This window comes from Nocardioides ganghwensis, from assembly GCF_014779655.1.
Taxonomy (GTDB): Bacteria; Actinomycetota; Actinomycetes; order Propionibacteriales; family Nocardioidaceae; genus Nocardioides; species Nocardioides ganghwensis.
Window position 1 is genome coordinate 112,709 of record NZ_JACXYX010000005.1, and the last position, 55,102, is coordinate 167,810.

General features: G+C 72.9%; 58 protein-coding genes (2 of these 58 cut by a window edge). 40 read left to right on the forward strand and 18 right to left on the reverse strand.

Going from position 1 to position 55,102, the window contains the following annotated elements; all coding sequences use genetic code 11:
* A protein-coding gene (locus tag IEZ24_RS07545) for a C40 family peptidase (RefSeq protein ID WP_191192829.1) crosses the window boundary here: on the forward strand, window positions 1-687 show its final stretch. The gene continues 870 nt to the left of window position 1, outside the view; 687 of the gene's 1,557 nt are visible here — the last part of the coding sequence; its start codon lies beyond the left edge, outside the window; its stop codon occupies window positions 685-687.
* Window positions 688-730: 43 nt separating this feature from the next.
* Here IEZ24_RS07545 and IEZ24_RS07550 read toward each other — a convergent pair whose 3' ends face one another.
* Window positions 731-1,606, reverse strand: coding sequence for a sulfotransferase domain-containing protein (locus IEZ24_RS07550; RefSeq protein ID WP_129454914.1), 876 nt, complete (start codon window positions 1,604-1,606; stop codon window positions 731-733).
* A 35-nt stretch (window positions 1,607-1,641) separates the two neighbouring features.
* Between IEZ24_RS07550 and IEZ24_RS07555 the strand changes: the two genes are divergently transcribed.
* The 4 genes from IEZ24_RS07555 to IEZ24_RS07570 all read left to right on the forward strand — a co-directional run bounded on the left by IEZ24_RS07555 (window position 1,642) and on the right by IEZ24_RS07570 (window position 6,009).
* Window positions 1,642-3,720, forward strand: coding sequence for an acyl-CoA dehydrogenase family protein (locus tag IEZ24_RS07555; RefSeq protein ID WP_224745004.1), 2,079 nt, complete (start codon window positions 1,642-1,644; stop codon window positions 3,718-3,720).
* A 92-nt stretch (window positions 3,721-3,812) separates the two neighbouring features.
* Window positions 3,813-4,496 carry a class I SAM-dependent methyltransferase gene (locus IEZ24_RS07560; protein ID WP_129454913.1) on the forward strand — a complete coding sequence of 228 codons (684 nt, stop codon included), beginning with the start codon at window positions 3,813-3,815 and terminating at the stop codon, window positions 4,494-4,496.
* 68 nt (window positions 4,497-4,564) lie between these two features.
* Window positions 4,565-5,146, forward strand: coding sequence for a carboxymuconolactone decarboxylase family protein (locus IEZ24_RS07565; RefSeq protein ID WP_129454912.1), 582 nt, complete (start codon window positions 4,565-4,567; stop codon window positions 5,144-5,146).
* 56 nt (window positions 5,147-5,202) lie between these two features.
* Window positions 5,203-6,009 (forward strand): RNA polymerase sigma-70 factor, encoded by an 807-nt coding sequence (locus IEZ24_RS07570; protein ID WP_242498465.1) that lies wholly within the window; start codon window positions 5,203-5,205, stop codon window positions 6,007-6,009.
* Window positions 6,010-6,040: 31 nt separating this feature from the next.
* On the opposite strand, the gene IEZ24_RS07575 is transcribed toward IEZ24_RS07570, so the two are convergent.
* Window positions 6,041-6,580, reverse strand: coding sequence for an inorganic diphosphatase (locus IEZ24_RS07575; RefSeq protein ID WP_129454910.1), 540 nt, complete (start codon window positions 6,578-6,580; stop codon window positions 6,041-6,043).
* Between the two features lie 111 nt (window positions 6,581-6,691).
* Between IEZ24_RS07575 and dacB the strand changes: the two genes are divergently transcribed.
* From dacB to IEZ24_RS22295, 13 genes are all read left to right on the forward strand, one after another.
* The gene (dacB, locus tag IEZ24_RS07580; RefSeq protein ID WP_165356064.1) at window positions 6,692-8,194 is read left to right on the forward strand and encodes a D-alanyl-D-alanine carboxypeptidase/D-alanyl-D-alanine endopeptidase; all 1,503 of its coding nucleotides are present in this window, start codon (window positions 6,692-6,694) and stop codon (window positions 8,192-8,194) included.
* A gap of 52 nt (window positions 8,195-8,246) precedes the next feature.
* Window positions 8,247-9,263 carry a zinc-dependent metalloprotease gene (locus tag IEZ24_RS07585; protein WP_129454908.1) on the forward strand — a complete coding sequence of 339 codons (1,017 nt, stop codon included), beginning with the start codon at window positions 8,247-8,249 and terminating at the stop codon, window positions 9,261-9,263.
* Window positions 9,264-9,270: 7 nt separating this feature from the next.
* Window positions 9,271-10,254, forward strand: coding sequence for a tRNA lysidine(34) synthetase TilS (gene tilS, locus IEZ24_RS07590; protein ID WP_129454907.1), 984 nt, complete (start codon window positions 9,271-9,273; stop codon window positions 10,252-10,254).
* A gap of 200 nt (window positions 10,255-10,454) precedes the next feature.
* The gene (locus tag IEZ24_RS07595) at window positions 10,455-11,390 is read left to right on the forward strand and encodes a DUF559 domain-containing protein (protein ID WP_129454906.1); all 936 of its coding nucleotides are present in this window, start codon (window positions 10,455-10,457) and stop codon (window positions 11,388-11,390) included.
* Between the two features lie 139 nt (window positions 11,391-11,529).
* A complete protein-coding gene (gene hpt / locus IEZ24_RS07600) occupies window positions 11,530-12,081 on the forward strand; it encodes a hypoxanthine phosphoribosyltransferase (RefSeq protein ID WP_129454905.1) in 552 nt (183 codons plus the stop codon).
* Between the two features lie 125 nt (window positions 12,082-12,206).
* Window positions 12,207-14,273, forward strand: a complete 2,067-nt coding sequence (gene ftsH / locus IEZ24_RS07605; RefSeq protein WP_439116358.1) for an ATP-dependent zinc metalloprotease FtsH — start codon at window positions 12,207-12,209, stop codon at window positions 14,271-14,273.
* Complete coding sequence (folE, locus tag IEZ24_RS07610) at window positions 14,270-14,890, forward strand: GTP cyclohydrolase I FolE (RefSeq protein ID WP_129454903.1); 621 nt, start codon at window positions 14,270-14,272, stop codon at window positions 14,888-14,890. Before ftsH ends, folE begins: the two co-directional genes overlap by 4 nt.
* Window positions 14,891-14,922: 32 nt before the next feature.
* On the forward strand, window positions 14,923-15,765 hold the full coding sequence (folP, locus tag IEZ24_RS07615) for a dihydropteroate synthase (protein WP_129455019.1): 843 nt from the start codon (window positions 14,923-14,925) through the stop codon (window positions 15,763-15,765).
* Complete coding sequence (gene folB, locus IEZ24_RS07620; RefSeq protein WP_129454902.1) at window positions 15,762-16,136, forward strand: dihydroneopterin aldolase; 375 nt, start codon at window positions 15,762-15,764, stop codon at window positions 16,134-16,136. The genes folP and folB overlap by 4 nt, the downstream gene beginning before the upstream one ends.
* The gene (gene folK, locus IEZ24_RS07625; protein ID WP_129454901.1) at window positions 16,129-16,698 is read left to right on the forward strand and encodes a 2-amino-4-hydroxy-6-hydroxymethyldihydropteridine diphosphokinase; all 570 of its coding nucleotides are present in this window, start codon (window positions 16,129-16,131) and stop codon (window positions 16,696-16,698) included. Before folB ends, folK begins: the two co-directional genes overlap by 8 nt.
* Window positions 16,695-17,204, forward strand: coding sequence for a DUF3180 domain-containing protein (locus IEZ24_RS07630; protein ID WP_129454900.1), 510 nt, complete (start codon window positions 16,695-16,697; stop codon window positions 17,202-17,204). The genes folK and IEZ24_RS07630 overlap by 4 nt, the downstream gene beginning before the upstream one ends.
* 10 nt (window positions 17,205-17,214) lie before the next feature.
* Window positions 17,215-17,832 carry a hypothetical protein gene (locus IEZ24_RS07635; protein WP_129454899.1) on the forward strand — a complete coding sequence of 206 codons (618 nt, stop codon included), beginning with the start codon at window positions 17,215-17,217 and terminating at the stop codon, window positions 17,830-17,832.
* Window positions 17,833-17,890: 58 nt separating this feature from the next.
* Window positions 17,891-18,985: a GNAT family N-acetyltransferase gene (locus IEZ24_RS22295; protein ID WP_207206783.1), complete on the forward strand. Its 1,095-nt coding sequence runs from the start codon at window positions 17,891-17,893 to the stop codon at window positions 18,983-18,985.
* A 120-nt stretch (window positions 18,986-19,105) separates the two neighbouring features.
* On the opposite strand, the gene IEZ24_RS07645 is transcribed toward IEZ24_RS22295, so the two are convergent.
* Complete coding sequence (locus IEZ24_RS07645) at window positions 19,106-20,089, reverse strand: ABC transporter ATP-binding protein (protein WP_129454898.1); 984 nt, start codon at window positions 20,087-20,089, stop codon at window positions 19,106-19,108.
* 3 nt (window positions 20,090-20,092) lie between these two features.
* On the opposite strand from IEZ24_RS07645, the gene IEZ24_RS07650 reads away from it, so the two are divergent.
* The 3 genes from IEZ24_RS07650 to IEZ24_RS07660 all read left to right on the forward strand — a co-directional run bounded on the left by IEZ24_RS07650 (window position 20,093) and on the right by IEZ24_RS07660 (window position 22,573).
* Entirely contained in the window at window positions 20,093-20,791 is a 699-nt protein-coding gene (locus IEZ24_RS07650; RefSeq protein ID WP_129454897.1) for an ABC transporter permease, read from the forward strand.
* On the forward strand, window positions 20,770-21,561 hold the full coding sequence (locus IEZ24_RS07655; protein WP_242498455.1) for an ABC transporter permease: 792 nt from the start codon (window positions 20,770-20,772) through the stop codon (window positions 21,559-21,561). Before IEZ24_RS07650 ends, IEZ24_RS07655 begins: the two co-directional genes overlap by 22 nt.
* A gap of 64 nt (window positions 21,562-21,625) precedes the next feature.
* Window positions 21,626-22,573, forward strand: a complete 948-nt coding sequence (locus tag IEZ24_RS07660) for an ABC transporter substrate-binding protein (protein ID WP_129454896.1) — start codon at window positions 21,626-21,628, stop codon at window positions 22,571-22,573.
* Here the strand turns inward: IEZ24_RS07660 and IEZ24_RS07665 are convergent, their stop codons facing one another.
* Complete coding sequence (locus IEZ24_RS07665) at window positions 22,574-23,683, reverse strand: glycosyltransferase family 2 protein (protein WP_129454895.1); 1,110 nt, start codon at window positions 23,681-23,683, stop codon at window positions 22,574-22,576.
* Window positions 23,684-23,816: 133 nt separating this feature from the next.
* On the opposite strand from IEZ24_RS07665, the gene IEZ24_RS07670 reads away from it, so the two are divergent.
* From IEZ24_RS07670 to IEZ24_RS07715, 10 genes are all read left to right on the forward strand, one after another.
* Window positions 23,817-24,911 carry a sulfotransferase family protein gene (locus IEZ24_RS07670; RefSeq protein ID WP_242498454.1) on the forward strand — a complete coding sequence of 365 codons (1,095 nt, stop codon included), beginning with the start codon at window positions 23,817-23,819 and terminating at the stop codon, window positions 24,909-24,911.
* Entirely contained in the window at window positions 24,908-25,858 is a 951-nt protein-coding gene (locus tag IEZ24_RS07675; RefSeq protein WP_129454894.1) for a glycosyltransferase family 2 protein, read from the forward strand. Before IEZ24_RS07670 ends, IEZ24_RS07675 begins: the two co-directional genes overlap by 4 nt.
* A gap of 116 nt (window positions 25,859-25,974) precedes the next feature.
* The gene (locus tag IEZ24_RS07680; RefSeq protein ID WP_129454893.1) at window positions 25,975-26,877 is read left to right on the forward strand and encodes a Rossmann-like and DUF2520 domain-containing protein; all 903 of its coding nucleotides are present in this window, start codon (window positions 25,975-25,977) and stop codon (window positions 26,875-26,877) included.
* Window positions 26,874-27,806, forward strand: a complete 933-nt coding sequence (gene panC / locus IEZ24_RS07685) for a pantoate--beta-alanine ligase (protein WP_129454892.1) — start codon at window positions 26,874-26,876, stop codon at window positions 27,804-27,806. Before IEZ24_RS07680 ends, panC begins: the two co-directional genes overlap by 4 nt.
* A 12-nt stretch (window positions 27,807-27,818) precedes the next feature.
* Entirely contained in the window at window positions 27,819-28,235 is a 417-nt protein-coding gene (gene panD / locus IEZ24_RS07690) for an aspartate 1-decarboxylase (protein WP_129454891.1), read from the forward strand.
* Window positions 28,236-28,244: 9 nt separating this feature from the next.
* Window positions 28,245-29,942: an L-aspartate oxidase gene (locus tag IEZ24_RS07695; RefSeq protein ID WP_129454890.1), complete on the forward strand. Its 1,698-nt coding sequence runs from the start codon at window positions 28,245-28,247 to the stop codon at window positions 29,940-29,942.
* Window positions 29,939-30,844, forward strand: a complete 906-nt coding sequence (nadC, locus tag IEZ24_RS07700; protein ID WP_129454889.1) for a carboxylating nicotinate-nucleotide diphosphorylase — start codon at window positions 29,939-29,941, stop codon at window positions 30,842-30,844. The genes IEZ24_RS07695 and nadC overlap by 4 nt, the downstream gene beginning before the upstream one ends.
* Window positions 30,841-31,611 (forward strand): type III pantothenate kinase, encoded by a 771-nt coding sequence (locus IEZ24_RS07705; protein ID WP_129454888.1) that lies wholly within the window; start codon window positions 30,841-30,843, stop codon window positions 31,609-31,611. The genes nadC and IEZ24_RS07705 overlap by 4 nt, the downstream gene beginning before the upstream one ends.
* A 74-nt stretch (window positions 31,612-31,685) precedes the next feature.
* Complete coding sequence (locus IEZ24_RS07710) at window positions 31,686-32,012, forward strand: histone-like nucleoid-structuring protein Lsr2 (RefSeq protein WP_129454887.1); 327 nt, start codon at window positions 31,686-31,688, stop codon at window positions 32,010-32,012.
* Window positions 32,013-32,195: 183 nt separating this feature from the next.
* Window positions 32,196-34,769, forward strand: coding sequence for an ATP-dependent Clp protease ATP-binding subunit (locus tag IEZ24_RS07715; RefSeq protein WP_129454886.1), 2,574 nt, complete (start codon window positions 32,196-32,198; stop codon window positions 34,767-34,769).
* Window positions 34,770-34,804: 35 nt separating this feature from the next.
* Here the strand turns inward: IEZ24_RS07715 and IEZ24_RS07720 are convergent, their stop codons facing one another.
* A complete protein-coding gene (locus tag IEZ24_RS07720; protein ID WP_129454885.1) occupies window positions 34,805-35,686 on the reverse strand; it encodes an HhH-GPD family protein in 882 nt (293 codons plus the stop codon).
* Window positions 35,687-35,754: 68 nt separating this feature from the next.
* Between IEZ24_RS07720 and IEZ24_RS07725 the strand changes: the two genes are divergently transcribed.
* From IEZ24_RS07725 to IEZ24_RS07735, 3 genes are all read left to right on the forward strand, one after another.
* Window positions 35,755-36,576, forward strand: a complete 822-nt coding sequence (locus IEZ24_RS07725) for a hypothetical protein (RefSeq protein WP_129454884.1) — start codon at window positions 35,755-35,757, stop codon at window positions 36,574-36,576.
* Between the two features lie 77 nt (window positions 36,577-36,653).
* A complete protein-coding gene (locus tag IEZ24_RS07730; protein WP_129454883.1) occupies window positions 36,654-36,962 on the forward strand; it encodes a hypothetical protein in 309 nt (102 codons plus the stop codon).
* A gap of 5 nt (window positions 36,963-36,967) precedes the next feature.
* The gene (locus IEZ24_RS07735; protein ID WP_129454882.1) at window positions 36,968-37,330 is read left to right on the forward strand and encodes a hypothetical protein; all 363 of its coding nucleotides are present in this window, start codon (window positions 36,968-36,970) and stop codon (window positions 37,328-37,330) included.
* 232 nt (window positions 37,331-37,562) lie between these two features.
* Here the strand turns inward: IEZ24_RS07735 and disA are convergent, their stop codons facing one another.
* Complete coding sequence (disA, locus tag IEZ24_RS07740) at window positions 37,563-38,645, reverse strand: DNA integrity scanning diadenylate cyclase DisA (protein WP_242498453.1); 1,083 nt, start codon at window positions 38,643-38,645, stop codon at window positions 37,563-37,565.
* 116 nt (window positions 38,646-38,761) lie between these two features.
* A complete protein-coding gene (gene radA / locus IEZ24_RS07745; protein ID WP_129454881.1) occupies window positions 38,762-40,159 on the reverse strand; it encodes a DNA repair protein RadA in 1,398 nt (465 codons plus the stop codon).
* A 504-nt stretch (window positions 40,160-40,663) separates the two neighbouring features.
* Here radA and IEZ24_RS07750 point away from each other — a divergent pair.
* Entirely contained in the window at window positions 40,664-41,707 is a 1,044-nt protein-coding gene (locus IEZ24_RS07750) for a LacI family DNA-binding transcriptional regulator (RefSeq protein WP_129454880.1), read from the forward strand.
* Here the strand turns inward: IEZ24_RS07750 and IEZ24_RS07755 are convergent.
* The 10 genes from IEZ24_RS07755 to IEZ24_RS07800 all read right to left on the reverse strand — a co-directional run bounded on the left by IEZ24_RS07755 (window position 41,704) and on the right by IEZ24_RS07800 (window position 51,020).
* The gene (locus IEZ24_RS07755; RefSeq protein WP_224745005.1) at window positions 41,704-42,387 is read right to left on the reverse strand and encodes a class I SAM-dependent methyltransferase; all 684 of its coding nucleotides are present in this window, start codon (window positions 42,385-42,387) and stop codon (window positions 41,704-41,706) included. The two genes, IEZ24_RS07750 and IEZ24_RS07755, sit on opposite strands and share 4 nt — an antisense overlap.
* Window positions 42,384-43,022 carry a VOC family protein gene (locus tag IEZ24_RS07760; RefSeq protein ID WP_129454879.1) on the reverse strand — a complete coding sequence of 213 codons (639 nt, stop codon included), beginning with the start codon at window positions 43,020-43,022 and terminating at the stop codon, window positions 42,384-42,386. Before IEZ24_RS07760 ends, IEZ24_RS07755 begins: the two co-directional genes overlap by 4 nt.
* Before the next feature lie 59 nt (window positions 43,023-43,081).
* A complete protein-coding gene (locus tag IEZ24_RS07765) occupies window positions 43,082-44,452 on the reverse strand; it encodes an alkaline phosphatase family protein (RefSeq protein ID WP_129454878.1) in 1,371 nt (456 codons plus the stop codon).
* Window positions 44,453-44,497: 45 nt separating this feature from the next.
* Window positions 44,498-45,667, reverse strand: coding sequence for a metabolite traffic protein EboE (gene eboE / locus IEZ24_RS07770; RefSeq protein WP_129454877.1), 1,170 nt, complete (start codon window positions 45,665-45,667; stop codon window positions 44,498-44,500).
* 5 nt (window positions 45,668-45,672) lie between these two features.
* Window positions 45,673-46,560 (reverse strand): TatD family hydrolase, encoded by an 888-nt coding sequence (locus tag IEZ24_RS07775; protein WP_129454876.1) that lies wholly within the window; start codon window positions 46,558-46,560, stop codon window positions 45,673-45,675.
* Window positions 46,560-47,213, reverse strand: a complete 654-nt coding sequence (locus tag IEZ24_RS07780) for an EboA domain-containing protein (protein ID WP_207206781.1) — start codon at window positions 47,211-47,213, stop codon at window positions 46,560-46,562. The genes IEZ24_RS07775 and IEZ24_RS07780 overlap by 1 nt, the downstream gene beginning before the upstream one ends.
* Window positions 47,210-48,085, reverse strand: coding sequence for a sugar phosphate isomerase/epimerase family protein (locus tag IEZ24_RS07785; protein WP_242498452.1), 876 nt, complete (start codon window positions 48,083-48,085; stop codon window positions 47,210-47,212). The genes IEZ24_RS07780 and IEZ24_RS07785 overlap by 4 nt, the downstream gene beginning before the upstream one ends.
* Window positions 48,082-48,954 carry an SCO3242 family prenyltransferase gene (locus IEZ24_RS07790; protein ID WP_129454875.1) on the reverse strand — a complete coding sequence of 291 codons (873 nt, stop codon included), beginning with the start codon at window positions 48,952-48,954 and terminating at the stop codon, window positions 48,082-48,084. The genes IEZ24_RS07785 and IEZ24_RS07790 overlap by 4 nt, the downstream gene beginning before the upstream one ends.
* The gene (locus IEZ24_RS07795; protein WP_129454874.1) at window positions 48,951-50,159 is read right to left on the reverse strand and encodes an inositol-3-phosphate synthase; all 1,209 of its coding nucleotides are present in this window, start codon (window positions 50,157-50,159) and stop codon (window positions 48,951-48,953) included. The genes IEZ24_RS07790 and IEZ24_RS07795 overlap by 4 nt, the downstream gene beginning before the upstream one ends.
* A 78-nt stretch (window positions 50,160-50,237) precedes the next feature.
* Window positions 50,238-51,020, reverse strand: a complete 783-nt coding sequence (locus IEZ24_RS07800; protein WP_129454873.1) for a hypothetical protein — start codon at window positions 51,018-51,020, stop codon at window positions 50,238-50,240.
* Window positions 51,021-51,046: 26 nt separating this feature from the next.
* Here IEZ24_RS07800 and IEZ24_RS07805 point away from each other — a divergent pair, with 26 nt between their 5' ends.
* The 5 genes from IEZ24_RS07805 (at window position 51,047) to IEZ24_RS07825 (ending at window position 55,049) form a co-directional block, all read left to right on the forward strand.
* On the forward strand, window positions 51,047-51,991 hold the full coding sequence (locus IEZ24_RS07805; protein ID WP_129454872.1) for a Ppx/GppA phosphatase family protein: 945 nt from the start codon (window positions 51,047-51,049) through the stop codon (window positions 51,989-51,991).
* Between the two features lie 2 nt (window positions 51,992-51,993).
* On the forward strand, window positions 51,994-52,788 hold the full coding sequence (locus tag IEZ24_RS07810) for a sugar phosphate isomerase/epimerase family protein (protein ID WP_129454871.1): 795 nt from the start codon (window positions 51,994-51,996) through the stop codon (window positions 52,786-52,788).
* A gap of 7 nt (window positions 52,789-52,795) precedes the next feature.
* Entirely contained in the window at window positions 52,796-53,389 is a 594-nt protein-coding gene (locus tag IEZ24_RS07815; protein ID WP_129454870.1) for a TetR/AcrR family transcriptional regulator, read from the forward strand.
* 138 nt (window positions 53,390-53,527) lie between these two features.
* Window positions 53,528-54,247 carry an ABC transporter ATP-binding protein gene (locus IEZ24_RS07820; protein ID WP_129454869.1) on the forward strand — a complete coding sequence of 240 codons (720 nt, stop codon included), beginning with the start codon at window positions 53,528-53,530 and terminating at the stop codon, window positions 54,245-54,247.
* 64 nt (window positions 54,248-54,311) lie between these two features.
* Window positions 54,312-55,049: an ABC transporter permease gene (locus IEZ24_RS07825; protein ID WP_129454868.1), complete on the forward strand. Its 738-nt coding sequence runs from the start codon at window positions 54,312-54,314 to the stop codon at window positions 55,047-55,049.
* Here IEZ24_RS07825 and IEZ24_RS07830 read toward each other — a convergent pair.
* Window positions 55,030-55,102, reverse strand: partial view of a hypothetical protein gene (locus IEZ24_RS07830; protein ID WP_129454867.1) — the final stretch only. It continues 308 nt past the right edge of the window; the window shows 73 of its 381 coding nt (coding positions 309-381); its start codon lies off the right edge, out of view; its stop codon occupies window positions 55,030-55,032. The genes IEZ24_RS07825 and IEZ24_RS07830 overlap by 20 nt on opposite strands.

Genomic DNA, 55,102 nt, shown 5'->3' on the forward strand with positions numbered 1-55,102 from the left:
GAGCAGCAGGCCGAGCAGGAGCAGCCGACGACGCCGACCCCGACGCCGACCCCGACACCCACCGCGACACCCACCTCCACGCCGACCCCGACACCCACCGCGACACCCACCGCGACGCCGACCCCGACACCCACCCCGACACCCACGCCGACGCCGACGCCGACACCCACCCCGACACCCACGCCGACCCCGACACCCACCCCGACACCCACCCCGACACCCACGCCGACGCCGACGCCGACACCCACCCCGACACCCACGCCGACCCCGACACCCACCCCGACACCCACCCCCACGCCCACCCCCACCCCGACGCCGGCCTCGGGCGGCGCGTCGGCGGCGATCGCGTTCGCCGCCTCGCAGCTCGGCGACCCCTACAAGTGGGGCGCTGCAGGCCCGGACGCCTGGGACTGCTCGGGCCTGACGTCGGTGGCGTGGTCGAAGGGTGGCAAGTCCCTCCCGCACTACTCCGTCGCGCAGTACACCCAGTCGACGAGGATCAGCGCCGGCCAGCTGGCCCCCGGCGACCTCGTGTTCTGGGGCTCGTCGAGCAGCGCGAGCTCGATCTACCACGTCGCGATCTACATCGGTGACGGCCAGATCATCCACGCGCCGCGCACGGGCCGGCCGGTCAGCCAGGAGTCGATGTACTACTGGCGCGCGCCGAACTTCTTCGCGCGCCCCTGACCGCCCCCGACCGTACGGGACCGGACCAGGAGCTCGACCGGCCTCAGCGCACCTTCCGCGCGAACCGGGCGGCCAGCTCCCCGGGGTCCATCCCGCCGTCCAGGACCAGGCGGGTGGGCCACGCCGAGGTGTCGATGCCGGAGAGCTCCTCGAAGAGCGCGAGGTCCTTGGCGTAGATCTCGGCCACCCGGGCCAGGTCGTCGGCGGTCGGCGCGGTGCCGGGCACCTGCTCGGCACCGGCGTGCCAGTTCTTCAGCGGCGGCACGTGCTCGAAGCGCGGCAGGTCGAGGAAGTCGGTCGTGCGGTGGACGGTGGCCTCGAAGTCGCCGAGCATCGAGCGCAGCTCCAGCAGCAGCCACTGCCGGCGGTCGAAGAGCTCGAAGCCGCGCTGCAGCTGCTCGCCGTAGAAGCCGCGGGCCAGGCCGGTCATGTGCCGCCACCGCATCGTGCGCACGTCGTCGGGCACCTCGTCGGGCAGCGACGTGTGCGGCCACTCGGTCAGGAAGTCCGGCCAGTCCGGCCACGCGAGGTTGCGCGAGCGGAGCATCACCCAGTGCGAGAACAGTCGCTCGAGCGGGTCGCGGAAGACGGCGATGAGCGGCATGTCCGGCTTGTAGGCGCGCATCCGCTCGAGGGCGTGCGGCCAGTAGAGATAGGTGGGGGAGGCGTCGCCGAGCAGCCGGTGGACGCGGGCACGGCGCGGCGCGGTGTAGTCGGTGGCGTAGTCCGGCGACGACCAGTCGACGGTCTCGTCGTCGAAGTAGTGGCGCTCCTTGTCGGGCGCCTGGCACACCAGCCGGTGCTGGTTGAGCGTGACCGCGAGCGTCGACGTGCCGCCCTTCTGCACGCCGACGACCGCGAAGTTGTAGGCCATCGACCCGAGCGCATCGCCCGGAGGGGTGGCATCTGACACGTTCATCGCGGTGAACCTACCGGCATGGCTACCTTTGGTGAATGGCCACCGACCAGGTCCCGCCCACCTCGACCGATCCGCTCGACGAGATGCCCACCGTGGAGCCCGAGGCTGCCACGGCCCACATCGACGAGGCCGACGTCCCTGCCGACAAGGGCTACCGGCAGCCCGAGGTCGACGTCGACGCCCTCCGCGCGCTGCTCGACGGCCCCTACCGCGAGGTCCGCGACCTCGTCCGGGCCAACCTCGCCGAGCACGCGCAGATCCTGCTCGACGAGGAGCAGATGACCACCGCCGACTTCCGCGAGCGGGTCAAGGACGTCGTCGTGATGATGGCCGGGACGGGGCAGACCGGCATGGGCTTCCCGGAGGAGTACGGCGGCGGAGGCGACATCGGCGCCTCGGTCGCGGCCTTCGAGACCCTCGCGTTCGGCGACCTCTCGGTGCTGGTCAAGGTCGGCGTCCAGTTCGGCCTGTTCGGCGGCGCGATCCTCCAGCTCGGCACGAAGACCCACCACGACGCCCACCTCGCCGACCTCGTCACCGGTCGCACCATGGGCTGCTTCGCGATGACCGAGAGCGGGCACGGCTCCAACGTCCAGGCCCTCGGCACGGTGGCGACGTACGACGCCGCGGCGCAGGAGTTCGTGATCACCACCCCCGACGACACGAGCCGCAAGGACTACATCGGCAACGCGGCGGCCCACGCCGAGCTCGCCGTCGTCTTCGCCCAGCTCGAGGTCGACGGCGTCGGCCACGGCGTGCACGCCTTCGTCGTCCCGATCCGCGAGGACGGCCAGGTCGTCGACGGCGTACGCATCGAGGACTGCGGTCCCAAGATGGGCCTCAACGGCGTCGACAACGGACGGCTGTGGTTCGACGGCGTACGCGTCCCGCGCACCGCGCTGCTCAACCAGTTCGCCGAGGTCACTCCCGAGGGCCGCTACCTCTCGCCGATCGACAACCCCAACAAGCGCTTCTTCACGATGCTCGGCACCCTCGTCCAGGGCCGCGTCTGCGTCGGCGGCGCCGGCATCAACGCCGCCAAGGTCGCCCTCGCCATCGCCACGCGCTACGCCGTGCGCCGCCGTCAGTTCGAGGCGGTCTCGCCCGACGAGGAGCAGGTGCTGCTCGACTACGGCATGCACCAGCGCCGGCTGCTGCCGCTGGTCGCGCGGACGTACGCCCTGCACTTCGCCCAGGAGGTCGTCGCCGGGCAGCTGCACACCGTGTTCTCCGGCCCCGGCCCGACCGAGGAGGGCAGCGACGAGCACGCACGTCGGATGCTGGAGTCGCGCGCTGCCGGCACCAAGGTGCTCGGCACCTGGCACGCCACCCGCACCATCCAGGAGTGCCGCGAGGCGTGCGGCGGCGCGGGCTACCTCAGCGAGAACCGGTTCGCCGCGCTCAAGGCCGACACCGACGTGTTCACGACCTTCGAGGGCGACAACCACGTCCTGCTCCAGCTCGTCGCCAAGGGCCTGCTCACCGACTACGCCGGCGAGTTCGAGGAGATGGACCAGCTCGGGATGGCGCGCTTCGTCGCGGGGCTCGCCGTCGAGACCGTCGTCGAGCGCACCGCGGTGCACAAGCTCGTCCAGTCCGTACGCGACCTGCTGCCCGGCGGCGACCGCTGGGACCAGGAGGCGGGGCTGCTCGACCCCAACTACCAGCTCGCGATGCTGCGCTTCCGCGAGGAGCACATGATCGGCGGCGTCGCCCGGCGGCTCAAGCGCGGCATCGACCAGGGGATGAACCCCGGAGCCGTCTTCTCCCGCGTCCAGGACCACGTCATCGCCGCCGCGCGCGCCCACACCGAGCGGCTGGTGCTGGAGGCCTTCGTGCAGAAGGCCGCCGATCTGCCCGACGGCGACCTCAAGGTCACGGTCAACCTGCTGTGCGACCTCCACGCGCTCACCACGATCGAGGCCGACCGGGCCTGGTTCATGGAGCACGGGCGGCTCTCCAGCACGCGCTCCAAGGCGATCAGCCGCGAGGTCAACGCGCTGTGCCGCAAGCTCCGCCCGCTGGCCGTGGACCTCGTCGACGCCTTCGGCGTGCCGGAGGAGATGCTGCGCAGCCCCGAGCTTCTGGGGTGGCCGATCGGGCAGGACGCCTGAGGTGACCTTCGGCGGGGCGGTCGCGCGGGCCGTCGAGGCGTTCCTGTTCCGATCCTGAGCACCCGAGCCGACGAGCACCCCGAGGAGGACCGATGCGCATCCGCAGGAACGGGATCGTCGGGGCGTGGAGCGAGGACCCGCTGTGGGCGAAGGTCTACCCGCTCCTGGTGGAGCACCCGGCCCTCGGTGCGCCGCTCTGGCGCCTCGGGCTGGGCACCGACATCACCCGGCTGTACGCCGCCGTCCGCGAGATCGGCGAGCTGCCCGACGGTGCGCGCGTGCTCGACGTCCCCGTCGGGGGAGGGGTGGCGCTACGGGGCCTGCGCCCGGGCGGTCGCCTGCGACTCGTCGCCGCCGACATCTCGCCGCGGATGCTGGAACGCGCCCGCGCCGCCGCCCGCGACCGCGGGGTGGCCGACCAGGTGACGACGTCGCTCGCCGACGTCGGCCGGCTGCCGTTCGCCGACGACTCGTTCGACCTCGTCGTCTCGTTCACCGGGCTCCACGTCTTCCCCGACCCGCACCGCGCGATCACCGAGATGGTGCGGGTGCTGCGGCCGGGTGCTGCCATCACGGGCAGCGCCTTGTTCACCGGATCGTTCCGCGGCCTCGAGCGGCGCTACGGCCTGGTGCACGCCGCCGGTCGGCTCTCCCAGGTGCTCGGGCCGATGTGCACCGCCGCGGAGGCTCGGCGTTGGCTCGCCGAGGCGGGAGCCCCGGGCGCGCGCATCGAGATGAGCGGCGGCATCGGCTACTTCCGCGCCGTCAAGGACTGAGCCGCTGTCACAGGTCCGGCCCGGGCGGTGTCTCCATGTCATCGACACCCGATGAGAAGGAGAGACCGATGCCCAGCCAGTTCCGGATCCCCCAGGCCACCCTCGACGGCGCCTACGGCGCGATCATGACCCGCGTGGCCACGCGCAGGTGGGGCCAGGTCCCCGACAACGCCTACGTGCTCTGGCACAACAAGCCGGTCCTCAAGGCGGTCTTCGGGTTCGAGCAGAAGGTCGGCCGGTGGAAGGCGCTCGACCCGCACCTCAAGGCGTACGCCGAGATGGCCAGCGCCGGCGCGATCGGCTGCTCCTGGTGCCTGGACTTCGGCTACTTCCTGGCCCACACCCGGGGCCTCGACGAGGCCAAGGTGCGCGAGGTCCCGCGCTGGCGGGAGTCGGACGTCTTCACCGGGCTCGAGCGCGAGGTGATGGCGTACGCCGAGGCGATGACCGCGACGCCGCCGGAGGTCACCGACGAGATGGTCGCCAGCCTCGACCGCCAGCTCGGCCACGCGGCGGTCGTGGAGCTGACCATGATGGTCGCCGTGGAGAACGAGCGCTCGCGCTTCAACGCGGCCATGGGCCTGGCCTCGCAGGGCTTCAGCGACGTGTGCGAGCTGCCGCTCGCCGGAGCTGGGAGCATCGAGGGGTGAGCACGACCGAGTCCTTCACCGCCCACCGCAACCTGCTCTTCACCGTCGCCTACGAGATGCTCGGCTCGGCCGCCGACGCCGAGGACGTGCTCCAGGAGGTCTGGCTGCGGTGGGCGGACGTCCCCGCCGGGGAGGTGCGCGCCCCGCGCGCCTACCTCGTGCGGATGACCACCCGGCTCGCGCTCAACCGGCTGCGCACGCTCGCGCGCCGCCGCGAGGAGTACGTCGGCACCTGGCTGCCGGAGCCGCTGCTCACCGCCCCCGACGTGGCGCAGGACGTCGAGCTCGCGGACAGCGTGTCCACGGCGATGCTGCTGGTGCTGGAGACGCTGCCGCCCACCGAGCGGGCCGTCTTCGTGCTGCGCGAGGTCTTCGACGTGCCGTACGCCGAGATCGCCGAGGCGGTCGGGAAGTCCGAGCCCGCGGTGCGGCAGGTCGCCAGCCGGGCGCGTACGCACGTGGCCGAGCGACGCCCGCGGGCCTCGGTCAGTGCCGCCGAGCGCGACGCGGTGATCGACAGGTTCCGGGCGGCCACGCAGACCGGGGACCTCCAGGGGCTGATGGACGTGCTCGCCCCGGACGTGGTGCTGATGACCGACGGGGGCGGCAAGGTCAAGGCCGCGCTCAACCCGATCCTGGGTCGCGAGAAGGTGCTCCGCTTCCTCACCGCCGTCACCCCGGACACGCTCGAGCTCGAGCCCGTCTGGCTCAACGGCTCGCCGGCGATCCAGTTCGTCGTCGCCGGGCAGCGCGACGGGGTCGGCACGATGCTCGTCGAGGACGGCGTCGTGACGCGGCTGTTCCTGGTCCGCAACCCGGACAAGCTGGGCGCGGTCGGCGAGGAGGTCGGCCTCAGCCGGTGAGGTTCAACCGGTGAGGCTCAGCCGGTGATGCTCAGGCGTCCTCGCCGAGGCTCTCGTCGGCGATGTTGTCGAGGTCGTTGCCGTGGCCCTCGGTCTTGAAGCGCTCGAAGGAGGCCTGCACCTCGAGCTCGGCCTCGGCGCGGCCGACCCAGTCGGCACCCTCGACGGACTTGCCGGGCTCGAGGTCCTTGTAGACCTCGAAGAAGTGCTGGATCTCGAGCCGGTCGTACTTGGAGACGTGGTTGATGTCGCGCAGGTGCTCGAGGCGCGGGTCGTGCGCGGGCACGCACAGCACCTTGTCGTCGCCGCCGGCCTCGTCGGTCATCCGGAACATGCCGATCGCGCGGCACTCGATGAGGCAGCCGGGGAAGGTCGGCGACTGGAGGATCACGAGCGCGTCGAGCGGGTCGCCGTCCTGGCCGAGGGTGTTCTCGATGAAGCCGTAGTCCGCGGGGTAGGCGGTCGAGGTGAAGAGCATGCGGTCCAGGCGGATGCGCCCGGTCTCGTGGTCGACCTCGTACTTGTTGCGCTCACCCTTGGGGATCTCCACCAGCACGTCGAACGTCTGCACGTCTTCCTCCACTCTCCGGCACCCCGTCGGGCCGTCGCCAAGTCAAAGCTCGCCACGTCCGGCGATGGCCCGACGCGTTTCCTCGGGGCAGTGTCGCGCACAATGACCCCGATGCGCGAAGCGAGAGGGTCGAAAGTCCGGCGACGTGAGGTACGCCACTCCGGCGGCGGCGCGCGCCGCTGGCTGTCGGTGTGGGTGCCGACGCTCCTGGTCCTCGCGCTGCTGGCCGCCGGGGTGGGCGCCTACCGCTTCGAGTGGGGCCAGCGCTACCTGCCCTGGCTGGCCGCCGACCCGGTGACCGAGCCCGAGCAGGTGCTCGCGCCGGCCGGCCTCGACCTGCCCGAGTGGTCGCCGCCCGCGGCCGACGACGCCCTGCTCGACCCGGCCCCCGCCGCGTCGTCCGCGATCGACGCCGGCAAGGTCGCCGCCGCCCTGTCCGCCGACCTCGCCGACCCCGACCTCGGTCGCCACGTCGTCGCCGAGGTCGCGTCGCTGTCGCCCGGGTCGCCCACGTGGACCTCGGGCGACGGCCGCTACCTGCCGGCCTCGACCACGAAGCTCCTCACCCTCGGCGCCGCGCTGGAGGTGCTCGGCCCCGACCACACCTTCGCCACGCGGGTCGTGCGCGGCGAGCGACCGCGCGAGCTGGTGCTCGTGGGTGGCGGTGACCCGCTCCTGGCCAGCAAGCCGCTCACACTCGCCGAGGCCGAGTCCACCTATCCCGCCCGCGCCGACGTCACGACGCTGGCCCTCGAGGCCGCCGAGGCGCTCGGGGGGAGCGGCCGGGTGCGGGTGCGCTTCGACGACAGCCTCTTCACCGGTCCGACCGACAACCCGGCCTGGCGCCGCGACTACGTCCCCGACGACATCGTCAGCCCGATCACCGCGCTGATGGTCGACGGGGGCGACGAGCCCGACAGCGACCTCAAGCAGGACGAGCCGTCGCTGGCCGCCGCCCGCGTCTTCGCCGACGCGCTGCGCGCCGCCGGGCTCCGGGTGGCCGGCGAGCCGCGCCGCACCGTCGCACCGGCCGCAGCCGAGGAGCTCGCCTCGGCCGAGAGCGCACCGCTCGCCGAGATCGCCGAGCGGATCCTCGACGTCAGCGACAACGAGGGCTCCGAGGTCGTCGCCCACCAGGTCGGCCTCGCCACCTCCGGCACTGGGTCCTTCGAGGCGGGCGCCGCCGGGGTGCTCGACACCCTCGCCGGCCGCGGCATCGACGTGGCCCGCGACGAGGTGTACGACGGCTCGGGCCTGTCGCGGCGCAACCGGGTCGCCACCTCCACGCTCATCGGGCTGCTCCAGCACGCCGCCGGACCCGAGGGCGAGGCCGTGCGCAGCCTCCTCACCGGCATGCCCGTCGCCGGCTTCACCGGCTCGCTCACCTACCGCTTCGCCGAGGGTCCCCCCGTCGCGCGCGGGCTGGTCCGCGCCAAGACCGGCACCCTCACCGGCGTGCACGCCCTCGCCGGCATCGCCGTCGGCCGCGACGGGGTGCCGATGGCCTTCGTCCTCGGCGCCGACAAGGCGCCGCCGGAGGAGCGCTACGACGCCCAGGAGGCCCTCGACCGCGCCGCCGCCGCGCTCGCCGCCTGCCGCTGCTCCGCCGACTGACCTCCCTCCCCACGCCGGGAGCTCATTCTTCGCGCCCGGCTAGGGTCGGGACATGAACCTCGTCGACTGGGACTTCGCCGTCACCGTGGGATCCCGGATCGCGGGGCCCGGGCCCGACGTCTCGCCCGACGAGGCCGCCGCGGCGGTGATCGAGCTCCGTGAGGGCGCCGAGCGCTCCACCCCGCTCGTACGCGACTTCACCGGCCTCCACACCGAGGCGGGGACCGCGCCGGTGCTCGTCGTGGACCGTACGGGGTGGCTGCGCGCCAACGCCGACGGGTTCGCCACGATCCTCAGCCCGGTCGTCGACAGGCTCGTCGAGAAGAAGGGCCCGCCGTCCGCGTTCGCCGAGGCGTTCGGCTCGCGGGTCACCGGCGCCGAGGTCGGGCTGATGCTCGGCTTCCTCAGCAGCAAGGTGCTCGGGCAGTTCGACCCGTTCCACGACCCCCACGGACGCCTGCTCCTCGTCGCCCCCAACATCGTCCACGTCGAGCGCGAGATCGGCGCCGACCCGACCGACTTCCGGCTCTGGGTGTGCCTGCACGAGGAGACCCACCGGGTGCAGTTCACCGCCAACCCGTGGCTCGGGCCGCACCTCCTCGCCCAGATGCACGCCGTCGCCGACACCATCGAGCCGAGCGCGCTCCTCGACGGCCTGCGTCGTGGCGCCGAGGTGCTCCGCGGCGGCAACGGCAGCGTGCTCGACCTCGTCTCCACGCCCGAGCAGAAGGAGATCCTCGACCGGGTCACCGGCGTGATGTCGCTGCTCGAGGGCCACGCCGACGTGGTGATGGACGGCGTCGGCCCCACGGTCATCCCGTCGGTCGCCGAGATCCGCACGAAGTTCAACCAGCGGCGCAAGGGCGCCGGATCGCTCGACAAGCTCGTGCGCCGGCTGCTCGGCCTCGACGCCAAGATGGCCCAGTACCGCGACGGCGCGGTCTTCGTGCGCCACGTCGTCGACAAGGTCGGCATGGACGACTTCAACGCCGTCTGGAGCGGCCCCGAGACGCTTCCGTCCAAGGCCGAGATCAGCGACCCCGACACGTGGGTCGCCCGGGTGCTGTGACCCTCCGGTGACCCTGCACCCCTCGGTCGCCGCGGTCCGGATCCCGGTCCGCACGGCGCTGTCCGACCTCGCCGCGGGGGAGACCGTCGCGGTCGCGTGCAGCGGGGGAGCGGACTCGCTGGCCCTGGCGTCCGCGACCGTGTTCGAGGCCCGCAAGGTCGGCCTGCGCGTCGCCGGCGTCACCGTCGACCACGGCCTGCAGGCCGGCTCGGCCGACCAGGCCGAGCGCGTGGTCGCCCAGCTCGCGGGGATGGGGGTCGACGAGACGCTGACCGCCCGCGTCGCCGTCGACGACGCGTCCGGGCTGGGTCCCGAGGCGGCCGCCCGGGAGGCGAGGTACGCCGTCCTCGAGCAGGTCGCCGAGCACCTGGGGGCGCGGCTCGTGCTCCTCGGCCACACCCTCGACGACCAGGCCGAGACCGTGCTCCTCGGCCTGGCCCGCGGCTCGGGCGGCCGCTCGCTGCAGGGGATGCGCCCGGCGTTCGGCGTGTTCGCGCGCCCGCTGCTCGGCGTACGCCGTGCCGACACCGTCACCGCCTGCCTCGTCGAGGGGCTCGAGGCCTGGGACGACCCGCACAACCACGACCCCGGCTACACCCGCGTACGCGTGCGCGAGCGCGTGCTGCCGGTCCTCGAGGCCGAGCTCGGGCCCGGCGTCGCCGAGGCGTTGGCCCGTACGGCCGGACAGCTGCGCGAGGACACCGCCCTGCTCGACGAGCTGGCGGCCGAGGCCCTGGCGGAGGCCCGGCGCGACGGAGCGCTGGACGCCGCCTGGCTGGCCGCCGTACCTGCCGCGCTCCGGCGCCGTGCGCTCCGCCGGGCGGCGCTCGAGGCCGGCTCGCCCGCCTCCGAGCTCACCCGCGACCACGTGCTCGCCGTCGACGCGCTCCTCACCGGCTGGCGCGGCCAGAAGTGGATCGACCTCCCCGGACCGCTCCGCGCGCTCCGCCGCGACGGGCTGCTCGTGTTCGAGGCTCCCCCTCCTGCGTGACGGGCTCCCCCCTGCCGCCCTCCCGATGAACTTCCACTCGTACGGGTGGAACTTCACTGGTCCCTGAGCGTGAATCGAGGCAACAGCCCATGAACTTCCACGCGCTCGGGTGGAAGTCCCTCGATGGCCGCCCGCGCGACGACGAGCCCGCCTGTGGATGACGTACGCGGGCCAGGTCCCGACCGCGGCACGCTGGTGAGATGCACCGCCACCGCCCCTTCGATCCCCGGCAGCCGTTCCCGCGGTTCCGCGCGCTCCAGGCCGGGATACCGCGCGCCACGGTGGACTCGCCGGCCTTCCGTCGGCTGCTGCACGGGATCATCGTCGCCGCGGACGTGCCCGACTCGGCGCTGCTCCGGGTCAAGGCCGCGCTGGCCTGCTACTTCGACAGCGCGTACGCCAGCCACGCCTCGGCCGCTCGCGTGTGGCGGGTGCCGGTGCAGACCCGGCCGCTGGAGCACGTCACCGTCCCGGACGACTCGCACCGGCTCCGTCGTGCCGGGATCGTCACGCACCGCCGAGCAGGCGCGGCGGTCGCCGTGCGCCACGGCGTATGGGTGTCTGTCCTGGCCGACCTCTTCGTCGAGCTCGCCGACGAGCTCTCTCTGGTCGAGCTGGTCGTCGCGGGCGACTGGATGGTCAGGCGGCACCGGGTGCGGATCACGGACCTCCGGCAGGCCGCGCAGCACGCGTCCGGGCACGCCGGCCGGTCAGCACGGAGGGCGGCCGGGTACGTCCGGGCGAAGGTGGACTCGCCGATGGAGACCCGGCTCCGGATGCTCATCGTGCTGGCAGGTCTGCCCGAGCCGGTGGTCAACGCGAGCATCCGCGTGGTCGGTGGCGAGCAGGTCCGACGGTTCGACCTCAGCTGGCCGGAGGCCAAGGTCGTCGTCGAGTACGACGGTCGGCACCACGTCGAGCGCATCGAGCAGTGGGAGGCCGACCTCGACCGGCGTGAGGAGATCGACGACGACGGCTGGCGGATCCTGGTCGTCGTCGCGTCCGGCATATACGCCGATCCGGCCCGAACCGTGGGGCGTGTCTTCCGGCTCCTCCGGGCTCGAGGGCTCGAGGGTCTCCCCGAGAGGCCGTCCGAGGACTGGCGCCCGCACTTCCCCGGCCGCCTCGCGGCCTGAACCTCCACCCGTAGGTGCGGAAGTTCATCGGCGGCTGAGCGTCAACCGGCCCGCCAGGGGATGAACTTCGGCGCGCTCGGGTGGAATTGCATCCGGCCGGGTTCCGCCGGTCCCTGGCAGCGGCCCTAGGCTGCAGCCCATGGACACGTCCCACGTGGAGCACGACCTGGTCAACGTCCTCTTCACCGAGGAGCAGATCCAGCAGCGACTGGCCGAGATGGCGGCCCAGATCACCGAGGACTACGAGGGGCGTGACCTGCTCGTGGTCGGCGTCCTGCGCGGTGCGGTCATGGTGATGGCCGACCTGGCGCGGTCGATGCCGCGCCACCTCGAGATGGACTGGATGGCGGTCAGCTCCTACGGCTCCGGCACCAAGTCCAGCGGCGTCGTACGGATCCTCAAGGACCTCGACACCGACATCAGCGGTCGCGACGTGCTGATCGTCGACGAGATCATCGACACCGGCCTCACGCTGAGCTGGCTGGTCAACAACCTCTCGAGCCGCAACCCGGCCAGCGTCGAGATCGCGACGCTGCTGCGCAAGCCCGAGGCGCTGTCGATGCCCGTCGAGCCCAAGTACGTCGGGTGGGACATCCCCAACGAGTTCGTCGTCGGCTACGGCCTCGACTACCGCGAGCGCTACCGCAACCTGCGCGACATCGGCACCCTCGCGCCCCACGTCTACTCCTGAGGCCCCGCGGGGGAGGGCCCACGACGGGCCTCGGCGGGTCGCTCCGCTTCACCCCGCCTGAAACAATGTGGGCCCCGGCGGCGTGTAGCGTCGCCTCCTCAACTCCGAACCGGTGAAAGTTGCCTGTGAAGCGCATATTCAAGGGTCCCTGGCTGTGGATCGTCCTGTCCGCCTTCGCGGTGCTCCTGGCGATCCAGTTCCTCGCGCCCAGTGACGGCTACGACGAGGTCAACACCTCGACCCTCGCCTCCTACATCGACGAGGGCAAGGTCGACAAGATCACCTTCATCGACGGCGACCAGGAGATCCAGGCGACCCTCGACGAGGGCACCCGCGAGGAGGGCGACAAGGTCGTCGCCTACTACATCCAGGGTGAGCAGGAGGAGCTCCTCGCCGCGGTCAAGGAGGCGAAGGCCGCCGAGACGCTCGAGACCTACAACTCCAAGAACCCGCAGCCCAGCTTCCTCGGCTCGCTGCTGGCCACCCTGCTGCCCTTCGCGCTGATCATCCTGCTGTTCATCTTCCTGATGAACCAGGCCCAGGGCGGCGGCGGACGCGGCGTGATGCAGTTCGCCAAGTCCAAGGCCAAGCTCATCACCAAGGACATGCCCAAGACGACGTTCAGCGACGTCGCCGGCTGCGAGGAGGCGATCGAGGAGCTCGGCGAGATCAAGGAGTTCCTCACCGACCCGGCCAAGTTCCAGGCCGTCGGCGCCAAGATCCCCAAGGGCGTGCTGCTCTACGGCCCGCCCGGAACCGGCAAGACCCTGCTCGCGCGCGCCGTCGCCGGCGAAGCGGGCGTGCCGTTCTACTCCATCTCCGGATCCGACTTCGTCGAGATGTTCGTCGGCGTGGGTGCCTCCCGCGTCCGCGACCTGTTCGAGCAGGCCAAGGAGAACCCGCCCGCGATCGTCTTCATCGACGAGATCGACGCCGTCGGCCGACACCGCGGCGCCGGCATGGGCGGCGGCCACGACGAGCGCGAGCAGACCCTCAACCAGCTGCTCGTCGAGATGGACGGCTTCGACGTGCGCGGCGGCGTCATCCTCATCGCCGCGACCAACCGCCCCGACGTCCTCGACCCGGCGCTGCTGCGACCGGGCCGCTTCGACCGGCAGGTGCAGGTCGACGCCCCCGACCTCAACGGGCGCCACAAGATCCTCCAGGTCCACTCCCGCGGCAAGCCGATCGCCAAGGACATCGACCTGCTGAGCATCGCCCGCCGTACGCCCGGCTTCACCGGTGCCGACCTGGCCAACGTGCTCAACGAGGCCGCGCTGCTGACGGCGCGCAGCAACGCCAAGATGATCACCGACGCCTCCCTCGACGAGGCGATCGACCGCGTCATCGCCGGCCCGCAGCGGCGTACGCGCCTGATGAGCGAGCGCGAGAAGCTCATCACCGCCTACCACGAGGGCGGCCACGCCCTGGTCGCCGCGGCGCTGCCCGGCACCGACCCGGTGCACAAGGTCACGATCCTGCCGCGCGGTCGCGCGCTGGGCTACACGATGGTGCTGCCCGACCGCGACAAGTACTCCCAGACGCGCAGCGAGATGCTCGACTCCCTCGCCTACATGCTGGGCGGCATGGCCGCGGAGGCGCTGATCTTCCACGACGTCACCTCCGGCGCCGGCAACGACATCGAGAAGGCCACCAACCTGGCCCGCGCGATGGTGACCCAGTACGGCATGACCGAGCGCCTCGGCGCGGTCAAGCTCGGCGACAGCAACTCCGAGCCCTTCCTGGGCCGCGACATGGGCCACACCCGCAACTACTCCGAGGAGACCGCCGCCGCGGTCGACGGGGAGGTCAAGACCCTGCTGGGCCACGCCCACCAGGAGGCCTTCGAGATCCTGGAGACCAACCGCGACGTCCTCGACGCGCTGGTGCTCGCGCTGCTCGACAAGGAGACGCTCGACAAGGCGGAGATCGCCGAGATCTTCGAGCCGCTGACCCGGCGCCCGGCGCGTCCGGCGTGGACCGGCTCGCCGGAGCGGGTGCCGTCGACGATCCCGCCGGTGGACATCCCGCAGGCGATCCGCGACCGGGTCATCGCGGACGCGTCGGCCCAGGAGGAGGAGACCCGCAACGCCGGGGCGATCCTGACCCCGCCCGGTGCGGGTGGCGACATCCACGGCACGCCCGAGCTGGGTGGCGACACGCCGACCCCGCCGCACCCGGACGCGCCGTGACCGACCCGATCACCGTGCCCGAGCGCGCGCCCGAGGACGTCCCCGACTTCGACCACGCCCGCGCCGAGGCGGCGGTCCGCGAGCTCCTGTTCGCCATCGGGGAGGACCCCGACCGCGAGGGCCTGCGCGAGACGCCGGCGCGCGTCGCCCGGGCGTACGCCGAGCTCACCCACGGCCTGCGCCAGACCGCCGAGGACGTGCTGACCACCACGTTCGACCTCGGCCACGAGGAGATGATCCTCGTCCGCGACATCGAGCTGTGGTCGATGTGCGAGCACCACCTCGTGCCCTTCACCGGCGTGGCCCACGTCGGCTACATCCCCGCCGACACCGGCAAGATCACCGGCCTGTCCAAGCTGGCGCGGCTCGTCGACGTCTATGCCAAGCGGCCCCAGGTCCAGGAGCGCCTCACCACGCAGGTCGCCGACTCGCTGATGGAGATCCTCGGTGCCCGCGGCGTGATCGTGGTCATCGAGGCCGAGCACCTCTGCATGACGATGCGGGGCGTCAAGAAGGCCGGCGCCCGCACGATCACCTCCGCGGTGCGCGGCGGCTTCCTCACCAACCAGGCGACCCGGGCCGAGGCGATGACGCTGATCCACTCGGGCACCAGGTGACCGTGGCCCACCGGCCGTCCACTCCCCGGGTGATGGGGATCGTCAACGTCACCCCGGACTCCTTCTCCGACGGCGGGCGCTGGGACACCACCGAGCGAGCCGTCGCCCACGGCCGCACCCTGCTCGCCGAGGGCGCCGACATCCTCGACATCGGCGGCGAGTCCACCCGCCCCGGCGCCACCCGTCCGCTCGTCGCCGAGGAGCTCGACCGCGTGGTCCCGGTGATCCGCGAGCTCGCGTCCGGCGGTGCGGTCGTCTCGGTGGACACCATGCGGGCCGAGGTCGCCGAGGCGTCCCTCGCGGCCGGCGCGCGGATCGTCAACGACGTCTCCGGCGGCCTCGCCGACCCGCGGATCCTCGAGGTCGTCGCCGCCAGCGACGCCTCCTACGTCGCGATGCACTGGCGCGCCCACGCCGACCGGATGCGCGACTTCACCGACTACGCGCCCGACGGCGTCGTCGCGTCCGTACGCCGTGAGCTGGCCGAGCGCCTCGACGCGGCCGAGGCCGCCGGGATCGCCCGCGAGCGGATCGTCCTCGACCCCGGGCTGGGCTTCGCCAAGGAGCCGCACCACAACTGGGAGCTGCTCACCCACCTCGACGTGCTGGTCGACCTCGGCTGCCCGCTGCTCGTGGGGGCCAGCCGCAAGTCGTTCCTCGGCGCCCTGCTGGCCGCCGACGGTGCCGCCCGGCCGGTCGACGACCGGGAGCACGCCCATGCGGCGCTGGTGGCCCTGCTGGCCGGCCGCAGCGTCGACGTGCTGCGGGTGCACGACGTACGCGCCACGCGGGACGCGTTGGCCGTGGCGGAGGCGATGGGCGTACGCCGCGAGGGCGAGCCGAACCTGCTGACCCACAGGAGCGACGAGGGATGACCGACGAGCTGTCCGTGACAGGGGTGGAGTGCTTCGCCCACCACGGCGTCTTCGACTTCGAGCGGCGCGAGGGCCAGGTCTTCGTCGTCGACCTGGTGCTCGGCATCGACACCCGGCCCGCGGCGGCCTCGGACGACCTCGCGGACACCGTGAACTACGGCACCCTCGTGGCCGACGTGAAGGCCGCCGTCGAGCGCGACCCCGTCGACCTGATAGAAACCGTCGCTCAGCGCATCGCGGATGTGTGCCTGTTGGACACTCGTGTTGAATGGGCCCGAGTGACGCTCCACAAACCTGATGCACCCATCGACGCGACGTACTCGGACGTCGCGCTGACGATCACCAGAACGCGAGGCAACGCTCATGACTGAGACCCCCAACCCCAACATCGTGGACGCCGACTCCCTCACCGGGGAGATGCACCCGATCCGCCGGGTGGTGGTCGGACTGGGCTCCAACCTCGGGGAGCGGCTCGCCTCGCTCCAGGGCGCGGTCGATGCGCTGGCCGACACCCCCGACTTCTTCGTCACCGGCGTCTCCCCGGTCTACGAGACCGAGCCGGTGGACTCGCCGGACGGCGCCGGGTCCTACCTCAACGCGGTCCTCCTCGCCGACACCACGCTGCCCGCCGCCCGCCTGATGGAGCGCGCGCTGGCGGTCGAGGACGCGTTCGAGCGCGAGCGCACCGACGTGCGCAACGCCCCCCGCACCCTCGACGTCGACCTGATCGTCGTCGGAGACCGCCGGTCCAACGAGGACTTCCTGCGGCTGCCGCACCCGCGCGCCCACGAGCGCGCCTTCGTCCTCCAGCCGTGGCACGACCTCGAGCCCGACGCCGTCTTCCCCGATCGCGGCCCGATCGCCGAGCTGCTGCAGTCCGCGGACACGTCGGGGGTCAAGAAGCGCGACGACCTCGTGCTCGAGGTCGAGTGAGCGCAGGTCCTCAGGCGGGCCCCGGACCCGAGGACGAACCGCCGGAGCCGCGCGGCACCCTCCGCCCCACGACGGCGCGTGCCCTCACGGTGTGCGCCGTGCTCGGCCTTGTCGTCGGCTGGGGCATCCACCCCGTCGCCACCGCCCTGACCGGGCGCCCGCCGCTGGTGTCGTGGGTCCAGGCCCTGGCGCTGGTGATGGTCGCGGCGATCATGGGGTTCCTCGCCTGGCACACCTGGCAGACCGTGCACGTGCGGGGCGAGCGGCTCGAGCCGCACCAGGCGGTGAACCGGCTCGTCCTGGGGCGCGCCTGCGCGATCGGCGGCACGCTGGTGGCCGCCGGCTACGTCGGGTACGCCGTCAGCTGGCTGGGCGACGCGTCGCAGCTCGCCGACCGCTGGGTGCTCCGATCCGTCGTCGCGGCCGCCGGGGCGGCCGGGGTGATGCTCGCCTCGCTCGCGCTGGAGCGAGCGTGTCGCGCCGACGGCGGGCGGTCGCAGCCCTAGTCTGGACGGCATGCCTTCCCAGCAGCCCCAGCAGTCACAGGCGTCCCGGATGCCTGCTCGTCGGCGCCAGCGCAGCACGCGCCTGGCCGTCGCCGTCGCGCTCCTCGCCGTCGGCGCGGCGCTCGTGTTCGGCGCCCTCGTGTCCACCTCGACCGGACTGACCGCTGTCGCTGCCGTCGTGGCCGTGCTCGCCGGTGCCGCCGCGACCCGGATCACCCACTCCGAGCTCATGCAGACCCGCCGCGACGCCGCGCGCGACCGCGCCGTCCAGGCCCAGGAGTACCGCGCGCTGACCGAGCGCCGTACGGCCGAGTCGACCGCCTTCGCCGCCGACATGTCGCGCCGCATCGCCGAGCGTGAGGACGCCATCGGCGTGCTCGAGCGCGCCCTCTCCGACGCGCAGAAGAACGCCGCCGAGCAGGGCCTCAAGCGCGCCCAGGAGGCCCGTCGCGCCGACGCCGCCGAGCAGGGCCGCGACACCGCCGAGCGGGGTCGCGACGAGGCCGAGTCCCGTGCCGCCGAGGCGATCGTCCTCGTGGCCGAGCTCGAGGCCGAGATCGACGTCGTCCGCGCCGAGCTCGACTCCCTCCGCGCCGCCGCCGCGCGCCGCAACCACCGCAGCGCCTGACGCGCCCGTACGGCTCCGCTCGCACCGCCGGGCCGGGCGTACGGAAGAATGGCTGCCCGTGATCCCCGAGGACAACCGGTTCGAGAGCGACCCCGCCGACGCGCTGCCCGAGGACCCGGGACTTCCCGCGGGATGGTCCGCGGACAGTCCCGACGGTGACGACCCTGCCACGGTCGAGCGCCTCACCGAGCTCCTGCGCGCCCACGAGCGCGCCGGGCGCGGGTGGGCCGGGTCGGGCGAGGAGGAGGTCCTGGTCGAGGTCTCCGAGCGCGGCCTGGCGATGCGGGAGAACCTCGTCGTACGCGACCCGGACGGCCGGATCCAGGCCTGGGGCAGCGTGCACGACCGCGCCGAGGGCCGGATGCTGTTCGTCCACATCGTCGACCGCGACCTCGACGAGCGGCTCGCCGACCGGTGCAGCGACGTCCTCTTCGAGTGGGCCGAGGCCCAGGCGAAGGCCGTCGGCGCGGCCCGCGGCCTGGCCGAGCAGCAGATCGACACGGGCGCGTTCGCCGAGGACGAGCGCCAGCACGGCTGGCTCGAGGACGCCGGGTTCACCCGCGTGCGCACCTGGTGGCAGATGAGCCGGTCGGTGGAGGCCGCCGAGGCCGAGCTGGTGCCCGACCCGGCGCGCTGGGAGCGCCGGGGCGTGGTGTTCCGCCTGGTCGAGCGCCAGGGCGGACCCGACTCGGGAGGGATGCCCGACGAGGCGGACCTCCGCGCCGTCCACGACGTGCTGGAGGGTGCGTTCACCGACCACTTCAACTCCGCCGAGGAGACCTTCGACGAGTTCATCCACCGGCTCCGCGAGGACCCCGGCCACCGCTGGGACCACTGGTGGCTGGCCGAGATCACCGACGGCGACGAGGTCGAGCCCGCAGGCGCGCTGGTCGGCACCGTCAGCGAGTCGGCGACCGGGCCTGACGGGTCGTACGTCTCCTACCTCGGCGTGCTCGAGTCCGCCCGCGGCCGCGGCGTGGCCACCGGCCTGCTCCGCACGATCATCGCCGACGCGGCCTCGCGCGGCCGCGACCGCGTGGGCCTCGAGGTCGACGCCGACTCACCGACCGGCGCCGACGGGCTCTACACCTCGATGGGCTGGGGCACGAAGTACGTCACCGAGTCCTGGCACAAGGACGTGCCGGTCCAGTAGCCGGGACCGACGCGTCGAGACCAACGGTCGTCCGACAGTCCTTTCGGCGCGCTTCTCGACCGTTGCAACGGGCGGGAACATCAGCGATCACCGGGTACCCGGTGGTCGCCGCACCAAGCCTCAGCGCAGCGACTCGCGCAGCGCGCGGTGCACCCCGGCGGGCGTGAGCACGCCGAGGAAGGTCGGGCCGCGGCGTACGCCGACCATCGGCTTGTCGTCGCGCAGCATCGCGGCGAGCGCGTCCTCCAGCGAGGAGTCGATGTCGATCGCCGATCCCAGGTCGCCGGTGGAGACGCCGTCGAGCGGTTCGAGGTGGTCCTCTCGCAGCCGCGTGACCGTCAGCGTGCGCAGGCCGCCCGACCCCACGAAGTCGGCCACCTGCTCGTCGGCGGGACGGGCCAGCAGCTCGCCCGGGGTGGCGTACTGGGCGAGGCGCCCGCCGGCGGCGAAGACGGCGACCCGGTCACCCATCCGGATCGCCTCGTCGATGTCGTGGGTCACGAGCACGACGGTCTTGCCGAGCTCGGCCTGGAGCCGGCGGAACTCGTCCTGTAGGCGCCCGCGCACCACGGGGTCGACGGCGCCGAAGGGCTCGTCCATGAGCAGCACGGGCGGGTTGGCCGCGAGCGCGCGGGCCACGCCGACGCGCTGGCGCTGACCACCCGAGAGCTCGTGGGGGTAGCGGCGGGCGTACTGCTCCGGGTCGAGGCCGACCGTGGCGAGCAGCTCGTGCGCCCGCTCGCGGGCCGTGGCCTTGGACTCCCCGTAGAGCAGCGGCACGGTCATCACGTTCTGCTCGATGCGCTGGTGGGGGAACAGGCCGATCTGCTGGATGACGTAGCCGATGCCGCGGCGCAGCTCGACCGGGTCGACGTCGGTCACGTCCGTGCCGTCGAGCCAGATCCGGCCGGTGGTCGGCTCGATGAGCCGGTTGATCATCTTGAGCGTCGTGGACTTGCCGCAGCCCGAGGGGCCGACCAGGCAGACCATCTCGCCGCGAGCCACCTCGAGGTCGAGCTCGTGGACCGCGACGGTCCCGTCGGGGTAGGTCTTGCCCACGCCCTCGAGCCGGATCATCGGCTCGTCGCCCCGTGTAGCGTCCATGCGGTGACCATACTGGGGGCCGCCGACTCCGGACCGAGCTGCTACAGCCGGTTCGTCAACGAATGGTTCTGCTGGCAGTACGTCGAGGACCGCCACGAGCAGATCACCGACGCACTCGTCGAGCACGTCCTCATCACCTTCGCCGCCCTCCTCCTGGGCATCGCGATCGCGATCCCGCTGGCCCTGCTCGCGCGCCGCATCCCGCGCCTGGAGTCCGCGGTCCTCGGCTTCAGCACCGGGGTCTACACGGTTCCGTCGCTGGCCCTGCTGCCGCTCCTCGTGCCGTTCACCGGCCTGTCGGCGGCGACGGTGGTGATCGGCCTCGGCCTGTACGCCCTGACGATCCTCGTCCGCGCGCTCCTCGACGGACTCCGCTCGGTGCCCGACGAGGTGCGCGAGGCGGCCACCGGCCTGGGCTACGGACGCGCGCGGATGCTGACGCGCATCGAGATGCCGTTGGCGCTGCCGGTCGCGATGGCCGGCCTGCGGGTCGCCGCGGTGTCGACGATCGCCCTGACCACGGTGGGGACCCTGGTGGCCTACGGCGGTCTCGGCGACCTCATCGCCCACGGCGTGCAGCGTGACTTCCGCGCCGAGCTGATGACAGCGGCCGTGCTGTGCGTGGTGCTCGCGGTGCTGCTCGACGTGGTGCTGGTCGTGCTCCAGCGGGTGCTGACGCCGTGGACGGCGGGGGCGCGCTGATGGAGCTCTTCGCCGAGACCTGGCAGTACCTGCTCGACGCCGACAGCTGGACCGGTGGCGGCGGGCTCGTCGCACGCCTGCTGGAGCAGCTGCTGCTCACCGCGACCGCCCTCGCCGCGGCGATGCTGCTCGGCCTGCCGCTCGCGCTGTGGCTCGGCCACCTCGGGCGCGGCGGCTTCCTCGCCGTCAACGTGTCCAACGTCGGCCGCGCCGTGCCGACCTTCGCGCTGCTGGCCCTGCTGGTCGCGGCGGACTGGCCCGGCTCGGGGGACTTCGGTCCGTACGGCCGCGCCGGCCTCGCAACGCTGATCGCGCTCGTCCTCTTCGCGCTGCCGCCCCTCATCACCAACGGCTACGTCGGGATGCGCGAGGTGCCCTCCGACGTGCAGGAGGCCGCGGACGGCATGGGGATGTCACGCTCGCAGCGCTTCTGGCGCGTCGAGCTGCCCCTCGCGCTGCCGGTGGTGGCCTCCGGCGTACGCCTCGCGCTGGTGCAGGTGTGGGCGACCGCCACCATCGCCGCGCTCGTCGCCGGCCCCGGGCTCGGGCGCATCATCACCGAGGGCTTCGCCCGCAACGACTACGCCCAGGGCATGGCCGGGGCGGTGGTCGTCGCGCTCGTGGCGCTCGTGCTCGAGGTCGCCGCGGCCGCGGTCCAGCGTGCCGTCGACCCCATGCCGAGCGCACCGTCACGCACGTCGTCACCCGCTGGAGTGGAGCCGCTGTCGGAGGCCCCGGCTACGGTGGAAGAGGCTCCCACCGGGAGCTGAGCGGACTCGCTCGCATCACCGGACACGCGCGGCCTGCGCCGCGGGACACAGAAGGTTGACACTCATGCACGTACGACGTCCGCTGCTGGCGGTGACCGGGCTGGCCCTGACCGCCCTCCTGGCCGGCTGCGCCGGCGACGACCTCGCAGCCGAGAACGACGAGCCCACCTCGGGCACGGGCGGGGGCGAGGGCACGTCCGTGGTCATCGGCTCGCAGAGCTTCGACGAGGCCGCCCTCGTCACCGCGATGTACCAGCAGGTCCTCGAGGCCCAGGGCTACGAGGTCGAGACCCGCCTGGTCGACACCCGCCCGGTCTACCTCAACGAGATGCCCGACGCGGTCCAGATCGCCCCCGAGTACGTCGCCGGCATCGTCGACCAGCTCAACACCGACGCCAACGGTCCCGACGCCGAGCCGCTCTCGACCAGCGACGCCCAGGAGACGATCGACGCCGGTGCCGACCTGCTCGAGGAGAAGGGCATCACGCTGCTCGAGCCCTCCGAGGCCTTCTCCGCCAACGGCTACTTCACCAGCCAGGAGTTCTCCGACGCCGAGGGCGTCACCAAGCTGTCCGACCTCGAGGGCCAGTCCGTGACGCTCGCCGCCGCGCCCGACTGCAAGGGCCGCACCGACTGCGAGAAGGGCCTCGTCGACACCTACGGCATCGACATCACCCTCGAGCCGCTGGGCTACGCCTCCACCGAGACGTTCCAGGCGGTCCTCGACGGGGAGGCCGAGCTCGGCCAGACCAGCACGCTCGACGGCACGCTCGAGGAGCAGGGCCTGCTCCTGCTCGAGGACGACCGCGGCATCCAGCCCGCCCAGAACCTCATCCCGGCGGTGTCGACCGAGTTCCTCGCCGACAACCCCGAGATCGAGGGTCCGCTCAACGACCTGATGGCCGCGCTCGACAACGACACGCTCGGGCAGCTGCTCGTCAGTGTCCAGATCGACCGCGAGCAGCCGGCCGACGTCGCGCAGGAGTTCCTCGAGTCCGAGGGCCTCGTCTAGTCACACCTCGTGGTCCCGGAGCGCCAACGCCTCCGGGGCCACGGTGGTCTCGTCGACCACGGACCGGGGCACCGACAGCCGCCAGGCGCCGGTCCCGACGTCCTGGACCCGCGGTGCCGGTCCGTCGAGGGTGGCCGCCCACTCCATCAGCGAGGTGACCTCGGCGCGGCGGTCCTGCTCGACGAGCCAGCCCGCGAGCCGGTGCACCGGCGGCAGCCCGCTGTGCACCAGCGAGCGCTGCCCCCACAGCTCCAGCACCCCGGAGCGCAGCAGTCGCCACCACTCGGGCGTGCAGCCCGGCACCAGCAGGAAGTAGCGCCACAGGTCGCCCGCGAGCACCCGGTCGACGAAGACCTCCTCGACCTCGGCGGAGCCGTGCTCGCGGACCGCCGCGAGGGACATCCGCTTGGTCTCCCACCGGTCGGAGAGGTCCTGGACCGAGGAGGCCCGGGTCTGGGTGATCGAGCCCTCGCGGATCCGCCAGCGATAGACGACCTCGTCGAGGACGTCGAAGGTGCCGTCGAGGAAGGCCCGGGTCGTCGTCGGCTGGTCCTCGTAGCGGATCCCCTCGGGCCAGGCGAGGCCGGCGGCGTCCCAGGCGGATCGGCGCCACACCTTGTTCCACGCGAAGACGTCGCCGAGGATCTCCGGCCGGTCCTCCACCCGCGCGCCCCGGACTGGGCGGTGCAGCCGGCGCATCCACGGCGGCTCGACCAGCGCGTCACCCTCCCAGCGCACGATCGAACCCGTCGCGAAGTCGGAGCCCGACTCCTCGAGCGCGCCCACCAGGTCGGCGTACGCCGTCGCCGGCAGCACGTCGTCGGAGTCGAGGAACGCGAGGTAGTCGCCGCGCACGTGCGAGACCCCGAGGTTGCGGGCGGCGCCGAGGCCGCCGTTGACGGAGTGCACGACGCTGATCCGGTTGTCGCGACGCGCCCAGTCGTCGGCGATCTCACCGGTGCGGTCGGTGGCGCCGTCGTCGACGATCACCGCCTCCCATCTGCGGTGGGTCTGCGCGAGAAGCGAGCGGATGCAGTCGTCGAGGTAGTCCTCCACGCCCCACGCCGGGATCACGACGCCGACGAGGGGAGCCCGGGAGAACAGCCGCATGTCGGGAGCGTAGTTGGCAGCGACGAAGGAGCTGCCGGAGGAGCGACGAGGTCGAGCGAGCCCGCGACCGAGCCTGCGAGGTCGCGAGAGGCGCGTCGAAACCAGGACGCCGGCCGCCGGTAGGCTGCCCGCCGTGACCGAGCAGCCGAGAGCGATCGACGAGATGAACCCCGACGGAGTGCCGCGGAAGGTCCTCTTCGTCGCCGGCGCCGGCCGCAGCGGCACCAGCACGCTGGCCGGCATCGTCTCGAGGCTCGGCATGCACGTCCCGCTCCCCGAGGTGCCGCCGGACGACTCCAACCCGCGCGGCTTCAGCGAGCCGCAGTGGGTCGTCGACGTGCACGACGAGTGGCTCGCCGAGGCGCTGGTCCAGGTCAGCGACAGCCGCCCCGAGGCGTGGTTCGACACCGGCCGCATCTGCAGCCGCGAGCCCGCCCGCATCCGGGTCAGCGAGTGGCTCGAGCCGCACTTCGCCGAGCACCCCGAGCTCGTCGTGAAGGATCCCCGGCTGAGCTGGTTCCTCGGCCTGTGGCGGGTCGCGGCGATCCGTACGGGCGCGACGCCGGTGTTCGCCACGATGCTGCGCCCGCCGGCCGAGGTCGTCGGCTCCAAGCAGAAGTACTACGCCAACAAGCTCGGCTCGGCCCACCTCGCGGCGAGCTGGGTCAACATGCTGCTGCACACCGAGCGCGCCACCCGTCCCGCCCAGGGCGACGGGGGCCGGGTCTTCGTCCGCTACGAGGACCTGCTCACCGACTGGGTCAGGACCACCACGGCGCTCGGCCACGCCCTCGACCTCCAGACGATCATCCACACCCGCAGCGACCAGATCCGCGAGGTGCACCGCTTCATCGACCCCAACCTGCGCCGGGTCACCTCCACCCTCGACGACCTCGGGCTGCCCCGACGGCTCCACGAGCTCACCGCCGCCACGTGGGACGAGCTCAACAAGCTCGCCGACGAGGGCGGCGACACCGGGGCCGCCCACGCGACCTTCGACGAGCTCCGCGCGGAGTACGTCGACCTCTACGAGGAGGCCGCGGCGATCAGCCGCTCGACCGCCGAGCACGCCCGCCACCAGGCGCGCCGGCGAGCCCGGGCCGAGGCCGCCGAGGCGTCGAGGTCGCTCGCCGACCGGGTCCCCCACGACGTACGCGCCGCGATCCCGCCGTCCGTGCGCCGCGGCGTGCGCAAGGCCCTCGGACGCACCCGGGACGACCAGCCGTGACGATCCCCATCGGCTCCGGCCACGGCATCACCAACCTCGAGGGGCACAGCGACTTCGACATCGTGTGGCCGTGGAACCAGCCCGGCGGGCTGCGCCGCGGCGCGACGGCCGTGCTGCGGGTCAAGAACGAGGCGCCCGGCCTGCGGTTCGTCCTGCCCCCGCTGCTGCGGGCCTGCGACCACGTGCTGCTGGTCGACAACGGCTCCGACGACGGCACCGGCGAGGAGGCGCTGCGCGTCGCGGCCGAGCACGGGCTCTCGGACAGGTTCACGCTGAAGGAGTACCCCTTCCAGGTGGCCCGCGCCGGCGCCGAGCACCTCGCGGTCAACGAGCGCTCCGTGCACTCCCTGGCCTACTTCTACAACTGGTGCTTCTCCCACGTCCGCACCCGCTACTCGTGGAAGTGGGACGGCGACATGGTCCTCACCACCGAGGGGGAGGTGTCGATGGCCGACCTGTCCTGGCAGGTCGGGATGGCCGAGGCCGTCATCCGCTTCCCGCGCCACGGGCTCTACATCGAGTCGGACCGCAAGGCCTACCTCGACCTGGGCCTGCGCAACATCGAGGAGTGGGGCTTCCCGATGAGCCCCGACTACGTCTACACCAAGGCGCCGGAGTGGGAGATCCGTACGACTCCCGAGCGCATCGAGATGTTCGCGCTGCCGCAGGGGCTGTGCGTCGAGCTCAAGTGGCTCGACGGCGACGAGTTCGCCCACTGGACCAACCCGGAGTCCTTCGCGACCTCGATCCGCAACCGCCGCAAGCGCCGCGAGTGGCTGGTCTGGAACGCGCTCCACGACGGCGAGGTGCCCGAGGGGGTCGTGGAGATCACGTCGCCCGAGGGTGTCCACGTGGTCGACCACGTCACCCACGCCTGGCTCCCTCGTGCCCCGCGGCCGTTCGTCGTCGACGACCCCGACCACGCCAAGCTGCACCTGCGCGCCTGAGGCACGTGGCGTGCGTCACGCCCCCGGGGCGTTCCCACCACGGAATCCGCAGGCGTACGCTCGATGTTGATCGCAGTAGATCGGTACCCGCGAGGGACTGAAACGAAGAGGTCGACATGACGAAGCACCACATCGGCGTGGTCGGAGCGGGCCGCGTCGGCGCCGTCCTGGCAGCCGCACTCCGCGCCGCGGGCCACGACGTGGTCGCCGCCGCGGGCGAGTCCGACGCCTCCCGGGGCCGGATCGAGGCGCTGCTCCCGGGCGTACGCCCCGGCAAGCCGACCGACGTGGCGCGCGGCTGCGACCTCCTGCTGCTCACCGTGCCCGACGACATGCTCTCCAACGTCGTGACGATGCTGAGCGCGAGCGGCGCGATCCGTGAGGGCCAGGTCGTCGTGCACACCAGCGGCCGCCACGGGCTCGCCGTCCTCGAGCCCGCCCGGGCCGTCGGCGCCCGCACCGTCGCGATGCACCCGGCCATGACCTTCACCGGCACCGAGGTCGACCTGCCCCGGCTCGCCGGCTGCGTCTTCGGCGTCACCGCCGACGAGGCCGACCGCGAGCTCGTCGAGTCCCTCGTCGCCGACCTCGGCGGCCGTCCGATGTGGGTGCCGGAGGACCGACGCACGCTCTACCACGCCGGCCTCGCGCACGGTGCCAACCACCTCGTCACGCTCGTCGCCGAGGCGATGGAGATCCTCTCGGCCGCCGGCGCCGAGGACCCGGCCGCCACGCTGCGCCCCCTGCTCACCGCGGCGCTCGACAACTCCCTGGCCCAGGGCGACGCGGCGCTGACCGGCCCGATCGTCCGCGGCGACGTCGAGACCGTGCGCGCCCACGTCGCCGACCTGGTCGCCAACGCGCCGCAGACGCTCCCGTCCTACGTCGCGATGGCCCACGCCACGCTCGACCGGGCCGTGACCGACGGCCGGCTGCTGCCGATCCGGGCGTCCAAGATGCTGCGGGTCCTCGCGGCCGCCGAGGCGCACCTGCCGACCCCGATCGAACCGCGTCGATGACCTCGACCCCCGTCCTCGCGAGCACGCGCGAGGAGCTCGCCGGCCTGCTCGCGGAGCCCCGCCGGTCCGGTGAGCGCATCGCCTTCGTGCCCACCATGGGCGCCCTGCACGACGGCCACGCCAGCCTCATGCGTACGGCGCGTGCGGCCACGTCCGGGCCGGTCGTCGTCAGCATCTTCGTCAACCCGATGCAGTTCGCCCCGGCCGAGGACCTCGACCGCTACCCGCGCACCCTCGACGCCGACCTCGCGGTCTGCGCCGTCGAGGGCGTCGACGTCGTCTTCGCTCCGGGCGTCGAGGAGATGTACCCCGGCGGCTTCAGCCACGACTCCGTTCACGACGGCGTCACCGTCGCCCCCGGGGAGCTGGCCACGATCCTCGACGGAGAGTCCCGCCCCGGCCACTTCGACGGCGTCCTCACGGTCGTGGCCAAACTCTTCGGCCTGGTCCGGCCCGACGTCGCGGTCTTCGGGCAGAAGGACTACCAGCAGCTCGTCCTCATCCGCCGGATGGTCCGCGACCTCTGCCTCGGCATCGACATCGTGGGGGCGGAGACCGTGCGTGAGCCCGACGGCCTCGCCCTGTCCAGCCGCAACCGCTACCTCGACGCCGACGAGCGACAGGTGGCGACGACGCTGAGCCGGGCGCTCCGGGCGGCGCAGGAGCGCGCACCGTACGGCGTGCCGGCCGCGCGCTGGGCCGCGATGTCTGTCCTCAGGGAGGCGACGGCCGACGGGCTCGAGCTCGACTACCTCGCCCTCACCTCGCCCGACCTCGGCGAGGCGCCGGAGACCGGCGAGGGACGGATCCTCGTCGCCGCGCGGGTCGGCACCACGCGCCTGATCGACAACATGCCCATCGTCTTCGACCGCATCGCCCCCGATGCTCGACCGGCGGGGACCGCACCCGCGGCCTCGACCACCCCCTGAAAGGAACAGCCCATGCTGCGCACGATGATGAAGTCCAAGATCCACCGGGCCACCGTGACCCAGGCCGACCTCCACTACGTCGGGTCGGTGACCGTCGACGAGGACCTCCTCGACGCGGCCGACCTGCTGGCCGGCGAGCTGGTGCACATCGTCGACGTCACCAACGGCGCCCGCCTCGAGACGTACACGATCGCCGGCGAGCGCGGCTCGGGCGTCATCGGCATCAACGGCGCGGCCGCCCGCCTCGTGCACCCCGGCGACGTCGTCATCCTCATCGGCTACGGCCAGATGGAGACCGCGGAGGCCAAGGAGCACCAGCCGCACGTCGTCTTCGTCGACGCCGACAACAAGATCCTCGCGACGGGCTTCGACCCGGCCGAGACGTTCGGCGACGAGACGCTGAAGCGCGGCGACGCGCTCGCTCGGTAGCCTGCGCGGATGACATCGCACCGGCCGGTCCCGGGCCGCCTCCGCGCGCCCGCTCCCGGCTGGACCACCCGCGCCGACGTCGTGGTCGTCGGGTCCGGCATCGCCGGGCTCACCGCCGCGCTCCGCATCCACGCGGCTGATCCCTCGCTCCACCTGCTCGTCGTCACCAAGGACGTGCTCAACGCCGGCTCCACGCAGTGGGCCCAGGGCGGCATCGCCGCGGCCCTCGGACCGGGTGACACCCCCGGGCAGCACGAGCACGACACCCTCGTCGCCGGGGCGGGTGCGTGCGACGTCGAGGCCGTCCGCGTCCTGGTGACGGAGGGTCCCGACGCAGTACGTGAGCTGATCGCGCTGGGCACCCAGTTCGACCACCACCCGGACGGCGAGCTATCGCTGACCCGCGAGGGCGGCCACCTCCGCGACCGCATCGCCCACGCCGGGGGTGACGCCACCGGCGCCGAGATCCAGCGGGCCCTCATCGCCGCGGTCGAGCGCGCCCCCGAGATCGAGGTCATCCAGCACGCGCTCGCCGTCGACCTGCTCCGCGCCGCGGACGGCGGGGTGGCTGGCCTGACCCTGCACGTCCTCGGTGAGGGCCAGCACGACGGCGTCGGCGCGGTGCACTGCCGCGCGGTGGTGCTCGCCTCCGGTGGGCTGGGGCAGGTGTTCAGCCAGTCCACCAACCCGAGCGTCGCCACGGGCGACGGGATGGCGCTCGCGATGCGTGCCGGTGCCCGGCTGCGCGACCTCGAGTTCGTCCAGTTCCACCCCACGGTGATGTGGCTCGGTCCCGAGTCGCAGGGACAGCAGCCGCTGATCTCCGAGGCGGTGCGTGGCGAGGGCGCGTTCCTCGTCGACTTCGGCGGCGCCCGCTTCATGCAGGGCGAGCACGAGCTGGCCGACCTCGCACCCCGCGACGTCGTGGCCAAGGCGATCACCCGCCGGATGATCGAGACCGGCAAGCCGCACATGTGGCTCGACGCGCGTCACCTGGGCGACGAGTTCTGGGCGCGGCGCTTCCCCACCATCCTGGGGGTGTGCCGCGAGCACGGCGTCGACCCGGTCACCGAGCTGATCCCGGTCGCGCCGGCCCAGCACTACGCCTCGGGCGGCGTCGCCACCGACCTGTGGGGGCGTACGTCCGTGCCGGGCCTCTACGCGACGGGCGAGGTCGCCTGCTCCGGCGTCCACGGCGCCAACCGGCTGGCCTCCAACTCGCTCCTCGAGGGCCTCGTGTTCTCCCGCCGCATCGCCGACGTGCTGCCGGGCGAGCTCCGCGCCTGGGCCGATCCCGTCACCGACGAGCGGCGCGAGGGGCTGGTGTCGGGGGAGCGGCGCGCGGAGATGCAGGACGTGATGACCTCGCGGGTAGGCGTGCTCCGGCAGGCCGACGGCATCACCGAGGCGCTCGCCGTCCTCGGCTCGCTCGACCACGGCGACGCCGAGGTCGGGACGGCGGCGTGGGAGACGACCAACCTGCTCACGGTCAGCACCGCGCTGGCCGAGGCGGCGGCGCTGCGCACCGAGACCCGCGGGTCGCACTGGCGTGAGGACTTCCCCGACCGCGACGACAGCAGGGCAGGCCACGTCGACTCGTGGCTCGAGGCCGACGGCACCGTCGCGGCGGAGTGGACGTACGCCCCCTCGACCGACCCCTCGACCGACCCCTCGACCACCCCCTCGACAGTGGAGGCCACGGCATGACCAGGCTCGACGACGTGCCCGTGGACCTGCGCGACGAGCTGACCGCCGCCGGGCTCGACCCCGCACACGTCTGGGAGGTCGTCGGGCGCGCGCTCGAGGAGGACCTGCCTGACCACCGGATGGACGACCCGACCAGCTCCTCCACCATCGCGCACGACGCCCGCGGCGAAGCCGTGTTCGCCGCCCGCGAGCCCGGCGTCGTCGCGGGCCTCGGCGTCGGGGCGGTCGCGTTCTTCGCGGTCGGCGCCGACGCCACCATCACCGACCGCCTCCCCGACGGCACCCGGGTCGAGAAGGGCGACGTCGTCATGCGCGTCACCGGCCTCACCCAGCGGATGTTGGTCGCCGAGCGGACCGCCCTCAACCTCGCCTGCCACCTCTCCGGCATCGCCACCGCCACGTCGCGCTGGGTCGACGCGCTGGCCGGCTCGCCCACGCGGGTGCTCGACACCCGCAAGACGCTGCCCGGCCTGCGCGCGCTGCAGAAGTACGCCGTGCGCTGCGGCGGCGGCGTCAACCACCGCACCAGCCTCCAGGACATGGCGATGGTCAAGGACAACCACGTCATCGCCGCCGGTGGCGTGCTGCCCGCACTGGAGGCGATCCGGGGGCGCTTCGCCGGGCTGCCGGTCGAGGTCGAGGTGACCACCCTCGACCAGCTCGACGAGCTGCTCGCGCTCCCCGAGCCGCCCGAGCGCATCCTGCTCGACAACATGGGCGACGAGCTGATGACCGAGGCCGTACGCCGCACCGCGGGCCGCGTGCCGCTCGAGGCCAGCGGCGGGATCACCCTCGCGCGGGCCGGCCGCATCGGCGCGACCGGCGTCGACTTCGTGTCGGTCGGGGCGCTCACCCACTCGGTCGTGGTCTTCGACATCGGCATGGACTTGACCACCCCATGAGCCTGCTCGCGGCCGACATCGGCAACAGCCACACGTTCCTCGGCCTGCTCGACGGCGACGAGGTCACCGCCCACTGGCGTGTGAACAGCGACGAGCGCCGTACGGCCGACGAGTGGTCGATCGTGATCCGCGGGCTGCTCGGCGACCGCATCGACGACGTCGACGGCATCTCGGTGTGCGCGACCGTCCCGGCCGTCCTGCACGAGTGGCGGGAGATGTTGGAGCGGCACTTCGGCGACGTCCCCTCGATCGTGGTCGAGCCCGGCGTGCGCACCGGGATCCCGGTGCTGATGGACAACCCGCGCGAGGTCGGCACCGACCGGATCGTGAACTCGCTCGCCGCCGCGACGCTCTACGGCGGTCCGGCCATCGTCGTCGACTTCGGCACGGCCACGACGTTCGACGTCGTCAACGGCGCGGGCCAGTACGTCGGCGGTGCGATCTCACCGGGCATCGAGACATCCCTCGAGGCGCTCGGTCGCCGCGGCGCCCAGCTGCGCAAGGTCGAGCTCGTCCGGCCGCGTTCGGTGATCGCCAAGAACACCGTCGAGGCCCTCCAGAGCGGCATGGTCTTCGGTGTCGCGGCGCAGGTCGAGGGCCTGGTGGCGCGGATGATCGCCGAGCTCGGAGTGCCGGTCGAGGACGTCACAGTCATTTCGACGGGCCATTTGGCCGCGCTTCTCGTCGACGATTGTGCGTGTTTCACCGAGCATTCTCCGTGGCTGACGCTGCAGGGATTGCGGCTCGTTTTCGAGCGCAATTCCTGAGTCCTTTTGTGCTGTGTGGTGAATTGCTGCCACAATCGCATTCACGGGGCCCGCCGAATGCAAAGGAAACGACCATGGCACAAAAGGTCAACATCGTTCTCGTCGACGACCTCGACGGCACCGAGGCCACCGAGACGGTGACCTTCGGCCTCGACGGCACCACCTACGAGATCGACCTCAACGACGCCAACGCCGCCGCCCTGCGCGAGGCCATGAGCGGCTACGTCGGCCACGCCCGCAAGGTGACCGGTGGCGGTCGCCGCGGCCGCAAGTCGAGCGGCGGTTCGTCGTCGTCCAACACCAAGGACGTCCGCGAGTGGGCCAAGGCCCAGGGCATGGACGTCTCGGAGCGCGGTCGCATCTCCGCCGACGTCCAGCAGGCGTACGACGCCGCCCACTGACCTCCGTCTCCCGGCGACACAGCGCTCGCGAACGGCCCCGGCACCTGCCGGGGCCGTTCGCTGTGAGCGGACGCTCTGGTGAGTCGGGCGGGAACACGTAGGCTGAGGTCGGGCGTTGAGCCCAGTGTTCGCGCTCCCGTCCCGCGGGAGGCAGGCGGACCACGCAGACGTAGAGGAGCGCACATGTTCGAGCGGTTCACCGACCGAGCCCGGCGAGTTGTCGTGCTGGCCCAGGAAGAGGCCCGCATGCTCTCCCACAACTACATCGGGACCGAGCACATCCTGCTCGGCCTCATCCACGAGGGCGAAGGCGTCGCCGCCAAGGCCCTCGAGTCCCTCGACATCTCCCTGGAGGCCGTGCGCGCCCAGGTCGAGGAGATCATCGGCCAGGGCCAGCAGGCCCCGTCCGGCCACATCCCCTTCACCCCGCGCGCCAAGAAGGTGCTCGAGCTCTCGCTGCGCGAGGCGCTCCAGCTCGGCCACTCCTACATCGGCACCGAGCACATCCTGCTCGGCCTGATCCGGGAGGGCGAGGGCGTCGCGGCCCAGGTCCTGCAGAAGCTCGGCGCCGACCTCAACCGGGTCCGCCAGCAGGTCATCCAGCTGCTCAGCGGCTTCCAGGGCAAGGAGTCGGCCACGGCCGGCGCCCAGACCTCCGGTTCCGGCGGCGAGGCGCCGTCCAGCTCGCTGGTCCTCGACCAGTTCGGCCAGAACCTCACCCAGGCCGCGCGCGAGGGCAAGCTCGACCCGGTCATCGGCCGTGAGCAGGAGATCGAGCGCGTCATGCAGATCCTGTCGCGCCGTACGAAGAACAACCCCGTCCTCATCGGCGAGCCCGGTGTCGGCAAGACCACCATCGTGGCCGGCCTCGCCCAGGACATCGTCAAGGGCAACGTGCCGGAGACGCTGAAGGACAAGCAGATCTACACGCTCGACCTCGGCGCTCTCGTCGCCGGGTCGCGCTACCGCGGTGACTTCGAGGAGCGCCTCAAGAAGGTGCTCAAGGAGATCCGCACCCGCGGCGACATCGTGCTGTTCATCGACGAGATCCACACCCTCGTCGGTGCCGGTGCGGCCGAGGGCGCGATCGACGCCGCCAGCATCCTCAAGCCGATGCTGGCCCGCGGCGAGCTGCAGACCATCGGTGCCACCACGCTCGACGAGTACCGCAAGTACCTCGAGAAGGACGCCGCGCTCGAGCGCCGCTTCCAGCCGATCCAGGTGCAGGAGCCCTCGATCGCGCACACCATCGAGATGCTCAAGGGCCTGCGCGACCGCTACGAGGCGCACCACCGCGTCACCATCACCGACGAGGCCCTGGTCTCCGCCGCGACGCTGGCCGACCGCTACATCTCCGACCGGTTCCTGCCGGACAAGGCGATCGACCTCATCGACGAGGCGGGCTCGCGACTGCGCATCCGCCGGATGACCGCACCGCCGGACCTGCGCGAGTACGACGAGAAGATCGCCGACGTGCGCCAGCGCAAGGAGGCGGCGATCGACGGGCAGGACTTCGAGGCCGCGGCACGGCTGCGCGACGAGGAGAAGCAGCTCTCCGCCCGCCGTGCCGAGCGCGAGAAGCAGTGGCGCGCCGGTGACCTCGACGAGATCGCCGAGGTCGACGAGGAGCTGATCGCCGAGGTTCTGGCCGTCGCCACGGGCATCCCGATCGTCAAGCTCTCCGAGGAGGAGTCCACCCGCCTGCTCAAGATGGAGGACGAGCTGCACAAGCGCGTCATCGGGCAGGAGGAGGCCGTCAAGGCCCTCAGCCGCGCGATCCGTCGTACGCGTGCCGGGCTCAAGGACCCCAAGCGCCCCGGCGGCTCGTTCATCTTCGCCGGCCCCTCCGGCGTCGGCAAGACGTGGCTGTCCAAGACGCTCGCCGAGTTCCTCTTCGGCGACGAGGACGCGCTGATCCAGCTCGACATGAGCGAGTTCTCCGAGAAGCACACGGTGTCGCGCCTGTTCGGCTCGCCTCCCGGCTACGTCGGCTACGAGGAGGGCGGCCAGCTCACCGAGAAGGTGCGCCGCAAGCCGTTCAGCGTGGTGCTCTTCGACGAGGTCGAGAAGGCGCACCCCGACATCTTCAACAGCCTGCTGCAGATCCTCGAGGAGGGTCGCCTGACGGATTCCCAGGGTCGCGTCGTCGACTTCAAGAACACCGTCATCATCATGACCACCAACCTCGGCACGCGCGACATCTCCAAGAGCGTCAACCTCGGCTTCGGCCAGACCGGCGATGCCGCGGGCTCCTACGAGCGGATGAAGAGCAAGGTGTCGGAGGAGCTCAAGCAGCACTTCCGCCCCGAGTTCCTCAACCGTGTCGACGAGATCGTGGTCTTCCCGCCGCTGTCGCGCGAGCAGATCATCGCGATGGTGGACAACATGATCGACGCCGTCGAGCTGCGGCTCAAGGACCGCGACATGTCGCTCGAGCTCACGCAGCCCGCCAAGGACCTGCTGGCCGAGCGCGGCTTCGACCCGGTCCTCGGTGCCCGACCGCTGCGCCGCACGGTGCAGCGCGAGATCGAGGACGTGCTCGCCGAGAAGATGCTCTTCGGCGAGGTCGGCCCCGGCCAGATCGTGCTGGTGGACGTCGAGGGCGAGGGCGTGGAGGCGAAGTTCACCTTCCGCGGCCAGAAGAACTCCGCCGTCCCCGACATGCCGCCGCTCGAGACGGTGGTCGAGGGTCCGGTCGGCGACGGTCCGGACGACTCGGCCGGCCCGACGGACGTGCCGAAGGCCAACGAGTCCTGAGCAGCGAGGCCTGATCGACGCAGGTCGTCAGCAGATCACCCCGGGAGCGCCCAGCGCCCCGGGGTGACCTGCGTCAGGAGCCCGTCGGCGACCAGGCCGGTCAGGCACCGCTCGCGCTGGTCCGTGGCCGGCCACGCCGCCGCGACCTGGTCGGCCGAGACCGAGTCGCCCTCGCGCGCCAGCGCCATGATGCGTCCGCGGCACTGCCGGTCGGTGCCGTCCCACGCCTGGCCGCGCCGGGGCGGGCCGTCGTACGCCGGGAAGCCGGCCGCTCGCCACCTGCACTCCGTCGCGATCGGGCAGGCGTCGCACGCCGGCCGGCGCGCGGTGCACACGAGCGCGCCGAGCTCCATCGTCGCGACGGCCCACGTGGCTGCCGTGGGCTCGTCGGCGGGGAGCAGCGCGGTCGCCACGTCGCGCTCGGCGCGGGTGACGGCCGGCGCGGGGAGCTCCCGGCCGGAGACCGCGCGCACCAGGACCCGCCGGACGTTGGTGTCGAGGACGACGTGCCGCTGGCCGAAGGCGAAGCTGGCGACGGCGGAGGCGGTGTAGTCCCCGACGCCGGGCAGCGCGACCAGGTCGTCGTACGAGCGGGGCACCTCTCCGTCGTGCCGCTCGACGATCGCCACGGCGGCGGCGTGCAGCCGCAGGGCGCGGCGCGGGTAGCCGAGCCGGCCCCACATGCGTACGGCCTCGCCGGTGGTGTCCGCGGCCAGGTCGGCGGGCGCGGGCCAGCGCTCCAGCCAGGCCGCGTGCACCGGGAGCACCCGGACGACGGGAGTCTGCTGGAGCATGAACTCGCTGACCATCACCGACCAGGGCGTCGCGGCCTCCCCGCGCCAGGGCAGCTCGCGCGCGTGGGTGTCGTACCAGTCGAGCACGGCGTCGTGCAGCGCACGGGTCTCGGGGGCGTCCATCGCCCGCGATCGTAGGTGAGCCGGTGCGCCTCCGCAGAGACGGGCCGCTCGCTGCCTAGCCTGACCCCATGGCGACGACCGTACGACCTCGCGGGCCGCTGCCGGCCCGGGTCTACTGGACCCGGCGCCTCGTGGTCATCGGCATCCCGCTGCTGCTCGTCGTCGTGCTCGCGCGCGTGCTCGGCGGCTCGTCCGACGCCAGGGACGGCGGGGGCGGGACCGCCACGCAGGCGGGTGCCACGGTCGAGACCACCCCGGCCCCGGTCGCGGGGCCGACCTCGCAGGTGGCGCCCGGCAAGGGCAAGAAGGGCAAGAAGGGCAGGAAGCGCGACCAGGTCCCGCAGGAGACCGTTCCGCCGGAGCCGGTCCTGGCCGAGCCGTCAGGGCCGTGCGAGCCGTCCGACATCGTCGCCACCCCGGCGATCGCGTCGGCCGCCGGTGGCGCCGACATCCCGATCACGATCAACCTGCGCACCGTCGTCACCGAGGCCTGCACGTGGCAGGCGTCGCCGGAGACGATGACCGTGACCATCACGTCCGGCAGCGACTACATCTGGAGCAGCCGGGAGTGCCCCGCGTCCATCCCCCCGCAGGACGTCGTGGTCCGGCAGGCCGTCGACGCGCCCGTCGTCGTCACGTGGTCGGCGCGCCGCTCCGACGAGGGATGCACGAGGTGGACCGACTGGGCGAGGGTCGGCTTCTACCACGTGCAGGCCGCCGCCCTGGGCGGACAGGGCACCGACGTCCAGTTCGAGCTGGTCGGTCGGCAGCCCGAGGTGATCACCCAGACCGCCGAGCCGCAGCAGCAGGGCGGCAAGAAGAACCGGGACAAGGACACGGACACCTCGCACACGCCCGGTGAGGACGGCGCGGGCAACTCCGCCGGCTGAGTGCCGTAGTCAGGCCCTTCGGCCCTGCCCCTCCCCGCGTCCGCGCGGGATGCTGGTCGTGTCCGAGGAGGTGTGTCATGAGGACCCTCGAGAGGCGCGGCGTCCTTCCCGGCGCGAGTGTCGCCGGACCCGTCACCCTGGTGCTGGGGGTGCTGTTCACGCTGGCCGTCGCGTACGCGTACGTGCTCAGCCTCGCCGACGGGGTGAACCCGCCCGACTGGGCGCGCGTCGTCGGGCTGGTGTGGCTCCCGGTCGGCCTGGCCGGTGTGCCGATCGGCTACTACTGGTCGCGGGACGGGGACCGGCAGCGCCTGGCCGAGGTCGGGGTCGCCCTCGCCCTGGTCGGCGCGGTGGCCCTCGTGGCCCTCGTGGTCGCGTTGGGGTGAGGGAGATGTCGACCGACGTACGCACCGGGCCGGACGCCCGGAGGTCCCTGTCCCGGGCCTGGTGGTCGCTGCTCGGCTTCGTGGTGACCTTCCCCCTCGCCTTCGTCATCGGCGAGGGCATCGCCTCCGCGCTGGGGCACCCGTCGGGCGGCTCCGAGGACGCCGAGTGGTGGGTCATGGTGCTCGCCGCGGTCCCGGCGCTGGTCGTGTTCGTGCTGCCGGCCGTGCTGGCGGTGCACTACGGGCGCCGCGCGATGCGGCTCGGCGAACCCCGCGGCCGCTACCCGATGGTCGTCGCCGTGGTCGTGGCGGGCGGCTTCGTGCTGCTCAACCTCGTGTCCGCGATCGGCGTGCTGCTGCTGGAGTAGGGGCCGGTCCGCCGCTGCTCGGGTGGGCGGTGCGTGAGCGACATGCGGGGCACTCGGCACGTGGGTGGGCCACCGCTGGCGGGCGTGTCGGCGTACGCCGCGCTGGTGGGCGGTGCCACAGCCACATTCCCGCGCAGGGCCATGTGGGTGGGCCACCGCTGGCGGGCGTGTCGCGTGCTCGATCTGGCCGGTCCGACGCGACGGCCTCGTTCCTCGGCCGCCGCTGGCCGGCTCAGATGTAGCGCTCGGTGATGCTCGACTCGGCGAGGCGGGACAGCCCCTCGCGTACGCTCCGCGCGCGCAGCTCGCCGACGCCCTCGACGGCCTGGAGGTCGTCGATGCCGGCGGAGAGCAGCTGCTGGAGCCCGCCGAAGTGATCGACGAGGCGGTCGACGACGGCGGCCGGCAGGCGCGGGACCTTGGCGAGCAGGCGGTAGCCGCGGGGGGCCACGGCCGCGTCGAGGTGCTCGGCGCCGCCGAGGCCGATCGCGCGGGCCACCGAGGCCGGGTCGACGAGCTCGGTCGGCGACAGCGCCTCGAGCTCGGCGAGGTGGGAGGCGGGGCTGGCGTGACGGCGTCGGCCGCCGGGGAGGTAGTCGCGCACGACCAGCTCGCGCTCGGCGTCGACGCCGGTCACGAGCTCCTCGAGCTGGAGGGACAGCAGGCGTCCGTCGGTGCCGAGCTCGAGGACGTAGTCCTCGATCTCGCGGGCGATCCGGATGACCATCTCGAGGCGCTGGGCGACGACCGCGACGTCGCGCACGGTCACCAGGTCCTCGATCTCGAGCGCGGACAGGGTGGCCGAGACCTCGTCGAGGCGGAGCTTGTAGCGCTCGAGCGTCGCGAGCGCCTGGTTGGCGCGGGACAGGATCTTGCCGGAGTCCTCGAGGACGTGGCGGATCTCGCCGACGTAGGCCGCGATGATCTGCATCGACTGCGACACCGAGATGACCGGGTGGCCGGTCTGCTTGGCCACCCGCTCCGCCGTCCGGTGCCGGGTGCCGGTCTCCTCGGAGGGGATCGTGTGGTCGGGCATCAGGTGGACCGCCGCGCGGTGGACCCGGGTGATGTCCTTGTCGAGGATGATCGCGCCGTCCATCTTGGCCAGCTCGCGCAGGCCGGTGGCGGTGAACGGCACGTCGAGGGTGAAGCCGCCGGTCGCGATCGACTCGACCGTCTTGTCCTGGCCGAGCACGATCAACGCGCCCGTACGCCCGCGCAGGATCCGTTCGAGCCCGTCACGCAGCGGGGTGCCCGGTGCGATCGAGGCCAGGGTCGCGCGCAGCCGCAGCTGCTCGTCGATGCGCTCTGCCACCGGTCCCTCCACCTGCCCTCCGTGGGGCGACCCCGTGCGCCCCGGTGAAGTGTAGGGGCGAGTCGCGCCACCGCGCCGATTTCGTGAGCAAGCCGTGACCTGCGGGGGCGCGGCGTCTAGAGCGGTGGCGTCAGGTCGAGCGTGAGCAGGGCCCCGACCACGTCGTCGACCTCGACCACGCGCAGGCCGTCGACCATGCGGCGCGTCGGGATCCCGCGCTCGCTGGGCAGCGCCCGGCCGCGGGGGACCACGGCCACCTTGAAGCCGAGCCGGGACGCCTCGGCGATGCGTTGCGGCAGGTCGCGGACCCGGCGGAGCTCACCGGCGAGGCCGATCTCGCCGATCGCCACCGCTCCGCGCGGCGGCGGGACGCCGAGGTGGGAGCTGGCGACGGCCACGGCGATGGCGAGGTCGGCCGCCGGGTCGTGCAGCTTGGCGCCGCCGACGGTCGCCACGAAGGTGTCGCTGCCGGCGATGCGGAGGCCGGCGTGGCGCTGGAGCACCGCGAGCACCATGTCGACGCGCGACGTCTCGACGCCCGAGACGGTACGGCGCGGGCGCTCCAGTGGTGAGGGCGTCAGCAGCGCCTGCACCTCGGCGAGCAGCGGGCGCCGGCCCTCCATGGTGACCGCCACGCAGGTGCCGGAGACGTCCTGGGTGTGGTGCTCGACGAAGAGGCCGGTCGGGTCGGTGACGGCCTGGATGCCCTCGGAGGACAGGTCGAAGCACCCGACCTCGTCGACCGGGCCGTAGCGGTTCTTCATCGCGCGGACCATCCGGAATCGGGAGTTGCGGTCGCCCTCGAAGTGGAGGACCACGTCGACGAGGTGCTCGAGCACCCGCGGGCCGGCGATCGAGCCGTCCTTGGTGACGTGGCCGACGATCATCGTGGTGATGTTGCGGGTCTTGGCGACGCGGATGAGCGCGGCGGCGACCTCCTTGACCTGCGTCACCCCGCCCGGCACCCCGTCGATGCCGGAGGCGCCGATGGTCTGCACGGAGTCGACGACCAGCAGCGTGGGGCGCACGTCCTCGATGTGGGTCAGCACGGCCCCGAGGTCGGTCTCCGCCGCGAGGAACAGCTCGTCGTGCACGCCGCCCGTGCGGTCGGCGCGCAGGCGCACCTGGGCCGCGGACTCCTCGCCGGTGACGTAGAGGGTGCGCTGGCGGGTCCGGGCGGTCTGGGCGGCCACCTCGAGCAGCAGCGTGCTCTTGCCGACGCCGGGCTCGCCGGCGAGCAGGATCGCGGCCCCCGGCACCAGCCCACCGCCGAGGACGCGGTCGAGCTCGGGCACGCCGCTCGTGCGGGCGACGGACTCGGTGATCGCCACCTGGCCGATCGGCACGGCCGGGGTCGACACGGGCCCGGCGGCGGCGCGCAGGGTCGGCGCGCCGGCCTCGACGACCGAGCCCCACGCCTGGCACTCCCCGCACCGGCCGACCCACTTGGCCGTCTCCCACCCGCACTCGGTGCACCGGTAGGAGGAGCGGGTCCGGGCGGTCTTCGTCGACATGGAGGCAACGCTAGGTGAGCCCACCGACACCCGCGCCCCGGCGCGCCCGGTCCGGACCACGTCTCCACAGGCGGGTCCGCAGGCTGTGGATCACGCCCGGATCCTGTGGACGAAGGACCCCACGGCTGGGGACGGACGCCCGCGACCGGTGGACGGGACGTGGAGGAGCAGATCGACTGGTGGAACCCCTTGCGCGCGACTCGTACGACCGCGTAGAACTTCTCCCACGCAGCCCGGCAACGGGCCGCGGGGCAGCTCGGGGACGAGGGTCCACCCGGCTGGGATGCTTCGGCGGACCGGCCGCCGCGACTGGGTGACGCAGGCGCGGGGACCATCGGAGACGAGCCGTCGACCGGAGGTCGTCACACGATCCGGTCACTGAAGGGCCCTTGCGACTCATACTCGCAAGGGCCCTTCACCCGTTGGGCGGGCGTGTCGAGCGCGCGTCGGGGCTTATGCTCACCTTGATTGGATCGATCTAGGGCGATCGAGGGGGAGTGGGTCATGGCACGCAGCGAGCACAGGTCGGGCGGCACGTTGCCCGTGACGCCGCCCACCCTCGCCGACGTCGCCGAGCGCGCCGGCGTCTCGCGGCAGACCGTGTCCAACGCGGTCAACAACCCCGACCTGCTGCGCCCCGACACCCTCGAGCGGGTCCGCCAGACGATCGCCGAGCTCGGCTACTCGCCCAACCGCGCTGCCCGCAACCTCCGCACCCGTACGTCGTCCCTGATCGGGCTGCGGTTCGCGCCCGCGCAGGAGGGCACGGCCAACGCCGCGATGGACCGCTTCGTGCACTCGCTGGTCGAGGCAAGCGAGGAGGTCGGCTACCACGTCCTGCTCTTCCCGGGCGACGACGAGGACCCCATCGGCGGCTACGACAACCTGCTCCGCTCGACGGCAGTGGACGCCTTCGTCGTCACCGACACCTACCTCGGCAACCCCCAGGCCGCGTGGCTGAGCCAGCAGCGCGCGCCGTTCGTCGCGTTCGGCCGCCCGTGGGACGACGACGGGGCGCGTCACGTCTGGGTCGACGTCGACGGGGCCGCCGGCATCGCGCTCGCCACCCAGCACCTCATCGATCGCGGCCACACGCGCATCGCGTGGATCGGCTGGCGCAAGGACTCCCCGATCGGTGAGGACCGCCGCTCGGGATGGGTCCGCACGATGCACGCCAACGGCCTGTCCACGACCGGCCTCGCCTCCCGCGTCGAGGACGTCGTGCACAGCGGCGCCGAGGCCGCGGCCGTCCTGCTCGACGAATCCGCCCCCACTGCGTTCGTGTGCGCGTCCGACACCCTCGCGATGGGCGTGCTGCACACGCTCTGGATCCGCCAGCTCGCGCCCGGCAAGGACATCGCGGTGGTCGGCTTCGACGACTCCCAGGTGGCCCAGGTCTACCCGGTGGGCCTCACGTCCGTACGCCAGCCCCTGGAGGACGTGGCGGTCGAGATCGTGCGCACCCTGCGCGCGCTGCTCTCGCACCAGCCCGTCGAGACGCGGGGCGTCCTGCTCGAGCCGACGCTCGCGATCCGCGATTCCAGCTAGAACCCGCGCCACCACAGGTTGACGGCGTAGTCGACCTCGGTGCCTGCGTGCGAGGCGAGGGCCTCCTCGGCGGCCTCGGGTGGCAGCTCGATCCGTACGACGGACTCGAGGTCCTCGCGCGTGGCGAACGACCACCCCATGTCGATCGGGCGCCGCTGCCAGCCGTGCATCGACCAGAAGCGCTCGACGGCGTCGGGGTCGACCTCGGGGAAGCCGCGGCGGAACCAGCCTCCGAAGGTGGAGCGGGTCGGGTCGTTGTCGATGACGAACGCCGTCCCGCCCCGGCGTACGACCCGGTCGAGCTCGCGCAGGCCGGGCTCGGCCCCCGGCCCGAAGAAGTAGGCCCATCGGGCGTGCACGACGTCCACCGACGCGTCGGGCACGGGCAGCGACTCGGCCATGCCCGTGAGCACGGTGACGTTGCCGAGCCGCTTCGTGCGCCGCTTCGCCAGCGACACCAGCGGGGGGTGGGGTTCGACCCCGACGACCTGCGCCGCGGACTCCGCCCAGAGCGGGAGGTGGAACCCGGTGCCGCAGCCGACGTCGAGCACGGTGCGCCCGGACCAGTCGCCGAGCTCCCGCATCGCGGCGGTGATGCGTCCGTGGGGGTCGGCGGCGCGGTTCTCGAGCTCGTAGAGCTCGGGGGTGTTCCAGATGTTGGGGGAGGGGCGAGCCCTCAAATCCTCACGAGCCCGTTGGGGGTCTGCAGCTGGACCGCCACGATGCCGGGGGTGCCGTTGGGGGCGACCCACTCGACCTTCACGTCCTCCAGCGGCGCCTCGACGGTCTCGCCGAGCCACTCGCTGACGCGCTGGGGGTCGCCGGCGATCTCGAGGCAGGCCAGCGAGAAGTCGCCGCTGGCGCCGTTGCTGGGGTGCAGCTCGGCCGGGGACTGCCACTGGATGAAGAACGGCAGCTGCGGGTCGGAGATCAGGCCGTTGACGCCGATCTGCTGCCACAGCAGCTCGGTGCCGTCGGGGCGGTGCCGGTTGCCCTTGACGGCCTCGCGGCCCAGGCGGGACTCGATCGGCGCGATGTCGTCGACCGAGACGACCCAGCCGAGCCACCCGCCGCCGAGGGCGGAGCGGGCGCGGACGGCCTGGCCGAAGGGGGCCTTGTCGCTGGCCGGGTGGTCGAGGACCTCGACGATCTCCATGTAGATGTCGCCGGCCAGGGGCAGGGTCATGTTGCGGGTGCCGAAGCGGGGATGGATGCCTCCGTCGACGAAGTCGGTGCCGAGCAGCCCCCCGATGCGCTGGGCGGTGCTGGCGAGTCCATCAGGTCCTGCGGCGAAGCTGACGTGGTCCAGGCGCATGACCAGATTCTGGTCCGACCGCATGGCGGCCCTGACACCGGGGTCGGGGTCTCTTGATGTCAAGAGGTGCCGGAGAGGCGGAGCAGCAGGTCGCGGACGTCCGTGGCGGCCACGGATCCGGCGACGGCTCCCGGTGTGCTGCAGACCAGCATGGGGCCGGCGGCTGGTTCCTTGGGGAGCCGTCCGTGGGTGCCGCGCACGGGGGAGGGGTCCAGCGGCACGACCTTCATCGCGTACCTCAGGCCCACCATCTTCCTCGCCAGCGTCAGGCCCGCCTTGAGCTTCACCGCCCGGTCCTCGGGGTCGAAGAACAGCTCGGCCGGGTCGTAGCCGGGCTTGCGGTGGATCTCCACGCCACGCGCGAAGTCGGGTGCCCGCGCGTCGTCGAGCCAGTAGTAGTAGGTGAACCACGCGGTCTCGCCGGCGACGAGCACCAGGTCGCCGGACCGCTCGTGGTCGAGTCCGTACGCCGCCTGGCCCGCGCGGTCGAGCACCTGGTCCACGCCCGGCAGGTCGGTGCACAGCGCACGTACGGCCTCGAGGTCGGCGGGGTCGTCGACGTAGACGTGGGCGACCTGGTGGTCGGCGACCGCGAACGCACGCGAGGTCCACGGGTCGAGGTACTCCATGCCGTCCTGCGTGTAGACCTCGAGCAGGCCGTTGCGGCGCAGCATCCGGTTGACGTCGACCGGCTGGTCGGCGGCGGTGATGCCGTACTCCGAGAGCACCAGCACGGTGACGCCGCTCCGCTCGGCGTCGTCGAGCAGCGGGGCGAGGGCGGTGTCGACGTCGCGCGCGGCCTGCGCGGCCTCGGGGGACTCGGGGCCGAAGCGCTGGAGGTCGTAGTCGAGGTGCGGGACGTAGCAGAGGGTGAGGTCGGCGCGGGGCATCAGCCGGCGGGTGGCCGCGATGATCCACTCGCTCGAGGTGATCGCGGCGGTCGGGCCCCAGTAGGTGAAGAGCGGGAACTCGCCCAGCTCGCCGACGAGCTCGTCGTGGAGCTCGGGCGGGCGGGTGTAGCAGTCGGGCGCCTTCTTGCCGTCGGCGTAGTAGATGGGCCGCGGCGTGACCGTCCAGTCGGTCGTCGCGCCCATGGCGTACCACCAGCAGACGTTGGCGACGGTGTAGTCGGGGCGCTCGCGGCGGATGGTCTCCCAGACCTTCTCGCCCGCGACGAGCCTGTTGTGCTGGCGCCAGAGGAACACCTCGCCGAGCTCGCGGAAGTACCACCCGTTGCCGACGGCGCCGTGCCCGGAGGGCGGCAGCCCGGTGAGGAAGGTCGACTGCACCGAGCAGGTGACGGCCGGGAGCACCGGCTCGAGCGTGGCCTGCGAGCCCTGGTCGGCCAGCCGGCGCAGCCGGGGCATGTGGGCGAGCAGGTCGGGCGTGAGGCCGACGAGGTCGACGACGAGCAGCTGGGGGTGCGCCACGGCGGGGGTCCTGTTCTGTGCGGTTCCGAGAGGGTCCGGGAAAGGTCAGTCGAGCGGGGTGAGGCCGAGCCCGACCAGCTCGTCGCGCACCCACCGCAGCTCCGCGGCGAGCCCGGCGGCCAGCGCGTGGTCGTCGGCCGGGGCGCCGTCGGGCAGCACGGACCAGGTGTAGGTCTCGACCTCGAGGTGGTCGGTGCGCGCGGCGTCGCCGCCGAGCAGCGCCGTGAGCGACTCGCGCAGCTCGTCGCGGCTGTTGCGCAGCGGGCCGGCCGGGTCGGCGTGCACCGGCACGTGGAAGTGCACCCGCCACGGCGAGCGGTCGTCGAGCGGGCGCCGCCCCTCGAGCGCGTCGGGCAGGTCGTCGCGGGCGGCGAGGCGGGTGCCCACCCGCTGGCGCACCTGGTGCAGGAAGCGGTCCTCGGAGTACGCCGCCAGCGCGGCGCGCGCCTCCGGGTCGGCCGGGTCGTCGACGACGAGCGCGGCGGCGGGCTGCACCTTGACCACGTCGAGGCCGGCGGCGTCGAGGAGCGCGAGCGCGTCGGTCGCGTCCTCGAACCCCACGGCGAGGTGGCACAGGTCGAGGCAGACGCCGATGCGCTCGCGGTCGGCGGAGTCGAGCCGCTCCACGGCCTCCGCGATTCTCTCGATCACGCACCCGGGCTCGGGCTCGAAGGCGACCCGTACGGTCCGGCCGGTGTCGGCCTCGATCCCGGCGAGGCCCTCGGCGAGGGTCTTGAGGTGGAGCTCGGCGTGGGACTGACGGTCGGCCAGCCACGGCGCGCGCCAGGCGAGGGGGAGCGTGGAGATGCTGCCGCGTGCGGCGTCGTCGGGCAGCAGCGCGGCGAGCACCCGGGCGACGTCGAGGGTGTAGTCGAGCCGGGCCTGCTCCGCCCACGTCGGGTGGTAGACGCGCTTCTTGACGACCTCGTCCTGGAAGGCCGCGTAGGGGAAGGCGTTGAGCGTCACGATCTCGACGCCGTGTGCGTCGATCGCCTCCCGCAGCCGCTCGACGGCACCGAGGTCGGCGGCGAGGGTGCGCGCTGCCGCTGCCGGGAGCCACATCCCGAGCCCGACCCGGTCGGTGTCGAGGTGGCGGCGCAGGCGGTCGCCGTACGTCGCGACCTGCCGGACCAGCCCGTCGACGTCCTCGGCCGGCAGCACGTTGGTGCCGTAGCCGAGGTGGACGACGGTGCCGTCGGGGTGGCGCAGCCGCATCGCGATCAGTCCCGCGAGCCGCGGAGGACCGAGTTGCCCTCGAAGGTCGCGGTGGCATCCGTGATGGCGTCGGAGGTGGCGTCGTCGTCGAGCAGCAGCCGGCCGCTCTGCCCGAAGAACTCGATCGGGTTGCGCCAGAGCACCCGGTCGACGTCGTCGTCGGTGAAGCCCGCCTCGAGCATCGCCGCACCGGTCCTCGCGGTCTTGAGCGGGTCGCTGCGGCCCCAGTCGGCGGCGGAGTTGACCAGCACCCGGCCGAGCCCGCGGCCCAGCTCGACCCGGCGCCGGAGGATCGCGACCATGCGGTGCTCGTCCATCTTGGTGTCGGGGTAGATCGAGAAGCCCATCCAGCAACCGGCCTCATCCACCTGGTCGACGGTGACCTCGTTGAGGTGGTCGACCACGACCATGCCCGGCGTCAGTCCCGAGTCGGCGACCAGCTCGAGGGTGCGGCGGGTGCCCTGCTCCTTGTCGCGGTGCGGGGTGTGGACCATCGCCGGGAGCTCGAACTCCACGGCCAGCTCGAGCTGGCGGACGAAGGCCTTCTCCTCCGCGGCCGTCATCGAGTCGAAGCCGACCTCGCCGACCGCGACGACGCCGTCCTTGGCGAGGTAGCGCGGCAGCACGTCGAGCACCTCGGCGCAGCGCGGGTCGTTGGCCTCCTTGGGGTTGAGCGCGATCGTGCAGTGGTGGGCGATGCCGAACTGTGCCGCCCGGAACCGCTCCCAGCCGACGAGCGCGTCGAAGTAGTCGGTGAACGAGCCGACGTTCGTGCGTGGCTGCCCGAGCCAGAACGCCGGCTCCACGAGGGCGCGTACGCCGGCGGCGTGCATCGCCTCGTAGTCGTCGGTGGTGCGCGACGTCATGTGGATGTGCGGGTCGAAGATGCGCATCAGGAGCCCTTCCGGTCCGAGTGACGGGGGGAGGCGGAGCAGGCGTCGAGCACGACCTGCACGTCGGGAGGCACGTCGCGCCCGGCCGCCTCGCGCTCGCGCCGGTAGCGCTGCACCATCTCGGCGAGCTCGCGGTCGGCGCGGGTGGCGAGCCCGGTGACGGCGGCGACGGGGACGCCGGTGAACAGGCACTTGAGGACGCCCTGTCGCCAGGCGTCGTCGTCGAGGCGGTCGCTGTGCGGGCCCATGGCGGCGGCGACGAGCCGGGTGTCGTTGGTGCGCAGCGCGTCGTGCAGCAGGTCGCTGCCGTCGAGCTCCGCGGGCGCGCCGGCGAGGGCGTGCAGGACCGCCCTCTTCTCGTCGCTGTCGCCGTAGCGGTAGAGCTCGCGCAGCTCGGCCAGCAGGGTGTCGGCGTCGAGGCCCTGTGCGGCGGCACGCACCAGCCCCACCCGTACGGCGTCCTCGAGCAGCACGCCGTCGAGGCCGGGGAGCGGTCCGCGGCCGGTCTGCCGGGCGGCGGCGGGGAACGTACGACCCAGGCGCGAGGGGTCGGCGGCGACCTCCGCGGTGAGCGCGTCGTGGCGTTGGCGCGCGGCGTCGTCGAGGGCGGCGCGCACGGTGTCGGGGTCGGCGAGGGGGCGGATGTCGGTCACGTCCGGTCTCCTTCCTCGTCGAGGCGGGCCAGCGACGCGCGCAGGGCCGTCATCTGCCGGGCCGCGACGGCCGGGGCGGCGTGCGAGTGGCGGGGGAGCTCGACGCTGGCGAGGCCGGCGAACCCGGTGTCGAGCAGGGCGCGCAGCACCGCGTCGAGGTCGAGGGTGCCGCTGCCGAGCTCGAGGTGCTCGTGGACGTCGCGCACCATGTCGTCGACCTGCACGTTGCCGATCAGGTGGCCGGCGAGCGCGACCGACGCCTCGGGGCTGCGCGGCTCGTTGCACACCAGGTGGCCCAGGTCGAGGGTCAGGCGCAGGTGGTCGGGCTCGCCGAGGCGGCGGCGCAGCTCGAGGGCCTCGTCGACGGTGTCGACGTGCATGCCGGGCTCGGGCTCGAAGCAGACGGTGACGCCGAGCTCGTGGGCGAGGTCGAGGACCGGTCCGAGGCCGTCGGTCAGGCGCCGCCACCCCTCCTCGGCGCTGGTCCCCTCGGGCAGGACGCCGGACCAGCACGACATCGCCTCGGCGCCGAGGTCGGCGGCGATGCGTACGGCGCGGGTGAGCAGCTCGACCCGCGGGCCGCGGTCGCCGTCGCTGACGAGGGTGGGCTCGTGCTTGTGCCACGGGTCGAGGACGTAGCGCGAGCCCGTCTCGATGACGACCGCGAGACCGTGGTCGGCGAGCGCCTTGGCCGCGCGCGTCGTCTGGGCGGCTGCGTCGTCGGCGAAGGGGTCGAGGTGCGGCTGGTCCAGGGTCAGCGCGACGCCGTCGTAGCCGAGCCCGGCGATCACCGCACACGCGTCGGGGAACCGGTGGCCGGAGAAGCCGTTGCTGCCGTAGCCCAGCCGCAGACCACGCCCTGCCGCGCTCACGTCGGGCTCCAGTGCCTCGACAGGGCGCGGTAGGCGGGACCGGCGCCGACCACCGCTGCCGCGGCGCCGAGCCGGCCGCGGCGGGCGAGCCACGCGCCCTGGAGCAGCGAGAAGCCACCGATGCCGGTGCGGGTGGCCGTACGCGCGGCGTCCGCGGTCGGGTCCAGCGCGGCGCGCGCCTGGGCGCGGCCGACGACCACGGCGTACGCCGCCGACAGGCCGACGCCGGCCAGCCGGGCGACGCGGCCGGCCTCCCGGTCGTGGTGGGCGACGTGCGCGGTCGCGGCCGCCACGGTGAGGGTGCCCGCCGTGACGGCGGCGGCGACCGCGGGTCGGGTGCCGTGGACCTCGCCGCGGCTGAGCCACGTGAGGCCGGCGGTGTGGGCGGTGACGGCGAGGGCGGGCTGCCAGGCGCTCGCGGGGGAGGCGTGGGCGCCCAGCAGCACGTCGAGCCCGCGGGTGGAGGCCATCGCGACCGGCCCGAGGGCGGCGTCCTTGGCGACCGCGTCGTAGGCCACGACCATGACGGCGAGCGGGGCGCCGATCGCCAGCGCCGACCGGCCGCCGACGAGGGTCGCGATGCCGAGGCCCGCGGCGCCGAGGCCGGCCGCGATCCCGAGCGCGGCACCCGGCGCGATCCGACCCGACGGGATCGGGCGCTCGGGGCGCTCCTCGGCGTCGACGCGGCGGTCGCACCAGTCGTTGAAGGCCATCCCGGACCAGTAGAGGCACGTCGAGGCGAGCGGCATCGCCCACCCGCGGCTCGCACCCGGACCGGCCGTGGCGTGCGCGGCGCCCGACCAGGCGTCCCCGGGGATCGAGAGAGCGGCGGGGGCGCGGGTCAGCTCGACGAGGTCGCCGAGCCTCACGACGACACCCGGTCGGCGCACTCCCGCGACCACGCGAGCAGCGCGTCCCACTGCTGGGCGAGGCGGTGCTCCTCCGAGCCCATCGGCGACTTGAAGAAGAAGCCGAGGGCCGCCAGCGGTCCGGTCTCGCCAGCGGCCGCGGCGCGGCCGGTGAGCCGGGCGAGGTCGAGGACGAGCGGCGCGGCGAGCGTCGAGTCGCAGCCCTCCCAGGTGAACTGCATGGTCATCCGGGTGCCGAGGAAGCCGTCGAAGCGCACGTGGTCCCACGCGGTCTTCCAGTCGCCGAGGTCCTCGACGTAGTCGATGTGCATCGGCCCGGGGACCTCGTGCCCGAGCATCGACTCCAGGCCGGAGCGCTTGGTGCCGGTCTTGCTCGCCCGGGCCGCGGGGTCCGACAGGGTCGATCCGTCGCCGCCGCCGAGCAGGTTGATCGAGGTCCACGAGCGCACGGCGAGCGACCGGGTGGAGAACATCGGGGCGAGCGCCGACTTCACGAGCGTCTCGCCGGTCTTGCCGTCGCCGCCGGCGTAGGGCAGCCCCCGCTCCGCGGCGAGCTCGAGCAGGGCGGGGACGTCGATGCCGGGGCTCGGCGTGAACGCGACGTACGGCGCGCCCGCGAGCAGTGCGGCGCAGGCGTAGGTCGAGCTGGGGGCGAGGGGCGCGCGGCCCGCTGCCCAGGCTGCCTGGAGGTCGGCCCAGGTGACGGCGTCGGCGCCCGCGTCGTGCGGCGCCTCGGTGCTGGAGACGTCGATGACGACCACGCGGTCGACGCCCGCGGCGAAGGCGCGGATGTCGTCGGCCAGCTGCTCGACGATGGCGCGCTGGTCGGCGGCCTCGCCACCGCGTACGCCCGGGCGCAGCCGCGCCTCGGTGGCCTCGAGCTCGCCCGCGACCTGGTGGGCGAGGATCGCGGGAACCACGCCGCCCGCGACCAGCCGCTCTGCCTGCTTGACGAGCGGGACGGTGTCGACGTCGTGGCCGCCGACGACGATGTCGGCCCAAGGCGCGAGGCCGCGCGGGTCGAGGTCGGGGTGGCCGGTCACGCACCCGGTCTCGTCGGTCAGGCGCGCCGCGAGGGCGCTGAGCCCGATGGTCGCCGTCGTCGCGAGCGAGCCGCGCGCGCCGACGAACCAGACGCCGAGCGTGCCGGGCGCGGGCGCGGGCGTGTTGCTGGGGGAGTCCGAGGACGTGGAGGGGGAGGCCACCGCTCGAACGTAATGCACGTCACAGCCACTTTCAACGGTGGGGCCATGACTTTTGTGTGGGCGGTGGGCAAAAGTGCGTCAGAAGTGCGTCGGGTCCGCCGGGTGGAGCGCGAGCGCCGAACGGGACCGCACGTGCGCCTCGCAGTGGCGGCTCAGCTCGGCGTACGCCTCGCGCCCCATCAGCTCGACGAGCTCGGCCTCGTGCGTGACCCAGACCGGCTCCACGGCGACGTGCGCCTCGGTGTTGCCCGAGCAGTACCAGTCGAGGTCGTGGCCGCCGGGACCCCAGCCGCGGCGGTCGTACTCGCCGATGGAGACCTCGGTGTAGGACGTGCCGTCCTGTCGCTCGACCGAGCGGAACTGGCGCCGGATCGGCAGCTGCCAGCAGACGTCGGGCTTGGTCTCGAGCGGGTTGCGCCCCTGCCGCAGCGCGAGCCCGTGCAGCGCGCAGCCCGCGCCCACGTGGCCGTCGGCGTTGGTGAAGTCGGTGCGGTTGTGGAACACGCACGCCTGCTGGCCGTCGAGCTCCACGGCGAGCGTCTTGCGCTCGCCGTCCTCGTCGGTCTCGACCCAGTCGGACTTCTTCACGGCGCGTCCGGGGTGGAGCTGCCAGTCCTCCGGCGTCAGCTGGGCGACGAAGCCCGCGACGCGCTTCTCGTCGTCCTTGTCGGCGAAGTGCGCGCCGAGCGTGCAGCAACCCACGTCGGGGGCGTCGGCGTAGATCCCGGCGCAGCCCTGGCCGAAGATGCACATGTAGGCGGACGTGAGCCAGGTCAGGTCGCAGCGGAAGACCTGGGCCTCGTCGGCCGGATCGACGAACTCGACGAACGCGCGGGGGAACACCAGGTCGACTTCGGGCACTCCCAGAGCCTAGTAGTTTGGGCATCATGCGCCTGGGCGTCCTCGACATCGGATCCAACACCGGTCACCTGCTGGTGGTGGACGCGCACGGCGGCGCCGCCCCGTTGCCGGCGTCCTCGCACAAGCAGCCCCTGCGCCTGGCCGAGCACCTCGACGACGAGGGTGCGGTCACGCCGAAGGGCATCGAGGCGCTCACCGACTTCTGCGCCTCGGCGACGAGGATCGCCGAGGACAAGGGCTGCGAGGAGATGCTCGGCTTCGCGACCTCGGCCGTGCGCGACGCCGTGAACTCCTACGAGGTGCTCGCCCACGTGGCGGAGCACAGTGGCGTCACGCTGGAGGTGCTGTCGGGCGAGGACGAGGCGCGGCTGACCTTCCTGGCCGTACGCCGCTGGTTCGGGTGGTCGGCCGGCCGGCTGGCCGTGTTCGACATCGGCGGCGGCTCGCTCGAGATCGCCGGCGGCACCGACGAGGCCCCCGACGTCGCGTGGTCGCTCCCCCTGGGCGCGGCCCGGATGGCGCGGGCCTGGTTCGGAGGCGGCACCCCGTCGGAGGAGGCGGTCCGCGACCTGCGACGTCAGGTCCGCGCCGACATCGCCCGTGACGCCGGGCACCTGCTGCGTCCCGGCGCACCGGACCGGGCCGCGGCCACGTCCAAGACGTTCCGCTCGCTGGCGCGCATCTGCGGTGCCGCACCCAGCGGCGACGGCCCCCTCGTGCCGCGCGCCTTGGAGCTCGAGACGCTGTCGGCCTGGATCCCCAAGCTGATGGCCATGTCGCCCGAGGAGCTCGCCGACCTGCCGGGCGTGTCGCCGAGCCGTACGCACCAGATCGTCCCCGGCGCTCTCGTCGCGGAGGCCTGCATGGACATCTTCGAGCTGTCCGAGCTCGAGATCTGCCCGTGGGCCCTGCGCGAGGGCGTGATCCTCGAGCGCCTCGACCAGATCTCCGTCGTCACCAGGCAGCGTTGACGATGGCCGCCCCGCTCATCGGCCTCTCGTCCGCCTCGGTCTACCCCGAGTCGACGGCGCACGCCTTCGGCTGGGCGGCGCAGCTGGGCTACGACGCGGTCGAGGTGATGGTCGGCATCGACGCGCTCAGCCAGCAGGTCGACGCCGTCAAGAAGCTCAGCGAGCACCACCAGGTGCCGATCTGCGCGGTCCACGCGCCGTGCCTGCTCTTCACCCAGCGGGTCTGGGGCACCGACCCCTGGGGCAAGCTGGAGCGGTCGGCCGAGATGGCCGAGGCGGTCGGCGCCGACGTCGTGGTGGTCCACCCGCCGTTCCGCTGGCAGAAGGACTACGCCGCCGGGTTCGTCGAGGGCATCGCCTCGCTCGAGGCCCGCACCGGCATCGCCTTCGCGGTCGAGAACATGTACCCGTGGCGGGCGTCCTCGCGGCGCGGGATGGAGATGTACCTCCCCGGCTGGGACCCCAGCTCGCAGGACTACGCCAACACCACCATCGACCTCTCCCACGCCGCCATCGCACGCAGCGACGTCATCGCGATGGCCGAGCGGATGGGCGAGAGCCTGCGCCACATCCACCTCACCGACGGCACCGGGTCGGCCAAGGACGAGCACCTCGTGCCGGGGCGTGGCGTGATGCAGGCCGACGCGTTCCTGCGCCACCTCGCGGGCACCGGCTTCTCGGGCCACGTCGTGCTCGAGATCAACACCCGCCGGGCCGCCGACCGCGCCGAGCGCGAGGCCGACCTCGCCGAGTCGCTCGAGTTCGCCCGGGCGCACCTGGGAGTGACCACCCCGTGAGCCGTCCGTGACGGCGCGCACGTCCCGAGGCCGTCGCCCGGGCGCGCCGGACACCCGCGCCGAGGTCCTCGCCGCCGCACGTGCGTCCTTCGCCGGCAAGGGCTTCCGCGGCACGACGATCCGCGCCGTCGCGGCCTCCGCCGGCGTCGACCCGGCCCTGGTGCACCACTACTTCGGCACCAAGGACGACCTCTTCCTCGCCGCGCTGGAGATGCCGGTCGACCCGCGCCAGCTGCTCGTACCGGTCATCGCCCAGGGGTCGGACGGCGCGGGGGAGCGCCTGGTCCGCACGCTGCTCTCGGTCTGGGACGACCCGGAGCACCAGGTGCGGCTGCTGGCCGTGGCGCGATCGGTGCTCAGCGAGGACGGCGCGACCCTGCTCAAGGACGGGTTCATCCCGGTCGTCGTCGGGCCGGCCCTCGCCCAGCTCGTCACGGACCGGCCCGACGTACGGGTCCCGCTCGTGGCCAGCCAGGTCGTCGGGCTCATCGTCACCCGCTACCTCATCGCCCTGCCCCCGATGGCCGACATGCCCGCCGAGGACGTGGTCGGGCGGGTCGGTCCGGTGATCCAGCACTACCTGACCGGCGACCTCCCCTGACGTACGCCCGCCGCTCGCCCGAGCGGGCACAGGGACTCCGCGGAGCGGTGAGCGAGACATGTCCTGGGAGCTGAGCACCTGCGTCACGCACCGCTCGAGGGGTTGACGCCGCCTGCCTCCGCGCGCACAATTCAACACATGATGAAAAACGTCATCGAGGTGCGCGACCTGGTCGTCGTACGCGGCTCCCGCGAGGTCCTGCCCGGCATCTCGCTGGACATCGGGGCCGGGGTCGCCGGGCTGCTCGGGCCGAGCGGGTGCGGCAAGACCACGCTGATGCGCTGCCTGGTGGGCGCGCAGCGGGTGAGGTCCGGGACGGTCGAGGTGCTCGGCGAGCCCGCCGGGAGCCCGCCCCTGCGGACCCGGGTCGGGTACGTCACCCAGGCAGCCAGCGTCTACGACGACCTGACGGTGGCCGAGAACCTCGCGTTCTTCGCCCGCGTCCTCGGCGTCGACCCGGGCCAGGTCGACGAGGCCGTCGCGGCGGTCGGGCTGGACGACCACCGCTCGCAGGTCGTGGGCAGCCTCTCGGGCGGCCAGCGCAGCCGGGTCAGCCTCGCGGTGGCGCTGCTCGGTACGCCTGACGTGCTGGTGCTCGACGAGCCGACGGTCGGCCTCGACCCGGTGCTGCGCCGCGACCTGTGGGAGCTGTTCCACCGGATCGCCGAGGGCGGAGCCGCCGTGCTCGTGTCGAGCCACGTCATGGACGAGGCCGAGCGCAGCGACCGGCTGCTGCTCATGCGCGAGGGGCGGATCATCGCCGACGGGTCGCCGGAGCAGATCCGCGAGCGGACGGGTGCGAGGGACATCGAGCAGGCCTTCCTCCGCCTCGTCGAGGGACAGGAGGAGGTCGCATGAAAGCACCCCACGGCCTTCCTCTCCTCCGCTGCGCTCCTCCGAGCAACGCCGCAGGGACCCCGCAATGAACGCGCGCATCACGCTCGCCGTCGCGGGCCGCGTGCTGCGGCAGGTCCGCCGTGACCACCGCACCCTGGCCATGCTCCTGGTGGTGCCCTGCGCGCTGATCAGCCTGCTGTGGTGGATGTTCGAGGACCTCGACCCCGACCTGTTCGACCGCTTCGGTCCCGGCCTGCTCGCGATGTTCCCCTTCATCGTCATGTTCCTCGTGACGAGCGTGACGACCCTGCGCGAACGCTCGTCCGGCACGCTCGAGCGGCTGCTCACGATGCCGCTCGGGAAGCTCGACTTCCTCCTCGGCTACGCCCTCGCCTTCGGCCTGCTCGCCGCGGTCCAGTCGGCGCTGGCCGTGGCCGTCAGCGTGGGTCTGCTCGGCCTCGAGGTGCAGGGTCCGGTCTGGCTGCTCGGCGTGGTCGCCGTCGCCGACGCCGTCCTCGGCACCGCGCTGGGCCTGCTGGTCAGCGCCTTCGCGACCACCGAGTTCCAGGCGGTGCAGTTCATGCCGGCCTTCGTGCTGCCGCAGATCCTGCTGTGCGGGCTCTTCGTCCCGCGCGAGGCGATGCCGGGGGTGCTCGAGGCGATCAGCGACGTGCTGCCCCTGTCGTACGCCGTCGACGCGATGCAGGTGCTCGTCGGCGCTGCCGACACGGGGGAGGTGTGGCGCGACGTCACGGTCGTGGCGTGCTTCGCGGTCGCAGCACTGGCGCTGGGTGCCGCCACCCTCAGGCGCCGGACGCCCTGACCCGGGCGAACAGCCAGGCGCCGACGGCGAACAGCCCGGCGTACATCGCGGTC

Bases quoted from the DNA above. Each gene is read 5' to 3' on its own strand.
- IEZ24_RS07820 (WP_129454869.1), top strand. From the start codon at position 53,528: ATGATGAAAAACGTCATCGAGGTGCGCGACCTGGTCGTCGTACGCGGC.
- IEZ24_RS07750 (WP_129454880.1), top strand. From the start codon at position 40,664: ATGGCACGCAGCGAGCACAGGTCGGGCGGCACGTTGCCCGTGACGCCG.
- IEZ24_RS07570 (WP_242498465.1), top strand. From the start codon at position 5,203: ATGCTCGGCTCGGCCGCCGACGCCGAGGACGTGCTCCAGGAGGTCTGG.
- folP (WP_129455019.1), top strand. From the start codon at position 14,923: ATGGGGATCGTCAACGTCACCCCGGACTCCTTCTCCGACGGCGGGCGC.
- IEZ24_RS07825 (WP_129454868.1), top strand. From the start codon at position 54,312: ATGAACGCGCGCATCACGCTCGCCGTCGCGGGCCGCGTGCTGCGGCAG.
- IEZ24_RS07660 (WP_129454896.1), top strand. From the start codon at position 21,626: ATGCACGTACGACGTCCGCTGCTGGCGGTGACCGGGCTGGCCCTGACC.
- IEZ24_RS07805 (WP_129454872.1), top strand. From the start codon at position 51,047: ATGCGCCTGGGCGTCCTCGACATCGGATCCAACACCGGTCACCTGCTG.
- folK (WP_129454901.1), top strand. From the start codon at position 16,129: ATGACTGAGACCCCCAACCCCAACATCGTGGACGCCGACTCCCTCACC.
- IEZ24_RS07680 (WP_129454893.1), top strand. From the start codon at position 25,975: ATGACGAAGCACCACATCGGCGTGGTCGGAGCGGGCCGCGTCGGCGCC.
- folB (WP_129454902.1), top strand. From the start codon at position 15,762: ATGACCGACGAGCTGTCCGTGACAGGGGTGGAGTGCTTCGCCCACCAC.
- radA (WP_129454881.1), bottom strand. From the start codon at position 40,159: ATGTCGACGAAGACCGCCCGGACCCGCTCCTCCTACCGGTGCACCGAG.
- IEZ24_RS07645 (WP_129454898.1), bottom strand. From the start codon at position 20,089: ATGGACGCTACACGGGGCGACGAGCCGATGATCCGGCTCGAGGGCGTG.
- IEZ24_RS07585 (WP_129454908.1), top strand. From the start codon at position 8,247: ATGAACCTCGTCGACTGGGACTTCGCCGTCACCGTGGGATCCCGGATC.
- IEZ24_RS07730 (WP_129454883.1), top strand. From the start codon at position 36,654: ATGAGGACCCTCGAGAGGCGCGGCGTCCTTCCCGGCGCGAGTGTCGCC.
- hpt (WP_129454905.1), top strand. From the start codon at position 11,530: ATGGACACGTCCCACGTGGAGCACGACCTGGTCAACGTCCTCTTCACC.
- nadC (WP_129454889.1), top strand. From the start codon at position 29,939: ATGACCAGGCTCGACGACGTGCCCGTGGACCTGCGCGACGAGCTGACC.
- IEZ24_RS07560 (WP_129454913.1), top strand. From the start codon at position 3,813: ATGCGCATCCGCAGGAACGGGATCGTCGGGGCGTGGAGCGAGGACCCG.
- IEZ24_RS07635 (WP_129454899.1), top strand. From the start codon at position 17,215: ATGCCTTCCCAGCAGCCCCAGCAGTCACAGGCGTCCCGGATGCCTGCT.
- IEZ24_RS07555 (WP_224745004.1), top strand. From the start codon at position 1,642: ATGGCCACCGACCAGGTCCCGCCCACCTCGACCGATCCGCTCGACGAG.
- IEZ24_RS07705 (WP_129454888.1), top strand. From the start codon at position 30,841: ATGAGCCTGCTCGCGGCCGACATCGGCAACAGCCACACGTTCCTCGGC.
- IEZ24_RS07710 (WP_129454887.1), top strand. From the start codon at position 31,686: ATGGCACAAAAGGTCAACATCGTTCTCGTCGACGACCTCGACGGCACC.
- IEZ24_RS07550 (WP_129454914.1), bottom strand. From the start codon at position 1,606: ATGAACGTGTCAGATGCCACCCCTCCGGGCGATGCGCTCGGGTCGATG.
- IEZ24_RS07735 (WP_129454882.1), top strand. From the start codon at position 36,968: ATGTCGACCGACGTACGCACCGGGCCGGACGCCCGGAGGTCCCTGTCC.
- IEZ24_RS07715 (WP_129454886.1), top strand. From the start codon at position 32,196: ATGTTCGAGCGGTTCACCGACCGAGCCCGGCGAGTTGTCGTGCTGGCC.
- IEZ24_RS07760 (WP_129454879.1), bottom strand. From the start codon at position 43,022: ATGCGCCTGGACCACGTCAGCTTCGCCGCAGGACCTGATGGACTCGCC.
- panD (WP_129454891.1), top strand. From the start codon at position 27,819: ATGCTGCGCACGATGATGAAGTCCAAGATCCACCGGGCCACCGTGACC.
- dacB (WP_165356064.1), top strand. From the start codon at position 6,692: ATGCGCGAAGCGAGAGGGTCGAAAGTCCGGCGACGTGAGGTACGCCAC.
- IEZ24_RS07725 (WP_129454884.1), top strand. From the start codon at position 35,755: ATGGCGACGACCGTACGACCTCGCGGGCCGCTGCCGGCCCGGGTCTAC.
- IEZ24_RS07595 (WP_129454906.1), top strand. From the start codon at position 10,455: ATGCACCGCCACCGCCCCTTCGATCCCCGGCAGCCGTTCCCGCGGTTC.
- IEZ24_RS07565 (WP_129454912.1), top strand. From the start codon at position 4,565: ATGCCCAGCCAGTTCCGGATCCCCCAGGCCACCCTCGACGGCGCCTAC.
- panC (WP_129454892.1), top strand. From the start codon at position 26,874: ATGACCTCGACCCCCGTCCTCGCGAGCACGCGCGAGGAGCTCGCCGGC.
- IEZ24_RS07695 (WP_129454890.1), top strand. From the start codon at position 28,245: ATGACATCGCACCGGCCGGTCCCGGGCCGCCTCCGCGCGCCCGCTCCC.
- IEZ24_RS07665 (WP_129454895.1), bottom strand. From the start codon at position 23,683: ATGCGGCTGTTCTCCCGGGCTCCCCTCGTCGGCGTCGTGATCCCGGCG.
- eboE (WP_129454877.1), bottom strand. From the start codon at position 45,667: ATGCGGCTGCGCCACCCCGACGGCACCGTCGTCCACCTCGGCTACGGC.
- IEZ24_RS07810 (WP_129454871.1), top strand. From the start codon at position 51,994: ATGGCCGCCCCGCTCATCGGCCTCTCGTCCGCCTCGGTCTACCCCGAG.
- IEZ24_RS07775 (WP_129454876.1), bottom strand. From the start codon at position 46,560: ATGCGCATCTTCGACCCGCACATCCACATGACGTCGCGCACCACCGAC.
- IEZ24_RS07720 (WP_129454885.1), bottom strand. From the start codon at position 35,686: ATGGACGCCCCCGAGACCCGTGCGCTGCACGACGCCGTGCTCGACTGG.